Source organism: Hymenobacter psychrophilus (genome assembly GCF_900107135.1).
Lineage (GTDB): Bacteria > Bacteroidota > Bacteroidia > Cytophagales > Hymenobacteraceae > Hymenobacter > Hymenobacter psychrophilus.
In genome coordinates, this window is sequence record NZ_FNOV01000002.1 from 114,557 (window position 1) to 171,304 (window position 56,748).

The following is a 56,748-nucleotide window of genomic DNA, read 5'->3' on the forward strand; positions in this document are numbered from 1 at the left end:
CCGGCGGCGGTTTTGGTTTCGGTGCAGGCGGGCAGCGCGGCCAGGGTGGCCAGCGCGGCGGCCAGCACGGGGTACTTCGTAAACTTCATGGATGAATGGGGCGCGGGCCGCCAAGTAACGGGCCGCAAGGGGAAAATGCAGTGGAAGAAAAGCAGATGAACCTTAATGCCGGCGGCCGTATCTTGCCGCTGGTCAATCTACCTACAAAGCAACCGCTTATTTCCCGCATGGACAAACTCCGTGGCACCGGCGTAGCCCTGGTTACGCCCTTCCTCCCCTCCCCCGACCGCGCCGTGGACTACCCGGCCCTGCGCCGCCTCATCGATTTCCAGCTCGATAACGGCACCGACTACCTTGTTATCAACGGCACCACCGCCGAATCGCCCACCCTGACTGTTGAGGAGCGCACCGAAATTCGGCGCGTGGCCCTGGAGCACACGGCCGGCCGCGCCCCGCTGGTATACGGCCTGGGCGGCAACGACACGGCCGCGCTGGTGCGCAGCCTGGCAACCACCGACCTGAGCGGCTACGACGCGCTGCTCTCGGCCTCGCCCTACTACAACAAGCCCAGCCAGCGCGGCATCATCGCCCACTACCAAGCCCTGGCCGACGCCTCGCCGGTGCCGGTGCTGCTCTACAACGTGCCCGGCCGCACCAGCTCCAACCTGACGGCCGCCACCACCCTGGAGCTGGCCCAGCATCCCAACATCATCGGCATCAAGGAAGCCAGCGGCAACCTGGAGCAGTGCATCGCCATTGCCGCCGCCAAGCCCGCCGACTTCCTGCTGATTTCGGGAGATGATATGATGACGACGGCGCTTATCAGCTTCGGCGGCGCGGGCATTATCTCGGTGCTGGCCAACGCCTTCCCCCGCCGCTTTTCCGACATGACCCGCGCCGCCCTGAACGGCGACTTCGCCGGGGCCAGCCAACTGCTGTTCGGCTTCACCCAGCTCAACCCGCTGATGTATGAGGAAAGCAACCCGGTAGGCGTGAAGGCTGCGCTGGCCGCCCAGGGTTTGTGCTCGGATGCCGTACGGCTGCCGCTCATGGAGGCCAGTAAGACGCTGACTGGCCGGATTAGGGAGTTGCTGTAGGTTTCAGTAGCAGTTACTAAAACAGCTGGCCGCTTCTTAGAGGAGCGGCCAGCTATTTTCTATGAATAGCTATTACTGCTCACCGAAATAAGCGCCCGCCTCAAACTTATTCTCTATCCCAACCGACACCAGCTCAAACCGCAGCCGCTGCCCGTCGATATTGCGGTAATCCAGCTCCACAAAGCCATACCGGGGGTGGAAGAGCAGTTGTAGCGCCGACTCGCCCACCGGGGAGTGGGATTCGGCCGTCACGCGCTGGCACGTCAGGCGGCCGAGCGGCGTCTCTACAGCTTGGGTACCCTCGGCTTTATAGTGAGTACGGACCACTATATCTCCCTTCCACACTGCCCAGGCCGGATTTGAATAATGGTCTCCCACTGCCAACTCCCAATCCCACTCCTGCCCAGTCTGAAAGGGTAGCTTGATTTCTGGGAAAGGACTTAACTCCAGAATATTGTATTCATCAAAACGAGGCGGATGAATCCATACACCATTAGGGCCTTCTTTTACCCCTGTTCCTCTACGATTGTCAGCGTTTTTCCAGCGGATTCCATTTTGAGTGCTATCGATATTCCAAACTATACCAGTCGAGGTTAGGGACACCGTATCTACTACGAAATGTCGGCCCTCATGAAACCGACTTACCAAGTAAGTGAACTCCCGGTTTTGGGTGAAAATGGGCGCATAAGCAGCCTCCGCCTTTTCAGGTGGCTGCTTAACTTGGGTTTGGCAGCCAGCTAGCAGCAACCCAAACCCAACTAAGCCCCTTAATCTATTGGTCATGCCAAAGGAATCAGCGTCATCACGATCAATCAGCGAAAATCAGTGATTCACCAGCCGCTGGCCAGCACGTCGGCGATGTGCAGGGTTTTGATGGGCTTTTGCTCGCGGCGGATGTAGGCGTCGAGGTGCATCAGGCAACTCGTGTCGGTGCTGATGAGGTAGTTGGCACCGGTGGCCAGGGCGTGTTCTACTTTTTGCTCGGCCATGGCCACCGATATGGCTTCGAACTTCACGGCGAAGGTGCCACCGAAACCGCAACAGGTTTCGGTTTCGGCCATTTCGAGGCGCTCCAGGCCGGCCACACCGTCGAGCAGCTGACGCGGGGCCTCGCGGATGCCGCACTCGCGCAGGGCGGCGCAGGAGTCGTGGTAGGTGTATTTGCCTTCTAGCTTGGCTCTTGGAATGCTGGTGATGCCCAGTACATCGACCAGGAACTCGGTGAACTCGAAGGCCCGGCGCTGCACACCGTGGTAGCGGCCGGCGTCGGGCGTGCCCTCGAACAGGTCGGCGTAGGTGTTGCGGACCATGCCGATGCAAGAGGCCGAGGGGCTCACGATGTAGCGCTCCTGCTCGGTGGGGAAGTCAGCCAGAAACTTACGGGCCACTTCGCAGCTCTCGGTTTTGTAGCCCGCGTTGTAGGCTGGCTGCCCGCAGCAGGTCTGGTTGGCGTTGTAATGCACCTCGCAGCCCACGGCCTCCAGCACCTTCACCATGTTCATGGCGGTGTGTGGGAAGAGCTGGTCAACGAAGCAGGGAATAAAGATATCGACTTGCGGAGCAGGCATGGACGGGGGTTGGTTGGGCAGGCAAAGGCACCTGTCATCCTGAGCGGAGCGAAGGACCTTATCACCCATGAACGACCGTATCAAAGACTCGTTCATGGGTGACAAGGTCCTTCGCTCCGCTCAGGATGACAGGTAAAGTCAGTTCATTCTAGCAGTTCAACTAATGCCCCGCAAAGATGCGCTGATTCAGCCGCACGGCCTCGCTGAGCGCCTCCAGATTCACGCCGGGCTCCAGGCCCACCTGGGTGGCGAATTCTAATAGCCGCTCGGTGGGCATGTTGCCGGTGAGGTCGTCGGCCGCCATGGGGCAGCCGCCGTAGCCGCCCAGCGCCCCATCGAAGTGGCGGCAGCCGGCCTCGTAGGCAGCCTGCACCTTTTCCTGCCAGGTGTCGGGCGTGGTGTGCAGGTGGGCCCCGAACCGGATGTGCGGGTAGGCGGCCGTCAGCTCGCGGAAGACGGGGCTGATGGTAGCCGGCGTACTGGCCCCGATGGTGTCAGACAGCGCCACAATGCCCACGCCCAGCGCGTCGAGCTTCTGCGTGAACTCGCCCAGCACCGCCGGGCTCCACGGGTCGCCGTAGGGGTTGCCAAAGCCCATGCTCAGGTACACCACCTGCTGCTGGCCGGTGCGGGCGCAGATGTCCTGCATCCGGGCCACATCGTCGAGGGCTTGGGCAATGCTTTTGTTGGTGTTGCGCTGCTGAAACGTTTCCGACACCGACAGCGGGAAGCCGATGTAGCGGATTTGCGGGTGCGTGGCCGCCGTTTCGGCCCCGCGCAGGTTGGCCACAATGGCCAGCAGCATGGTGCCCGACTGGCTCAGGTCGAGCCCCTCCAGCACCTCGGCCGTATCGGCCAGCTGCGGAATGGCTTTGGGCGACACGAAAGAACCAAAGTCGAGCACGCTGAAGCCTACTTTGAGCAGGGCATTGAGGTAGTTAATTTTATCGGTAGTCGGGATGAATTCAGGCCAGCCCTGCATCGCATCGCGCGGACATTCGGTGAGGTAGAGCATCGGGGAATACGTAAAGGTTGAAAACTGTCATGTTGGAAGAGGCCGGATAAAAGCGCACGGGCTGGGCTTATCAAGCCTCCCGCCTCTACCCTGCCTTTCTCTCCCATGCTACGCGGCAGGTAAAGCGAGGCCGAAATGCTGGCCGAAGACAGCGGCCAGCTTCGCGCGGGTCAGGGGCTTCGTCAGGAAACCACTGACCGACAATTGCTCGGCCCGCTGCCGGTCGGCGGCGAGCATGGAGGTAGTCAGCATCACGATAACCGTGCGCTGGCGCTTCGCGGCGGGCAACTGCTGGTAGGCTTCCAAAAACTCAAACCCACCCATCACGGGCATGTTCACATCGAGCAGCACTAGGGCCGGGCAGGCGACCCCGGCCGTAGCGGGGCAGCGTTGCTGCAGCAGTTGCAGGGCAGCGGCTCCGTTGAGGGCCACGAGCACTTCCTCGCTGGCTCCCAGGCGGTTTAGCAGGCGGGTACTGAGAAAATTGGTCGTCGGGTCATCGTCGACGAGTAGAATGGCAGGCAGCATCAAAGGGCAGAACGGGCAGTAATGGGCTGGCAACCCCGGAAAATCATTTTCCAGGCAAGGCAGAATCAAACAGGCAGGTGTACGCGAAAAACGGAGCCAACGCCGGATTCACTGTCCAGTTCCACCCGCCCCCCGGCGTTGTCAAGAATCTTTTTAACCATGTATAGCCCCAGCCCGGAGCCCTCTACGTGGTCGTGCAGGCGCTCAAACATATCGAACACCCGCGGCTGCTGGGTCGGCGTCAGGCCCAGGCCGTTGTCGCGCACTTCCAGCACCACAGCCGTGCTGGTGTTGGTGGCCCGCAGCGCCACTTGCAGGGGCCGGGCCGGGTGGCGGTACTTGAAGGCGTTGCTGAGCAGGTTGTACACAATGGAACGCAGGTTCTTTTCGGCGAAAACCATCGTCAGGTCGGCGGGTACCTCCACGGTAAGCGTCCCGCCGGTTGCGGCCAGCTCGGGGGCGAGGTCGAGGCGCACGGCCTCCACCAGATCGGCCAGCCGGAGGGGAGCCAGCAGGTTGGCATGGGCCTTCTGGAGCTTGGTGATATCGGTTAGCTGGTCGATGGTATGCTTGAAGCGCTCCACCGAATCCTGCATCAGGTCGAGCAGGCCCGGCACATCGGCCTGGGCAAAGGGCGGCAGCGCCAGGTCTTCGCGCAGGGCCGTTACCAGCGCCTCAATGTTGCTGATGGGCGCCTTCAGATCGTGGGAAGCGGTATAAATAAAGTTGTCGAGGTCGGCATTGATGTGGGTGAGCTGCTGGTTGGCCAGTAGCTGCTGCTCGTTGGCCGCGCTCAGCTGCTGGCGGATCTGCACCTGCTCGGTTTCCTCGGTGGCCACGCACACGATGCCCGTCAGCTGGCCCTCTTCATCGCGCAGGGGCTCGTACACGAAGTTGTAGTAGCCCATTTCTGCGTCGCCGGTATGGTGAGGCAACCGCAATGCCCGCTCCTGCACTACGTAGGCCTGACCGCTGCGGCGCACCTCATCGAGCACCTCGCACAGGCCCTGCTCGGCCAGCTCGGGCAGGGCCTGGTCAAACGGCCGCCCCAGCAACTGCGCTAAAGGCCGCTGCAGGATATCGAGCATGAGCGAATTCACGATTTCGAGCACGTAATCGGTGCCCCGGAACAGGCAGATAGCGACCGGGGCCTGCTCGAACACTTCCGTCAGCTGCTGCTGCTGCGCATCGCGCTGCCGCCGGGTCTGCACCTGCTCGGTTACGTCGTAGGCGAAAATAGAAATGCCCACGATTTCGTCGTTTTCCCGGTAGGGCTGGTAGCTGAAATCGTAGTAGCGCACCTGAGGGAGCGAGCCGTCGGGCGGGGCCATTCTGACTGGCAGCTCGTTGCCGTAGAAAGTGCGGCCGGTGGCGTACACCGCATCCAGCTCAGGCATCAACCCGTGCGCTACAATTTCGGGCATGGCCTCGGCATAGGGCAGGCCCACCAACCGGCGGCCGGGAAACAGCCCCAGAAAGGCCGGGTTACAGTACGTAACCAAGTGCTGAGGTCCGCGCAGCAGCGCCACAATCACGGGGGCCTGCTCGAACACCTGGTAGAAGTTCTCCCGCTCCTGCGCGTGGTTTTGGACCGCCGTTTCGGCCTGCGCCAGTTGCTGCCGCAGCTCCCCCGACTCGAGCGTCAGCCGGTGCAGGCGCGCCGCCAGGCTGCCCGCACTGCCGGCTTCATCTACCCCGCAGCCTATTACCAGCCGGCCGCCGGCCACGGGCCGAAACGTCAGCCGGTAGCTGGGCTCGTCGGGCCCGGCGGGGGGCAGCTCGTAGTGGCCCGGCTCGCCCGATTGCAGCGCAGCCCGGCAGATTTCCAGGAGCCAGTTGGTAGCGGGCAGGCGCGTCAGCCAGGTTGCGGTGGGCCGGGCCGGCAGCCCAATCAGCCGCTGAGCAGCCGGGTTGAGGTAGTCGAAAGACAGGTCGGTGAAGTCCGCCTGGTTGCCGCCAGGGGCCCCGATCGGGCGCAACAGCCCCATTGCGGCGGGCGACACATCGAGCAGCGCGGCCAACTCGTTATCATCAGTAAGAGAGCCGGAGGCAGTGGCAGACGGAGAAACGAGCATAGCGCGGAAGCAAAGGGAAATGGCGCAGTAAACTTACGGTTTGCCGGCTATTTCTCCTGATCGGGCAGCCGCGCCAATATTCCGCTTCCCTGCCCGGCCATAACTCCGCCTAGCCCACGCTGCACGCTGCATCGGCTTCACGCCCGGCCTGTTCCAGCAGCCGACACGTTACGCCCGCCGCCATTCTACCGGCTAGCGGCCGGCCACTCCGTAGCGGCCGCCCTTCACGTCCAGAACGAGCACTCCGGCCGCGAAAGGCTCGTTGCCCAGCATCCCATCCAGGCCCGAAAAGCGCATCAGCGTCTGCTGCATCAGGTTCATGCCTTCCATGTACGCAACGGTGCCCAGCGCAACTTCAGCGGCAGGCCCGAAGCCAAGCCGGGCGGCAGTTGGCGCCGTGTGCAGCAGCAGTTTTTTACCCCAGGAGTTGGTGGTATCGGTACGGGCGGCGGCACCGGAGGCAGCTAGCTGAAGCCAGTTTTCCTGGCTGGTGAGCAAGGTGTACGCGCTGGTACCGGAATCGAACAGGAGCTGGCGCGGCTCCCCATTCAGGGCAGCAGTAAGCAGTAGGCGGCGCTCGGGGAAAGCCAGCGGAGCGAACGTGGCGCGGGCGGCCAGGCTGGCCGGCACTTCGGTGCCCAGCGTGAAGCGGCGGGCGGCATAGTCCAGCACCAGCACGCGGCCTTCCAGCGCATCAGTCCCCAGCGAGCCAATGATGAAGGGGGCCAAACTATCGGCGGGCATTTTGCCGGTTCCGTTGATGAGCACCCGGGTATTGCCGACCACCACCCGGGCACTGCCCAGAGCAAACCGGAATTCGGGCACCACATTTTCCTGCAGCTGCAAGCTGGTACCCAGCGCGGGGTAGCGCTGGCGCAGGGCCGTCAGCTGGTGCGCATACAGCACGGTGTAGGGCGCCCCGGTATCGAGCTGCAGGTAGCAGGTACGGGGGCAGCTGGGCAGCCGAATGGGCACCAGCAAACCGGCGTGCGGCACTGCGGGCCTGGCAACAGTATCGGCCAGCCAGCGCAACGCGCCCGTGGCAGGCAGGCCCGCTATACGGAGCTGGTTGGTGGGGGGCGCAAACTTCCGCTTCATATAGAAGTAGCCGCCAACACCGCTCAGCCCGAGCAGCAACACCAGGAAAAGCAGAACCTTGAAAAGCGTTTTCATAACAGGGCGAAGAAGGGGTTTCGATACCGTGGCAAACGTAGCGGCCGGCACTGCCCTGCCCTTGCGCCATTTTGCCACCATTTCCCCGCCATTGCCTGCAAACATCTTTTTATCAGCAACTTAATCTTATAACCGGATAGGATAAATTGCTAAATCACCGCGCCGCAACCGCCCGGCGTAGTAGACCACGGTGCCTACATTGAGCAGATACGACAGGATGAAAACCGCCACGAAGCCACCCCGCCACAGCTGCAACTGCAGGGCGTTGGCAACCTGGTAGGCCACCAGCAGCAGCCCGTATGCCAGGAAGCACGCCAGTTGCCACAGAATCTGAAAGCCCAGTATCCGGCGGCCCACCTCGGCCGCGTGCCGGATGTGCTGGCCACGCCGACGCCAGACCACCAGCGGCACGATAATGTTGAGCAGGGGCAGCACCAGCAAGCTCAGCGCGCTCAGGTTGAGCAGCTGCAAAAACTCCGGGTCGGGCCGTAGCGGGCGCGGGGGCGGGCTCCGCGCGAAAATCATCCAACGACACGCCTAGGGCAGTGGCCAGCGCGTGCAGCGTGTGGCCCCGAGGAACGGTTTCGCCCTGCTCTACCCGCTGAATAGTGCGCAGGCTCACGCCCGATTGCTCGGCCAGCAATTCCTGCGAGAAGCCTTTGCTTTTGCGGATGGCGAGAATGCGGGCGGCGGAAAACATGCGCAGAAAACAGATATTAAACGACGAAAACCGGGGTAATAATACGCCTTTCCACTGCCGGGCACGTCTCCCGGCAGCGGCTAAAAAGCCGGCGGCCGTTCTTGCAGGCGGGCGGGTTGCGGGCGAACTACCCGGCATGTTTTGGGGTTCAGGTAATCACTTCTACTTATCGCGCTATCTGCCCCGCTCGTTTCATGCCGCACCGCCTTCGCGCCCTGCCCCTGCCCTTATTGTTGCTGCTGGCCCTGCTCAGCGCCTGTAGCCAAACTCAAACCCTGCGCGGCCTCTTTCAGCAAACCACGCCCCACGAAACCTACGCTCGCCGCCTGCAACAGGCCGGCCTGGCCGAAACGGCCCTGGGCCGCGACTGGCTCCGGGCTGCCGACCAAGCCCTGCGCGACTCCCTGACCGTGCAGCTGCCCTACCAGGAATCGGGCTTTTTCCCGGCCGACCGGGCCGTGGCCCTGGGGCTGCGCTACGGCGTGCGGGCGGGCGAGGCCATCCGCGTCAGCCTCACGCTGGCGCCCGGCACCAGCCCGCCGCGTGTATTTCTCGATGCCTTCGAGCTGCGCCCCGACCAGCCCGCGCCGCGCCCCCTGCTCTCGGCCGATACGGCCAGCCTCTCGTTTCGCTACGTGGTGGAAACCGACCGCCAGCACTTGCTGCGGGTGCAGCCCGAGCTGCTGCGCGGCGGCCGCTACACGCTCAGCATCCGCCGCGAGCCCAGCCTGAGCTTCCCGGTGCTGGGCAAGTCAGACAAGGCCATTGGCTCGTTCTGGGGCGCCGGGCGCGACGGCGGGGCCCGGCGGCACGAGGGCGTCGATATTTTCGCGCCCCGCGGTACACCCGCCGTGGCGGCCGCGCCCGGCGTCGTCACGCGGGTTCAGGAAACCCCGCTGGGTGGCCGCGTCGTGTGGCTTGCAACGGCTGATTTCAACGCCCACCTCTATTATGCCCACCTCGATAAGCAGCTGGTGCAGCCCGGCCAGCGCGTGCGCACCGGCGATACGCTGGGCCTGGTGGGCAACACCGGCAACGCCCGCACCACGCCGCCCCACCTGCACTTCGGGGTGTACCGCAACGGCGCCCTCGACCCGCTGCCCTTTGTACGCCGGGCTGATGCACCGGCCGCGGCGCCGAAGAAACTACCCGCCGAGCCGGGCCAGTACGTGCGCATGCAAGCCACCCGCCTGCCGCTGCGCCGCGCGCCGGGTGCCACGGCTGCGGTGGTTGCTACGCTCAGCCGGCCAGCAACGCCCCTGCAGGTGCTGGGTGCCGTACCCGGTTGGCTGCGGGTGCAGCTGCCCGAGGGCGGCAGCGGCTTCGTGGCAGCTCCGACGGTACGGGCCGCAGCTCCGTTACGGCGCGAGAAGCTGGCAACCGAAACCGAGCTACACTCCTTTCCACGGCTCGATGCGCCGTCCGTAGCGGCGCTACCGGCCCAAACTGCCGTGGCCGTGCTGGGCGAGTTCGGTAAGTACCGCCTGGTGCGCCAGAACAACGGTCGTACCGGCTGGGTGCTGTAGGAAGGCGGGGTACCAAAACTTCCACATGCATACTGAGATATTGCGCCGACTTCCTTGTTCTTCATGCAGCCTTCATTCTCCGGTCCGTACGTTTGAACCGGTGATTGGAGTAAAAACGCGGGACGGCTTTTTCGGAAGCTGCCCCGCGTTTTATTTTTCCCCGGCCCGGTAGTTGCCTCGTATATGGTTCCGGTTGCCTGTTTTCCCTTCTACTGATTTTTCTCCCCTATGCGTACGTCCCTCTTTGCCGCCGCTTTTTCGCTGACTTTGCTCAGCGCCGCGGCCCCCGCCACCTTCGCCCAGACGGCTCCGGCCGCTACCTCCACGGCTGCCACCTGGAACAGCACCCTCGACGCGGCCATGCAGCAGGCCAAAGCCACCAACCGGCCCGTGCTGGCCGTTTTTTCGGGCTCCGACTGGTGCAAGCCCTGCATCATGCTCAAGCAGGAAGTGCTCGATAAGCCCGCTTTCGAGCGGTTTGCCCAGGATAAGTTTGTGCTGGCCCGCTTCGATTTCCCGCGCAGCAAGAAAAACAAGCTTCCCGCCGACCAAACCAAGCAAAATGAGCTGGCGGCCGCCAAGTTCAACCAGGAAGGCTCGTTTCCGCTGGTGGTCTTGATTTCGCCCGAGGGCAAAGTACTGGCTAAAACCGGCTATCGGGCCGGCGGCGAGGCAGCCTACGAGGCCCACCTGAATTCCCTGCTGGCCCGCAAATAAGCCGTTTCTTTACATCGGTGGGCGCGGTACTTCTATTGCGCCCACCGATTTTCCCGGGTCCGATTCTGCCGTTTCCTATGTCTGCTGCCCCGTTGTTTCGCTTTTTCTGGCTCCTGGGCCTGGTGCTGCCGTTGCAGCCCCTGAGCGCGGCAGCCCACCCACGCAACTTTACCAAGGAGGCCCACCTGATGGGCTCGCACTTCACCTACACAGTGGTGGCCGACAACGACACGCTGGGCTGGACCGCACTCAACGCTGCCATAACCGAAACCCACCGCATCGACCAACTCATGTCGTTCTGGGATTCAACTTCTCAGATTACCCAGATAAACCGCGCCGCCGGTCTGCGCCCCGTGGTTGTAGATCAGGAAGTGTACGAGCTGATTGAGCGTACCCTGCGCATTTCGGCTCTCAGCGACGGTGCTTTCGATATTACGTTTGCCTCGGCCGACAAAATATACCGCTTCGACCGGCAGGAGCACCCGTTGCCGCCCGAGGCCGTGCGCCGCGCCGCCGTGGCCCGCATCAACTACCGCCACGTACTGCTCGACCCAGCCCGCCGCACCGTGATGCTGCAGGAGAAAGGCATGCGGATGAATCTGGCCGGGGTGCTGCAGGGCTACGGCATCCGGCGGGCCCGGCAGCTGCTCGATAAGCTGGGCATCAAAGGCGGGCTGCTCAATGGCTCGGGCGACATTCTGTGCTGGGGCCGGCAGGCCGACGGCTCGCTCTGGCGCGTGGCCATCGGCGACCCCGACCACCCCGGCAGCATTTCGAGCTGGGTGCAGGTAACCGATGTGGCCGTGGTAACGGCCGGCAACTACGAGCAGTATTTTACGTCGGGTGGCAAGGTGTACGGCCACATCATCAACCCCGCCACCGGCCTGCCCGCTACCGGCTTGCGCTCGGTTACTATCATCTGCTCCGATGTGGAGCTGGCCGATTGCCTCGATGAAGTGGTATTCGTAAAGGGCCCGGTGGAGGGGCTGGCCTTCATCAACCGGCTCAAAGGCGTCGACTGCACCCTGATTACCGACGACAACCGTACGCTGGTTTCTAAAAACATGCAGGTTAACTATTACCGCAACAGCGCGCCGGCAGCCGCTCGGCCGTAGCGGGCCGGTTTACCGTACCTTCTACGTTCGCCACTCACCCTTTTCGACATTTCCTCATGCCACATTTCCCGCTCTTTATTCGTTTGCGCCGCCTGTTGGCCGGGCTGGCCGGCCTGGTGCTGGCGGCAGGCAGCCTCACGGGCTGCGTATCGGTGGCGGCCTACCAGAAGGTGTACCTCAACGATGAAGACATGAAGCTCGCCAACAAGCGGGTGGAAGTGTACGAAACCAACTTCGAGAGCTACCGCGAAGGAGCCGGCGGAGCCAACGGCGGCAAAGTCGGCGGGGGCTGCGGCTGCAATTAGTGATTAGTGATTAGTGATTAGTGATTAGTGATTAGTGATTAGTGACGGTACGCCGCTCTGATGTTGTTGGCCTTTTTGATTTGAAAAACCCACTTCCCCTCCCCTCTTTTATGCGCTTGTTTACTGTTCTTTTTCGCCCGGCGCGGGTGTTGCCGGTGGTGTTAAGCCTGCTGCCCTCGCTGGCCTGGGCCCAGGGGGGCGTTACACCCAACCGCATCGACGGCTCCGGGGTCCCGCTCACGCCTCAGACCAACGCCGCCAACGCCCAGGTAGGCGAAACGGAGGTAAATATTCTGGGCAGCTATTACCAGCAGGACGGTACCCACGGGGCCGTGCAGGGCGGGCGCGGCACCGAGTACCTCACCGACGTTACGCCCACCATCATCCTCAACATTCCGCTCGACACAGTCAGCCGCCTCACGGCCAACATCGGGGCCGACTTTTACGCTTCGGCTTCTACCGACCGGATTGATGGCGTGGAAGGCCTGTACCTGTCCACGCCTTCTTCGCGCGACACCCGCATTCACGCCGATTTCGGCTACTCGCGCGAGAACCGGGCCAAGCACCGCATCGTGGGCCTGGGGGCCGGCGTATCGAAGGAGTATGACTATTTCTCGGTGAACGTGGTGGGCTCGTGGGCCAAAAGCTCCCGCGACGGCAACCGCGAGTTCAGCGCCGCCGGGCAGGTATACCTCGATCAGGCCAAGCTGATTTACCCGATCGAGCTACGCACCGGCCAGCAACTGGTACCCACCGACAAGCGCCAGAGCTACAACCTGTCGATGGTATACTCGCAGGTGCTCAGCCAGCGGCTACAGGTGGCGCTCAGCACCGAGTTGGTGTACCAGCACGGGCTGCTGAGTACGTCGTTCCACCGGGTGTACTTCCGTGAGCCGGGCATTACGGCCCCCAAAGTAGAGCAGCTGCCCCAAAACCGCTTCAAGTATCCGGTGGCGCTGCGGGTAAGCTACTTTGCTTCCGATTTTGTGCAGCTGCGCGGCTTTTACCGCTTTTATAACGACAACTTCGGCATCACGGCCCACACCTTCGAGCTGGAAACGCCCATTAAGGTGACGCCCTTCTTCGTGCTCTACCCCTTCTACCGCTACCACAACCAGACGGCAGCCAAGTATTTCGCCGCCTACGCCCAGCACTCCATTGCCGAGCAGTATTACACGTCCGACTACGATCTGTCGGCTTTCTCGGCCAATAAGTACGGGCTGGGCCTGCGATACTCGCCGGTATACGGCATCAGCCGCTTCAAAACGCCCTTTGGCAACGGCCAGGGTGGCCGCAGGGTGGCCAAGTTCAAGTCGCTCGATGTGCGCTATGCCTATTACCAGCGCAATAACAACTTCAACGCCAACCTCATCAGCTTCGATCTGGCCTTCGTTATGCCCTAAACAGTGAAAAGCAAAAAACGGAGCGCTTTGCTTGTTCGTTTTGCTGACTTGCTTTGGGGCTCAGGTTTATTTCTGGCTGTTTGAAATTGTACGGTATTGCCTAACGCAGAAGCGCCCCCTGATATAAATCCGGGGGCGCTTCTGCGTTGATTGAGCTGCCATTTATTCGGCAATAACTACGGCCCGCTTCAAGGCCTTGGAGTAGGCCAAACGCCGCTCCCGACCGTCGGCCGAAGAATAGTCGAAGCCGATAGACCGGGTGTCGGCCTTCACCGACGACCACGACTGGGCATCCACATTTTCGGGCTGCACGGCTGTTTTGGGCACGGCCGGCTGCACAAACCGGTCGTCGCGGAAGAAGCTGTTCATGCCCTGAAGAATCGCAATTTCTTTGTCACGCACAGTTGCCGTTTGCGGATCGGTCATATCCTGGTCGCTCATCAGAACCGTGGCCGGCATAATCTCCTGGCGCAACGTGTCGCCTTCGCTGTTCAGGATGATGAAATATGCCCGCGAAGTGACGATTTTGGGTCCGCGCAACTGTAGCACAAAGGTATCTTTGGCTTTGGGCGACGAGAAGTTGTGGCTGGCATTCACCGTGCGCAATACGGTTCGCTCGCTTACCCGGCCGCGGTTGGCCTCCAGGCCGGGGGTAAATTGACGGTCGGTGTTGCGGGAGGTCGCCACTTCACGCTCCGTGTTGAGGCAAGACGACAGCTGCAACAGGCAAAAGGCTCCGGCAACGGGGATAAACAGTTTTTTCATGGAAAAGCAGACGCGGCAGTAATTCAGCTGAACAAGCCTTTATAAAGGCTCCAGCCCCGAAAGTTCGGGATTTCCCAGCATTCGGCCAATTTATTGAGCAAAATCAAGTGACTTCCAACGGCCGGTAGCGACGCATTTGCGCCTGCCCTGGCCTTCAGTGAACCTACCTACGAAATATGCCAGCCGATAGGCTGCTGTGGTCGCATTTTTTTGGCTGATTCTCAGAAGATGCCCACTTCCAGCCCCAGTAGCCAGCGCGGCAGCTCGGGATAAGCCGCCGGGGCCGAGGCACTGAACGTGTCGGCGAGCCGGTAGCGGGCCAACAGGGCGTAGCGGCCCGCGCCCAAACGGGTGCTCAGGCCCCAGTTCCAGCGGCGCAGGTAAGCCGGGCGCACCTCGCGCACAAGCGTGCGGGTTCCCTGCCCCTGCCCGGGCCGGTCTTCGTAGCTGTGGTTGCTGGCCAGCGCCCAGCCGCCCCAGGCACTCACATCGAGGTAGTTGCCCACCACGTTGCCGCGCCGCCCGAAGCTGAGCCGCGCAAAAGGCTCCAGTTGCAGCTGCGTCAGGTTCAAGGACTCGCGGTAGTGCAGTTGGGAGTTGGGCACCTGCTTGGTGCTGTTTTGCTGAAGCTGGTAGCGCAGGTAGGCGAAGCGCGCATCTAGGCCCACCGCCGTGGAGCCCGTTACGCGCCATTTGTTGCGCAATCCGGCAAACAACTCGGCCGACTGCGGGTAGCGCAACTTGGCTCCCGGACCGGCCGCTGCGCCCGTTACGGCCGTGTAGCCCAGGTACAGGTGCTGATAGAAAGCCCGGTTGGGCCCGTAACGCCCGGGAATGGTGTCGGTGGCCGGGTCGGCGCGCAGCAGCACCCGCTGGGCCGAAGCCAGGCGCGGCAGCGCGGCCAGCAGCAACAGCGCCAGTAGCCGCAGCAGGGGTTGGTTATGCCTCATGGAGCTTCAAAGCTAGCCGTGTAACCCCGAAAATGCACCCGCAACGTGCCGCCGGATGGCAGCTGCCGCAGCGGTACCCGCAGCACCGCCCGCTGGCTTACTTCCAGCACTTCATAGCGCACAATAAATCCCGTGGCATCACGCAGCTGCCAGTACAGCGGAGCCGCCGGCGCAGTAGCGGCAGCAGGCGCTCCGGCCGCTGGCCCCACTGCTCCCAACGCGGTTTGCGGTGCAGTAGCGGCCAGTAGCGGCAATGTGTAGGTGGGCACGGTGGCCGCCTCGGGCCGGATAAAAACGCTTACTACCGAGTCGGCGACCACGAAATCGAAGGTTGGAGCCGGCAACGCAGGCGGCGGGCCCACGGCGCGGAAGGCGGCCGCTTGGGGCAGACCATAGCCGTGGGCATAATCGAAATATGGGTAGAGCTGCCCGGCCTGCTGCAAGCGGTCGAACAGCGCCATTACGGGCAAATCGCGCTGCTGCTGCCAGGCGCAGGCCGCGAAGCCCGCCACCAGCGGGCTGGCAAACGAAGTACCCTCGGCCCGCTCGAAACCACCCGGCACGGCCGTAACGGCCACCCCGAAGGCCGCCAGATTGGGTTTGAGCCGCCCACCCGCCGCGGGCCCGTAACTGCTGAAGTCGAGGTGCAGAAAGGTGTCCGGATCAAGGCCACCCACCGTCAGCACCGAGTCGGCATCGGCGGGGGTGCCAATGCTACGCCAGTTGGGGTCGTCGCCGGCATTGCCGGCCGCATTCACTACCAGCATGCCCTTGCGCACGGCCATTGCGGCGGCCCGGGCCACCAGGCTGGTGCGCCCGTCCATCTGCTCCGGGAAGTAGCGGCGGTCGGTGTAACCCAGCGAAGAGTTGATGATGTCGGCCCCGTGGCGGTCGGCCCACTCGGCAGCCGCCAGCCAGGCCTCTTCCTCGGCGTACCGCTCGCGGCCCTGCTGCTCGGTGCGGGCCAGCAGAAACTCGGCGGCCGGGGCCAGGCCCAGAAAAGTGCTGTCGGGCAACTGGCCAGCCAGGCACGAGAGTACCTCGGTACCGTGGGTGCCGCCCCGGTACACGTCGGGGGCGCGCCGCAAGAAGTCGTAGGTAGCCGCTATGGCTTGGCGACGATACAAATGCGCGAAGGCCGGGTGCGTATCGGTACCGCGGAAGCCTACGTCGAACACGGCAATGCGCAGGCCCTGCCCCTGCTGCCCGGCCCGCCGGAACTCAGCAGCCCCAAGTGCGGCCGTCTGCCGGCGCGCCAGCGCCAAGTCGGCGGGCGTAAGGGGCGCAGGTAGGCGGACAGGTAACGGGCCGGCGGCAGACGGACGGTGCGCGGCGAGTAGCGGATGGACGGGCCAGGCCTCCACCCGGCGCACGCCGGGTAGCCGGCGGAGCTGAGCCGCCTGGGCCGGGCTGGCCAGGCAGGCCACGGCATTAAACCAGCGGCTGACGAGCGTAACCGAATCGGTGAGTGTCCGCACCCGTCCCAGGTAGTCGGGACGGACCGGCAGGTCAGTGCTATCGAAGGCGGGCAGGTGCTGGCGGCGGCGGCGGGCCTGCGCGGCCGCATCAAAGTACGTGGCCGGTTGCAGCGTCTGGCCCCCCTTATCGCGGAACGTAACCCAGTAGCGGGCAGCCGGGGCGGCGGGCCGTTGCGCGGTAGCCGGCAGCCAGGCCAGTAACCCCAGCAATAAAGTCAGATGCCAACGGAACCGCAATGCTTACTTACCTAAAATCTGTTTTCGGCTTCGAAGGTACAATAAAGCCCCGTTTGCCGACGTGTTGGCCCCAGCAAGCCGGCAACCAGCACTACCGTTGAGCCGTTGTAGCAATATTGTTGCAGGTGATAGTTTTCGCCGCAGATTTCCCCTTCGCTTCGTTCATTTATTTTTTCCTTTACTATGTCCATTTTAGTTTCTTCCGCTTTCCCAAAAGTGCTCTGCGGCGCGGCCCTGCTATTTGCTTCGGCCAGCTGCGTATCGCAGAAAAAGTTCGACGCGGCACAACGCTCATACCAGGATGCCGCTCAGGCTCGCGACCAGCTACAGGTTGAGAAATCTGCCCTCGAAAATGAAAAAGCCCGCAACGAAGAATCACTGCGCAGTAATTTACTCTCCAAAAATCAGCAGGTAAATCAACTCAACCAAAGTTTGAGCGGGGCGCAACAGGAAAATTCGCAGCTTTCCACTGATTTGCGAACCAAGGAAGAGCGTATTGCTGAAATGCAGCGCGTGCTCGACCAAAAAGAGGCAGCAGTGAAGGCTTTGCGTCAGAAAGTAGGTGATGCACTACTCGGTTTCAATGCCCAGGATTTGCAGGTTAATGTAAAAAACGGCAAAGTGTATGTGTCACTTTCCGAACAACTGCTGTTTAAATCGGGCTCAACTAAAGTAGACCCAAAGGGCCAGGAAGCACTCAAGAAGCTGGCCGCTGCCCTCAAAGGCAACCAAGATGTAAACGTGCTGGTAGAAGGCCACACCGATAATGTGCCGGTACGCGGCGTAGTAAACGGAGCGAAGGATAACTGGGATTTGAGCGTGCTGCGGGCCACCGAAATCACGCGTATTCTGACCGAATCCGGCCTCTCCGACTCGCAGGTAACCCCTTCGGGCCGGGCCCAATACATGCCTATAGCCCCCAACGATACGCCTGGCAACAAGGCCCTCAACCGTCGCACCGAGATTATTCTGACGCCCAAACTCGACGAGCTATTTCAGATTTTGGAGCAGAACTAACCCGCTTTCCACCAGCAATTTGCTGGTTCCGCTAATCGAAACTGGAGTGTTTATCGCAGATTCACAATATTGTCTACACCATACTAGTCAGCATTTAAATAGCTGGCCGACTGAGCTTATATCGCATTGAAAAAGGCAGCAGCCTGCTTGACCTGGATACTATTCCGGATTGAGCAGGCTGCTGCCTTTTTATAAATCATTTCTTATGCTCTTTCTCTCAGCCATTTTATTTTTTCTTTCGTATCGAAATTATATTAATCGCTACTCACTTGCTGGAATAAAAATAAACAGGCAACTTTGTAACTCCTCAACTTTCCAACCAATCATTTTCTCTAATGGCAACCAACGACCTCAATAAGCTCCAGGAAATTCTCAACGGCGCCGAAGACAATCATGCTTTGCTGACCCAGGTTCGCAAGCAGGCTTCTAAAATCAACAGCATGATGGATGAGCTGAATGCCATGCTGGAGCCCGGCTACAAAATTGAGAAGAAAGAGCGCAAGCCGCGTGCTGCTAATGGCACCGGCAAAGGCCCCGGCCGGCCGCGCAAAAACGCCGCTGCCGAATAATATATCCGGTAGGTTTATACCCAAAAATGCCCGGCTGCCATGAAGGCAGCCGGGCATTTTTATTGCGGCGTAGTTACTCCGCGGTGGGGCCGTTAAAGACCGTATTTACTCAGCAGATACACCAGCGCAGCCATACTGGCGCCGCCCAGTTCCAACTCGCGGCGGTTCACCTTATCGAAGGTATCGGCGGCGGTGTGGTGGATATCAAAATAGCGCTGCGAGTCGCAATCGTAGCCGACCAGGGCTTTTGCCTGCCCTTTTAGCGGACCGATATCGGTACCGGCGTGGCCCGGTGCGAGCAGGCCGCTACCGTAAGGCGCAAAGAGAGGCTGCCAGGCCACTATTTTGCGCACCACGGACGGAGCGGCCTCGATATTAAAGCCCCTGGGCGTGAAGCCGCCACCGTCGGACTCGATAGCAGCCAGGTGGTTTTCGTTGCTGGCCTTGGCCAGCTCGGCGTATTTAAGGCCCCCGCGGTTGCCGTTTTCCTCATTCATGAACAGCACGGCCCGCACGGTGCGCTCGGGGCGCAGGCCGGTGGCCTTCAGCAAGCGTAGTGCTTCCATGCTTTGCACGCAGCCCGTGCCATCGTCGTGGGCACCCTGGCCCAGGTCCCAGGAGTCGAGGTGGCCGCCCACGGTGATAATCTGGTCGGGGTACTTTGAGCCCTTGATTTCGCCGACAACGTTGTAGCTTTTCACGTCGGGCAGGGTCTGGCAGCTCATTTCCAGCTCCACGGTCAGCTTCGAGTCTGCCTTGAGCAGCTGGCTGAGTTCGTCGGCGCCCATAGTGCTGAGGGCGGCGGCGGGCACCTGCGTTACGCCTTCCTGGTAGCTCATGGTACCGGTGTGGGGCAGGTCGTCGTGGGCGAGCGTGAGGCTGCGCACGAGGGCGCCCACCGCCCCACGCTTGGCGGCAGCAGCGGCCCCGGAGCGGCGCTGGTCGCCGGCTTCGCCGTAGGCTTGGCCAGTTTCCACGTATAGCGGGTTCATGGGGCGGTTGAAGAACACGAACTTGCCCTTCACCCTGGCCTCGGGCAGAGCGGCCAGCTCGGCCAGGCTTTGCACCTCCACCACGCCGGCCCGCAGCTTGCCACCGGTGCCCACCGAGCCGCCCAGCGCCGCCACGTTCAGGCTCACGCCCTTGCCCTTATCGCCCCGGATGCTGGCTTTCTCGGGCTTGCCGCGTACCCAGTGGGGCACCATCACTTCCTGCAGGTACACGCGGTCGAGGCCGAGTTTTTCCATGGTCGTCTGGCCCCACTGCACGGCCTGAGCGGCCTGGGGCGAGCCACTGAGGCGGGCACCAATCTGGCCGGTGAGGTAGCGCAGATTCTCGTAGCTCTGCCCCTGGGCGAGAGCCTCATTATAGATACGGCGGATATTAGCTGAGTCGGTGGCGGAGGGAACCGTCTGGGCCCGCGTGGCCAGCGGGGCGGCAGAAAGTAGCAGCGCCAGCGCAAGGGTGCGGCGGAGAAGAACAGTTCGCATCATGGGAGAAAGAGGGACGGAAGAGAAAGCGGCAAAGTGGTTAATAGAAGCATAAGCGGGCCGCAGGGTTGCAGCCGGCCGGCGGCGGCTAGTGGCTGCGCACGCCATAGTGGTGGGCTACCGCCGTAGCTGGCCGGGCAGCGTCGGTGGGCAGGCGCACTTCCAGCAGGTAATCGTAGGCTTCGTCGGGTATGCCGGGCACGGGCCGGGGGGCACCCAGGGCATCCACGGTTTCGAGCATGGTATTGGAGTGGCCCACGACCAGTACGTTTTGGCTGGGGTAGTCGCGGCGGATGCGGGCGGCCAGCGCGGGCAGGTCGCGGGCGTCGTAGAGCAATACTGGCAGGGCGCGGGCCGCGGCCAGGGGCTGGGCCGTGGTGCGGGTACGCTTGGTATCGGTACTGAAAACGGCACTCAGGCGAGTCTGGCGCGGAATAGCCGCGGCCAGCGCCTGTGCGCGGGCTTGGCCCTCAGGCATCAGGGCTGGGTCGGTGAGACCGGGCGTGAGGTCTTTTTCGGCGTGGCGCACCACGTACACCCGGGTTTCGGGGCCTGTGGGCGTGGCTACCGGAGCGGCTTTGCGCACGCAGGCACCCGCTACGCCAAGCAACAGGGTGGCAACAAGCAGAAGGCGAAGGACGGGCAGTAGTTTCATAGTAGTAAGGGCCGTTTTTCGTGTTTCAGCAGCAAGGACCAGTAATTAGGACGCCTATGGACCCAACTTGGCACTGTTCGCTTGTAAAGCTACTCATCAACGCGACTATGGCTCCGGCCCACTGACCGGCGACGTAGGGGCCGACCGAAGGCTTCAGAATTATTTAACGGGCTAGAATCCGGCTCAAACAAGCGCTATTGGATCTTTGTCGTAAAAACGATAGTATTATCTGGCTATCGTATAAATTTGTATGGTGTAGCCTCTGGCTGTTCTCTTTTCCGCCTCTATCCGATTGTTCCGGTTAATATGAAAAAAGCAATACTTTCCCTTGTAGCGCTGGCTAGCTGGCTGGCATATCATCCCGCACAGGCACAGGTAGCCAATGGCGTAACGGAAATCATTACCGATTTCGGGGGTTTCTGGCGAAGTGGCTCGGGCACCACCGGCAATGCGGCCACTAACGCGCTCAAGCCCGATAACTCCCATAACTTACTGGCCTTCAAGATCGGGGCAAACATTTTCTCTACCCGGGTCAACAATGCCAAGCTGGACGAAAAAGGCATTCTATATGTAAAAAGTGAATACCAGGCGTTGCCGGTACTCAGCATTGAGGGTACCATCGGCAGCAACACCAAAGTCGCGCTGGGGCAACTCTACGATAACGTAAATAATGGCCCCAGCGTGCCCCCACCCGCCGGCAACCTCTCCCCCTACCTGCGCGACGGCCTAAATGGCCTCGACCTGGGGACGGGCGTGGCTAATGTGCCGGCCGGCAAGGTCGATTTTGGTATTAACAGCGTCAAGATTACGTCGCTGAACGATGGCAACCCCGACATTATCGTTACGCAGATTGCCTCCCCAGGCGGGGCCCAGGATGTATACCAGTTTCTGGACGCCAATGACCAGATAATAGGAAATTCAGTGTCTATTAACGTGAGCAACCTGCCGGTGGTAGGCAACTGGATAGCCGATTTTTATGAGGCCAGCAGTAACCCTATGACGCTCACGTCCGGCTTTACCAACAGCGAGCGGCCTATCCGGCTGTGGGCCGGCGACTTCGGCGCCTTTGGTATTACCGGTGCCAATGTGGCTTCCATCCGCAAATTCCGCCTCAACATAAACGGCAACAGCGACCTGGCTTTTGTGGCCTACAACACTGATGCGGCGGAGTTGCGCAACCCGCTGCCCGTTACGCTCACCTTTTTTGGTGGACAGGGTAAGGCCACGTATTCCGACCTGACCTGGAACACGGCTCAAGAGGTTAATTCGGCCGCCTTTGAGGTGGAGTACAGCACCACCGGCCGCGACTTTGCGGTGGTGGGCCGGGTGGAAGCGGCCGGCAACACTGTTGCGGCCCAGCGGTACACGTTTCGCCACAACACCAGCCAAGCGGGCGCCCGCTATTACCGCCTGCATCAGCTCGACCTAGATGGAACCAGCACGTACTCGGCGGTAGCAACGCTGGCTTCAGCGGCCGGTACGGCGCGGGTTACGGCGGCCCCCAACCCCTTCGGCGGCTCGCTGAAGCTGCTGGTGTCTGGCACTGGGGAAGCCCCGGCCAGCGTACGGGTACAGCTCAGCACGCTTACTGGCCGCGTGGTTCACCAGCGCACGTTTGAGCGGCCCGGCCAGTCGGCCACGCTGGAGCTGACTGGTTTGGCGGCTCTACCAGCCGGCCTGTACCTGGCCCGGGTGGTAGTGGATGGCCAGACAACCGTGCTGAAGGTGGTGAAAGAGTAGCCACCGAATGTTTTACGCCCCCGCTTCAGCCAAACATTTCGGGCGGGCCATCAGTAGTAGCAGCAAGGCCCTTCCGGCAACGGGAGGGCCTTTTGCTTGCGCAGCCCGCCTCTTCCTCAACCAGCCTACCTATGCCCACCCCCGAACCCGCTATTGAAGTCCGGAACCTGACCAAGCGCTACGGGAGCCACACGGCGGTGCAGGACGTGTCGTTTCGGGTAGAGGCGGGCGAGACGCTGGTGCTGCTGGGGCCCAGCGGCTGCGGCAAAACCACGCTGCTGCGCATGCTCAACCGCCTCGTAGAGCCCGATAGCGGCGTGGTGCTCATCAATGGCCAGCACGTGCGCAGCCAGCCCCCGGAGCTACTGCGCCGGGGCATCGGCTACGTTATTCAGCAAGTGGGCCTGCTACCCCACTACACGGTGGCCGAAAACGTGGCCGTGGTACCCCAGCTGCTGGGCTATGCCCCGGCCATAATAGCGGCCCGCACCGCGGAGCTGCTGAACCGCCTGCACCTGCCGCCCGAGCGATTCGCAGGCCAGTGTCCCAGCCAGCTTTCGGGGGGCCAGCAGCAGCGCGTGGGCCTGGCCCGGGCCCTGGCCGCCGACCCGCCCGTTGTGCTGCTCGACGAGCCTTTCGGGGCCCTCGACCCGATTACGCGGGCCAGCATCCGGCGCGAGTTTCGGGAGCTGCCCGAACTGCGCCGCACCACGGTGGTACTGGTGACGCACGACGTAACCGAGGCCTTCGAGCTGGCCGACCAGATTCTGCTGCTCGACGCCGGCCGGGTGCAGCAGCTGGGCCCGCCCCGCGAGCTGCTGCTACGCCCCGCCAATGACTTCGTGCGCCGCTTTTTCGCCGCCGAGCAGCTGGCCTTGCAACTGCGGGCTCTGCGACTGACTGACGTGCTGACTGAGCTGCCGGCGGCGGACGAAAAACAATTCGTAAGCACCATCGAATCAACCAGTAGCCCCCTTCCTCCTACTGCATCGGTACAGGAGGCGCTGGAGCAGCTGAGCAATACCTCAACATCCGCTGCCGGCGAGCCGACAGTCTGGGTGCAGCTGTCGGAAAGCACTGCCCGGCCTCTTACCTACGCTACGCTTATGGCTGCCTTTGGCAGGGCCGTACGGCGGCTGGCGACGGAAGCATAAACATTGAGTTGTTTAGAGAGTATTCCAACCCAATTAAGAACGTCCTGCTGAGCTTAGCGAAGCACCTCTACCGCTTCGTTGGATTAACCAGTGCAACGAAGCGGTAGAGATGCTTCGGCAAGCTCAGCAGGACGTTCTTCTGATTCTCAAACAGCATCCTCTTACCATCCGCACCCTCTCCCCTTGAGCATCCTCACCGAACTTTTCGCCTTCTGGCAGGCGCAGGCCGACAAGCTGGGGCAGCAAACGCTGCAACACATCGGGCTCACGGCGGCGTCGTTGCTGGCGGGCGTGGCGGTGGGCGTGCCACTGGGGCTGCTGCTCACGCGCCGGCCGCGGCTGGCGCCCTGGGTGCTGGGCGGGGCCGGGGTACTGCAAACCATTCCGAGCATTGCGCTGCTGGGCTTCCTGATTCCGGTGCTGGGCATTGGGCCGGGACCGGCTATTCTGGCTTTGTTTCTGTACTCGCTGCTGCCCATTGTGCGCAACACGGTGGCGGGCGTGCAGGGCGTAGATGCCGCCGTGGTGGACGCCGCCCGCGGCCTGGGCCTGACGGATGGGCAGGTGCTGCGCCGCGTGGAGCTGCCGCTGGCGTTGCCGGTGCTGCTGGCCGGCATCCGCACGGCGGCCGTTATAAACGTGGGCGTGGCCACGCTGGCGGCCTACGTGGCGGCGGGCGGGCTGGGCGAATTCATCTTCGGCGGCATTGCCCTGAACAACCCGACCATGATTCTGGCCGGTGCCATTCCGGCCGCGGCGCTGGCCTTGTTGTTTGATGCCGCCCTGGCGGGCGTGCAGCACCTGCGCGGGCGGCGGCTGGCCTGGGCCGGCCGGGCCCTGCTGCTGGCGCTGCCTTTGCTGGCGGGCCTGTACCTGCTGCCCCGCGCCACTTCCAAGCTGCTGGCCGGCTTCAGCCCCGAGTTTGTGGGCCGCTCCGATGGGCTGCCGGGCCTGCGCCGGCTCTACGGCCTCTACCCGGCCTCAGTAGTGCTGGCGCCCGCCCTGGTGTACGAGGCCGCCCGTAGCGGCGACGTGGACCTGATTGACGGTTATTCCACCGACGGCCGCATCCGGGCCTACGACCTGCGGGTGCTGCGCGACGACCGCCACGCCTTCCCGCCCTACCAGGCCGCCCCGGTGGTGCGCCGCCAGACCCTGCAAGCCCACCCCGAGCTGGCCCCCGCCCTGGCCCAACTGGCCGGCCAGCTTTCCGATTCGGTGATGACGGAGCTGAATTACCGGGTCGATATCCGCCACGAAACGCCCCGGGCCGTGGCCCACGATTTTCTGCGCCGCCGCGGGCTGTGGCGCGAACCGCAGCCGGCTACCGGGGCCACCATCCGGCTGGGCTCCAAGATTTTCGGCGAGCAGTACATCCTGGCCGAGCTCTACGCGGCCCTGATTAGGGGTAATACTAACTTGGGCGTAGAGGCCAAAACGGGCCTGGGCGGCACCAGCATCTGCGCCGACGCGCTGCGCACCGGCGCCATCGACCTCTACCCCGAATACAGCGGCACCGGCCTGCTGGTGGTGCTCCAGCCCCCGCCCGCCGTCCTCGATTCGCTGGGCCCCGACCCGGCCGCCGTGCTGGCCTACGTGCGCCGCGAGTACCGCCGCCGCTACCAGCTGGAATGGCTGGCCCCGCTGGGCTTCAACAATACCTACGCGCTGCTCATGCGCCGCCAACAGGCCGAGCAGCTGGGCATCAGTTCGGTATCGGAGCTGAGCGCGTATCTGAAATGACGAAGCTGTTTAGAAAGTCGGGCTTTCTCTCAATATGCCCCCGAGACAAATGTGGTGAACCAGATGCTCAAGCTCATTCGGGTTCGACGGTTAATATGTTAGACGCAGGAGCGGTATTGCCAGTGAACTTTCACCACACCAGTTCCAACATAATAGCCATCCGCTAGTGCAGCACCACGCGCTTCGTGAGGTTGACGGTACCGGCTGTCAGTCGTAGTGAGTACACACCCGCAGGTAGTTCTCCCGCCCACATATCGAAGCTGGTACCGGTACCAGGGAGCCGGACTGACTGATGGCGCACTGGCTGGCTCAGTGCATTGAACAAAGTGGCCTCTACCAGAGTAGCACCCGTTATGCCCGGCACCTGTACAGTAAAGCGGCGCGTAGTCGGATTAGGAAATATTTGTACCGCTGCCGAAAGGGCAGGTACAGAGGCCAAAGGCAATGAAGACTTATTCAACAGCACCGAAACCCCCAGGCTGCTAACTCCGTTAGCCACTGCCAGATCGGGACGGCCGTCTCCATTCAGGTCAGCTACCGCCATATCCCAAGGATAGTAGCCGGCCGAGTGGGCAACGGCAGGCGCAAAGCCGCCCGTAGCCTGAGCTAACAGCACCGATATCGTACCACTTCCATAGTTGGCCACGACTAAATCGAGGCGGCCGTCGCCGTTAACGTCACCCACCACCACGCCCCGCGGACTGGTACCAACGTCATACTTTACGGCTGCCGCAAAACTCCCTCCGGCTTGTCCTAATATCACCGACACCTTGCTGTCGAAGTAGCTGCTCACCGCCAGGTCGGGGCGGCCATCGCCGTTGAAATCGCCTACCGCCAGACCCTGGGCGTAGGCATCGGTGTTATAGAACTGAGATGTCGCGAAGCCCCCACTGGCTTGGGCTAACAGCACCGCTACAACATCGCCGCTGGCGGTAACTAAGTCGGGGCGACCGTCATCATTGAAATCGGCCACCACTAGCCCGATGGGGTAAATGACAGTTGGGTAGCTCACAACTGGCGCAAAACCACCGGTGGCCTGCGCCAATAGCACCGATACATTGTCGCCGTAGTTGTTGGCCGTGGCCAGGTCGGGGCGACCATCCCCGTTGAAATCGGCCACCACTACACCGTTAGGCTTGCGGTCGGTTGGGTAGCTCACGGCCGACGCGAAACCACCCGTGGCCTGGGCCATCAACACCGTCACGCTGTTGTCATCTTCGTTGGTCGTAACCAAGTCAGGGCGGCCGTCGGCGTTGAAATCGGCCGTTGCCACGCTGTTGGTGCCGCTACCGGTACGGTAATCGCGGGGTGCCGCAAAACCGCCCCCGACCAGCGCCAGCAGCACCGACACGTTACCACCACCATTATTAGCAGTAACCAGATCGGGACGGCCATCGGCGTTAAAATCGGCCACCACTACGCTGTGGGGGTAGCTGCCGGCCTGATAGCTAGCCGGTGAACCAAAGATGAGCTGGCCATATGCTGCATGCCCTAGTCCGGCGCTCAAGGTAAGTAGCAGCGCCACACGGGCAACCGGCGTGGCAAGCAAGGCGGAAACGCATTTCAACATAACCAAGTAGCAGTTATAACAAAAGTGGCAATCAGCGGCTAAGCTGTAGTGAGCTTATTTACAGCCATAGTTAGCATGGGCATATTAACGAAGTTGAAGACAGAAGCCGACTTTTACTTTGCGATTCGCTTGGCTTAAACAACCCGCGGACCGGTTGCCTCAACAATGACCACGCTGGAACACCCTCGAGCTAATTGGTAGCCACACATGGCGGCGCTACCAATTAGCTCCGCTGGGCGCTATATGATAACCCCAGCCCCTGCTCATGCGCTAGAGCCAAGCCGAAGAGGTCGACCTCGGCACTATATCAGGGCTGCACGGGTATTTAGGAACAACGGGATTGTGACTGAAGAATTTGGGAATGAAGTATCCGCAAAATTGCACCCGTGGCTTTCTGGCAGAGGTGAAATGAGCCGCAGGAAGCAGGCTATAAAAGCGCCTAAAAAGCGCCTCAAACTCATTTTATAGCTTCTCAGCTTGCCTCCCCTATTCCCGCACCAGCCGCTTGTACACCCGCACCAGCCGGGGCTGCGAAACCCCGAGCCAGTACAAGCCCGTAACCAGCGCAAAAATACCCTGCAGGCGGTAAATACCGTTGCGGCGGTAGCGCCGGGCTGAGGTGATAATGTAGCCCGGCAGCACCCGAAACGGGCCGCAGCGCCGCAGCCGGCCCACAATTTCCTGGTCTTCGAGTAGCTGCAACTGCTCGCAGTAGCCCCCGGCCTGCCCAAACACGGCCCGCTGCACAAACAGGCTCTGGTCGCCGTAGCGGATGCCGTTGAAGTTGAAGCGCGTAAACCAGGCGTTGGCGGCCAGAAACCAGTGCGGCTCGTCGAAGCGCAGGCGGTAGCAGCCGGCGGCGGCCCCGGCGGCCACGGCGGCGCGCAAATCGGGCAGTAGCGTGGCGGGCGGCAGCGAATCGGCATGCAGGAAGTACAGGAGTTGGCCGCGGGCGTGGGCCGCGCCGTGGTTGAGCTGGGCGGCCCGGCCCCGGCGCGGGCAGGCCAGCACCCGAGCCCCGTGGGCGGCAGCTTCGGTGGCTGTGGCGTCGGAGCTACCGCCGTCGGCCACCACAATTTCCACGGCCGCATCGGGGCCGCAGATGGCACGCAGGTGGGCCAGCAGCCGGCCGATGTGGCTGCCTTCGTTGAAGGTGGGAATGATAATGCTGACGAAAAGCGGCGGGGTAGCGGGGCCGGATGGCATAGGAAGGCGAGCGGCGGAGCGGTTGGGTGGGCGGAGTCGAGCCCCAACATACGCAGTCGGCGGGCAGGTTGCCAGGTGACGGGGCTCCTTTTCGGGCAAGTACTACCGTAGTTTGGGGCGGCGTTCATCGGTCCTTCACGGCCGGGTGCGTAAGTTGGGGCTTCATTTAGCCCCTTGCCCGCTATGCACGTTTTGCTGGTAGAAGACGAAAAGAGCCTGCACCAGGAAGTGCAGCAGTTTCTGGTTGAGTCGCAGTACCTGGTCGATTCGGCCTACACCTACGCCGAGGCCTCCGAGAAAATATTCGTCAATAACTACGATTTTGTGCTGCTCGACCTGGGCCTGCCCGGCGGCGACGGCCTTGATCTGCTGCGCGAAGCCCGCCAGAACGAGCGCCAGGAAGCCTCGTTCATCATCCTCACGGCCCGCGGTGCCATCGACGACCGCGTGAAAGGGCTCGACCTGGGCGCCGACGACTACCTGCCCAAGCCCTTCTCGCTGCTTGAGCTGCAGAGCCGCATGCAGGCCATCACGCGCCGCAAATTCGGCCTGAAGCGCCAGGAAATGGCCTTTGGCGCAGGCTTCGAGCTCGATGCCACCGGCCGCACCCTGCGCCACGAAGGCCACGATGTGCCGCTGACCAAAAAGGAGTTCGACTTGCTGCACTACCTGCTACTGCACCGCAACCGCGTGCTCACCCGCCTGCAGCTCGGCGAGCACCTGTGGGGCAACGTGCTCGAAGACGACTCCGACTCCAACTACATCGACGTGCATATCAAGAACCTGCGCAAGAAGCTCAGCCAGTTCGCCCCCGCCGACTTCCTCGAAACCGTCCGCGGCATCGGCTATTCGATTAAGGGCTGAGTGGTGCGCAGAATGACGTTCCGTTAAGTCCCCAGGTTCCTGAATTCTCTGCACAACAAGTATGCGCCTCGAAGCCAAGCTGGCCCTTTTCAACGCCTTATCGAAGCTGCTGCTGGTGCTGCTGGGGGTGGTGCTGATTCCGCCCATTATGAGCCGGGTGGCCGTGGGCCACACCGACGAGCAGCTACGCGAGAAGTACGCGCAGGTACTGGACCTTATCCGGCGCGACGGTATTTCGACCTTTGTGCAGGGTGAGCAGTACGCCGATTACAATATCCTCAAACAGGAATACATTACCCTTACGCCGCTCGCCGCCGCCGCCAGCACCCCGCCGCCGCCGGCCCGCATTTTCGACGAGCCCCGGCAGGTAGACAATAAGGTGGAGGACTTCCGGATTCTGAGCCGGCAATTCAGCACGAACGGCCACCCCTACCGCCTCGAAATCGGTTCGTCGCTGGCGACGGTGGAATTGCTCACGGCTACGCTGCGGCGCATGGCCCTGTGGCTGCTCGTGGTGGGGGCGCTGATTACGATTCTCTCCGATGCCGCCTTCGCCCACTACCTGCTGCGGCCCCTGCACCGCCTCATTGTGCGCAAGCTGCAGGGCGTGCAGCACCCCTCGGCCTTCTCCTACGAGCCCCTGCCCACCACCACCACCGACTTTCGCCGCCTCGACGACAGCCTCAGCGACATGATGCGCCAGATTCAGTCGGCCTTCGAAAAGGAGCGCGAGTTTATGAGCAACGTGTCGCACGAGTTGCTCACGCCGGTCAGCATTCTGCAATCCAGGTTCGAGAACATGCTCCAGGACCCGACCCTCAGCGACGCCCACTCGCTTAAAATTGTAGAGTCGCAAAAGACGCTTTACCGGCTGCGCAACACGGTGAAAACGCTGCTGCTCATTGCCAACATCGAAAACGAGCAGTTCCTACGCGACGAGGCCGTATCGGTGGCCGTGGTGCTGGCCGAAGTGGTGAACGAGCTGGAAGACCGCCTGGCCCAGCGCGAGATTCATTTGCTGGAAGACCTGCGCCCCGATTATGTGCTGCCTCAGGCCAACCGCACGCTGCTCTTTACGCTGGTTTTCAACCTGATCAGCAACGCCATCAAGTACAACCGTTTTGCCGGCAGCATCACGGTGCGGGGCCGGCCGGGGCCGCGTGGCGGCTACCAGCTGGCCATTACCGACACCGGCCCGGGCATTGCCGCCCGCCACCTTCCCCACCTGTTCGACCGGTTCCGGCGGTTTCAGGCCGGCGCCTCGGCCCCCGAGGGCTACGGGCTGGGGCTGCCCATTGCCAAAACCATTGCCGAGTTCCATAAGGCCGGGCTGACGGTGGAATCGGAGGAAGGCCGGGGCACCACGTTCACACTCTGGCTGCCTTAAAGGACAGAGGCAGGTTCACGCGGGCTTCATGCGGGGCGGATAATTTCGCTGGCATCCTTCCCACCCCCATCTTCTGTCATAACTGTGCCCATAAAAAAGCTGTTGCTGGGCTTGGCCTTGCTGCTGGTGCTGTTCTGGCTGGCCGTGCGCTGGCTGCCGCGCCCGCCTGTCGTTGTTATCCGCCGGCCCGCCGCCGTGCTCGTTGTGCGCAAGCCGGCCCGCACCACCGTGCCCAAACACGTATCGTTGGTAAAGCGGCCCAGGCATCAATAAGTGGCTGAGTGCACTGCTCTACTCTATATACAGGACGGACAGGTGGCGCCTTAGGCAAGCGGTAAAACCATTTTTCACCAACAGGAAACGCTAGTAAACGCAAAGCCCCCGACGTCCGCGCTGGCGTCAGGGGCTTTATACTTTATTGAGTGTACAACTGTAAAGCGGAAGAGCTTACGTCGCCTGCTGCGCGAAACGGCGTACGCTGCTATGGTGGCAGTTCACTAAGCGAGTAGCTTACCGCTCCGGCGTTACGCCGGGGGCGGGTGTAGCGCTGCCAAGTGCGGCCACGGGCAGCGGCTGGCCCGCGGGCGCAGGCATGGCGCTCAGGTCCCAGGTGTCGCTCATCTGGCGCAAACCGGCCTTCGAGGTCAGGTCGTACTGGCAGGGCACGATGGAAACGTAGTTGTTGGCCAGCGCGTACTCGTCGGTGTCCTGGCCCGGGTCCTCGTTCACAAACGAGCCGATAAGCCAGTAGTAGGGCCGCTTGTAGGGGTCGTGGCGCAGGTCGAACTCTTCCTGCCACTTGGCCCGGGCCTGGCGGCAGAGCATGGCCCCGGCAATAGGCTGGTCGGATTTGCGGGGAATGTTCACGTTCAGGGCCGTGCCGGCCGGAATACCGTGCTCCAGGGCCTGGCGGGCCAGCCGCTCCACCCATTCCTCGGTGTGCGAGAAGTCGGCTTCGTGGCCATAGTCGCAGAGCGAGAAGCCAATGGCCGGCAGCCCCTCAATGGCCGCCTCAATGGCCGCCGACATGGTGCCCGAATACAGCACGTTCACGGCCGAGTTGGAGCCGTGGTTGATGCCCGACACGACCAGATCGGGGCGGCGGTCCTTGAGCACCTGGTGCTTGGCCAGCTTCACGCAGTCGGCGGGCGTACCGCTGCACTCGTAGGCTTCAACACCCTCAAAAATAGGGCTGGGGTCGAGGCGCAGGGGTTTGCCGATGGTTATGGCGTGGCCCATACCCGACTGGGGCGAGTTGGGCGCTACCACCACTACTTCGCCCAGCCGGCGCATTACGCGCACAAGCGTAGCAATACCGGGGGCCGTAATGCCGTCGTCGTTGGAGATAAGGATAAGGGGCTTGGCAGGAGTTTGGGCTGGCACGGGCAATGGAATTAGAGGAGACATAAAGGGAGCTCGGTGGCAGCTGCCACTGTGAAAGCAAACGGCCCCGGCGGCCGGATGTTTCCAAACTCGCTGCTTCGCGGAGCGTATAGTGCCTCATGCTGACTTCTTTTTCAGGTAGCCGGCCCCGCGCTGCCACGCTGGCCCTGGCAGCCCTGCTGCTGGCCGGCTGCCAGGGCACCACCTCCGAACCGGGCACTTCTGCCCCAGCCTTTGTAGCCGCCGACGGCCTTCCGGCGGGTTCCCCCGGCCAGGCACCGGTGGCCCGGCAGCCCGGCGTAGCGGCCCCTGTTGCCGGGGCCCCGGTACCCGATTCGCTGCATTTGGTGAGCCCTGGCCGGGCTGGGCGGCTGCGGCCGGGCCTCTCAGAAAAGGAGCTGCGGGCCCTGGTGCCCGCCGGCCAGCTCCGGCCCGGCCCAGGCGAGGCCGGCCAGCAGGTATTGGGCCTGCTCGATGCCAGCCGGCCCGAGGCACCCGCTACGCGGCTGTTTTTCGCCCCGCTGGCTGGCAGTGGCCTGGTGCTGAAGCGCATCTTTATCACCGATCCGCAATACCGTACGGCCGAGGGTATCGGGGTAGGCTCGCCCTTCGGGGCCGCCCGCCAGAACCTGGGCTTTACCCGGCTGCGCGACACGCCGTTCGGGCTGGCCGCCGTATCGGGCCAGGTGCGCCTGGCCTGGCTGATTGACCCCAACTCGCTGCCGGCCGGCGCCAACCAGCACCTGGCTCCGGCCGCCATTCCTACTGCCGCCCGCATCACGGGTATTGTGCTGTACTAGCGCGAAACGGGCAAAAAGCAGTTGCTGCCGCTACCACCTGGAGCCGGGCCGGGGCAATTGCACAAAGCCGTAAAAAACTGTACTTTGCCGGCCGAATATACGGCCGAGCGTATATCTTTTGGTTGAACCTCTTGTTGGCGGCCTGCCCGCCGCCCGCCCGCACATGACGTTGTTTGAGAACCGCTACCGCACGCATGATCTGGGGTTGCTGCTGCTGCGCGTGGGCATCGGCTTTATGTTTACCGTGCACGGCTACCCCAAGCTCACGGGTGGTTCGGCCGCCTGGGCCGAAATCGGGGGCGTGATGAAACTGGTCGGCCTTGATTTTGCACCGGCTTTCTGGGGGTTTCTGGCCGCGTTTGCCGAGGCCGTAGGCGGGCAGCTGCTGGCGCTGGGCCTGTTTTTCCGCTGGGCCTGCGCGCTGCTGCTCGGCACCATGGTGATGGCCACGGTTATGCACCTGAGCAAGGGCGACGGGTTCAACGACTACTCCCACGCCCTCGAATCGGCCTTCCTGTTCCTGGGGCTGGCACTGGCCGGCCCCGGCCGTTTCAGCCTCGACCAAATACTGTTTCCAGCCCCGCGCCGGCTGTATTAGCGCCGGGCGGCGCGTTGCTTTCGCCCCCCCGCCTTGATGTCGCGGGCAAAACCGGCTGCCGTTTTGCCTGCCCCTGTTCAGTAAAGCGCCCGTACCAAAGCGGTGGGCCTACCATCTTTGTGGCTACCCCAGCCTTCCCCGTATGCTCCTGACCTCCCTGCTTTCGCTGCTGCTCACGCTCCCGGTGCCCGCTTCCGCCCCGGCTGCTCATGCTCCTGCCGCCGACTGGCGCACACCTTTCGAGCGGGGCAACGGCAACACTACGGCCACCTACGACGAGTGCATTGCCTACTACCAGCGGCTTGATGCAGAATACCCCGAAATTCAGCTGCGCGAGGCGGGCCTTACCGACAGCGGCCGGCCCCTGCACGTGGTGGTGGTTTCGGGCGATGGTGATACGGACCCGGCCTCGTTGCGGGCCAAGGGCCGGCGCATCGTGTTCATTCAGAACGGTATTCATCCCGGCGAGCCCGAGGGAATTGATGCCAGCCTGATGCTGGCGCGCGACTACGTGCAGAAAAAAGCGCTGCGCCGCCAGCTGACCGATGTAGTGCTGGTCATTATCCCGATTTACAACGTGGGCGGCGCGCTCAACCGCAATACCAGCACCCGCACCAACCAGAACGGCCCCGAGAGCTACGGCTTCCGGGGCAACGCCCGCAACCTCGACCTCAACCGCGACTACATCAAGCAGGATTCGCGCAATGCCCGCTCGTTTGCGGCCCTGTTCCAGCGCTGGCAGCCCGATGTGTACGTGGACACGCACACCTCCAACGGCGCCGACTACCAGTACACGCTCACGCTCATTGCCACCCAGAAAGACAAGCTGCACCCCGCCCTGAGCCAGTACATGCAACAGCTGCTGCTACCGGCCCTCTACAGTGGAATGGACCAGCAGAAGTGGTATCTGGCCCCCTACATCGACTTTGCCGGCCGCACGCCCGATGCCCGGGGCCTACTGGGTTTCCTCGAAACGCCGCGCTACTCCACCGGCTACACCACGCTGTTCAATACCATTGGTTTCGTGACGGAAACGCACATGCTGAAGGCTTACACGCCGCGGGTGCGCGCCACTTACGATTTCCTGAGCCTGTTGATTGGCACCGTGCAGCAGCAGAAAGCCGCCCTGGCCGCTGCCCGCACCGAGGCGGCCCGCCTGAGCCAGCAGCAGCAGGAGTTTGCCCTGGGCTGGCGGCTCGATACCACCCAGGCCGAGCGTTTCACGTTCCGTGGCTACGCGGGCCGGATGAAGCCCAGCGAGGTGAGTGGCCAGCCGCGGCTTTACTACGACCGCAAGGCGCCCTATACCCGCTCCATTCCGTACTACAACACCTTTGTGCCCACGGCTGCGGTGCAGCGCCCGCGCGCCTACGTGCTGCCCCAGGCCTGGGGCGAGGTGGCCGAGCGCCTGCGCCTCTCGGGCGTGCAGCTGCGGCCCCTCACCACAGACACCGTTATCAGCGGCGAAACCTACTACATCCAGGATTACAAAACCAGCCCCCGGCCCTACGAAGGCCACTACCTGCACTCGGGTGTGCAGCTGCGGCCGGTGTACCAGCCCCGCCAGTTTCTGCGCGGCGACTACTACATTTCCCTGGCCCAGCCCGCTGCCCGCTACCTCATCGAAACCCTGGAGCCCCAGGCCACCGACTCGTTTTTCGCCTGGGGCTTCTTCGACAGCATCCTGCAGCAAAAGGAGTATTTCTCTGATTACGTGTTCGAGGACCTGGCCGCCAACCTGCTCCGCCAGAAGCCCGAACTACAGGTCCGGCTCACCCAGAAAAAGCAAGCCGACCCCGCCTTTGCCGCCAGCGGGCCCGCCCAGCTCGACTGGCTCTACCGCCAGTCCGACCACTACGAACCCAGCCACCTGCGCTACCCCGTGCTACGGGTGCTGTAGCGGTGAGCCAGCTCACTATTTCACGGCCTCCAGCGAGTTGGCGTAGTTGACCAGGTAGGCCAGGTCGCGGGCGTCGGTGTAGCTAAGTTTGTTGGCTTTGGCGTACTGGGCCAGTTGGCGGGCGTGGGTACTGAAGTAGTTGGGCAGATCCTTTTTAGGCGTGCGCAACGCCAGCACAGTACCATCGGGCAGACCCAGGAAGAAGTTATCCTTGACTTCGGTGTAGTAGCCCATCGTGCGGCCGGGCATACCGCCGTAGCCCCCGTAGCCGTAGGGGCTGCCGGCCGCAACGGGCCGCTCCACCAGCCCCTCGCGGCGCAGCAGGATAATGGGGCCACTGCTGAGCTGCTCGAAAAAGCCGGGGGCTCTAAAGTCGCTGTAGTCATTGTCGCGGTTCCAGCGGTACACCCGAAACACGCGCGTCAGGTTGGTGTCGGCCCGCTCGCGGCGGCGGGGGGCGGGGGCGCCAAACGCGGGACGGCCCGAATAGTAGCCCTGGCGCATGGCGTAAAAATCGTCGTAGTAAAACCGCTCGCGGTTGCGGTCGTACTGCTCGCCGCGCACAGCGAAGCTTTGCACGTTCACGGCCGGCAGCGTGCGCACGGTATTGTCGGGCAGGCTCATAGTCAACGTTTCTTCGCCCCGGTGCAGCGCCAGTGGCCCGCTGAGCGTGTCGCCCGAGCTCAGTAGCACGCTGCCCTGGTTGAACTGCTGGGTGAAGCCCTGCCCCGCCCCGCGCTGGGCCAGCGCCGCCAGCGGCAGCAGCAACATTACTAATTGGCCGATGAATGTTTTCATAATCAGATTGAAAAAGGGATGCCTTGGTTACGGTATCTTGATGAAATGCCCCTGGCGAAACACGTATTTGGTGGGCCGAAAAGGTTTGTCAGAATATCCATCTGACTGTTCGCCGAACATATCATCAGCTTCTACCGACAACATTTGTTTTGTAGCATCAAATTCCATCGTTACGTTGCAGATTTCTAACCCTGATTCATCGCCGAAGACTTTATTATCCAGAATTAAGTAATCACCTTTCAACTCTATTACATACGCTGAACAGTTCACGCAACTTCCACTTCCTCTTTCATAACCTACTAACAGATACATCTTTCGGCTAGGTGTCTGCAAAGGGAATATGGCATCAAATCCACACTCTACCGGCACGTAGTAGGCGAACAACTTCCCCGCCACGTTCTGCCACTGCAGCACCACATTACTTATGGTGCCCCGGCTACCGCCCGAGTTGTGGGTAAACAGATACACCCGAATCCGGGCCGCGTCGTTATAGGAAGCCGCTAGCCTCAACCCCAGCTTGCTGGCCTCGCCTTCATCCGGCCGATGCACTTTCAGGTAGGCTACCACCTTCTTCGCCACCCCGCCCAGGCTCTCCGGGTTATCCCCTTCGCCCCCCGCCAAGCTAGCCAAGTGCTCCACGGCTTTTTTCACTTCGCTGGCCGTGGGAATTCTCTTTGCGGCCGGTTGGGCCTGCGCCGGGAAGCCCGCCAGCAGTGCGCTAAGGGCAATAGCCAAAACGAAAAGGACGCGTAGCATGCAAAAACCGGTAATTGGCGGGGGGCAGAAAAGGCGCAGGCCCCTGCCGAATATAGTACGACAGGGGCCTACTTTACAAAAGGCTATTCACCTACGCTATTCGGCGGCTGTAGTGCCGACTGCCGCCGCGCCGGTCTGGTGCAGAATGGTGTGGCCCAGCTTGTCGCGCTTGGTGGTGAGGTACTGCTTGTTGTGCTCGTTGGGCTCTACTTCAATGGCCACCGACTCCACCACCTCCAGGCCGTAGCCGATGAGGCCGGTGCGCTTGCGGGGATTGTTGGAGAGCAGCCGCATCTTGCTGATACCCAGGTCGCGCAGAATCTGGGCGCCCACGCCGTAGTCGCGCTCGTCCATGCCGAAACCCAGCTCCAGGTTGGCTTCCACCGTGTCGCGGCCCTGCTCCTGCAGCTTGTATGCTTTTAGCTTATTGAGCAGCCCGATGCCGCGGCCTTCCTGGTTCATGTACACGATAACGCCGCGGCCTTCGCGCTCAATCTGCTGCATGGCGCGGTGCAGCTGGGGGCCGCAGTCGCAGCGGCACGAGCCGAAGATGTCGCCCGTGACGCAGGAGCTATGCACGCGCACCAGCACCGGCTCGGGGCCCGAAATATCGCCTTTTACCAGCGCCAGATGCTGGGCGTTGTTGCTCTGCTGGGTGTAGGCAATCAGGTCGAAGTCGCCGAAGTCGGTGGGCAGGCGCACCGATATTTCGCGGGCAATCAGGCTTTCCTTTTCGAGGCGGTATTTGATGAGGTCCTGCACCGAAATCAGCTTCAGGTCCCACTTATTGGCAATTTCGCGCAGCTCGGGCAGGCGGGCCATTTCGCCGTCTTCCTGCAGAATTTCCACCAGCACGCCCGCCGGCTCGAACCCCGCCAGCCGGGCCAGATCCACTGCCGCCTCGGTGTGGCCGGCGCGGCGCAGCACGCCTTCTTTGCGGGCCTTGAGCGGGAAAATGTGGCCGGGCTTGCCCAATTCCTCGGGCTTGGTTTCGGGGTCGATGAGGGCCAGAATGGTTTTGGAGCGGTCGGAAGCCGAAATGCCGGTCGTGACGCCGTTCTTGAGTAAATCAACGCTTACGGTGAAAGGCGTGGCGTGCAGGGCCGTATTGCGGCCGACCATCAGCTCCAGGCCCAGCTCTTCGCAGCGCTGCTCCAGCAGCGGGGCGCATACAAGGCCCCGGCCGTGGGTGGCCATAAAGTTGATGACCTCGGGCGTGGCGCAACGGGCGGCGCAGATAAAGTCACCCTCATTCTCGCGGTCTTCATCGTCAACAACAACGACCACTTTGCCAGCGCGGATATCGGCAATGGCTTCTTCAATTGAATCAAGCATGGAACACGGATTAGCGCGGTTTTTTTTCGGATTGCACGGATTTGGTAGCGCCTTGCGGGCTACCACGCAGCTGCCGGTACAACCAGCACCGACGGGGCAAAGTTACAACCTGGCTTGGCAGCAGCCCCCATCCAGCCGGGCACTTGTCAACGTGGTTAATTGTTATTCTTTTCCGCTAATTTTTATAACTATTATTTTATATATTTATTAATATTTATATTTGAAGCATTGTATCCGGTACCCTTCTCCCTTTACCTATGAAAGTTTCTCTGCTCCTGCTTTCCACGCTGCTACTGACCGTTGGTTGTGAGCAGGCCCAACAAGCAAAAGACTCGTACGACACGCTCAGCCAAATCAATAAAATAGGCAAGAACGCCAAGGTAAACCTGGAGGAAGCTCAAACCCAAAGCGAAGAGCGAAAGCAGCGCGGCGACACCATTTCACTTCCCTACAAGGACTTACAGCAGTATCTGCCAGCCAGTCCGGGCGGCTACTCGGCCGGGGAGCCGAGCGGCGAGTCGATGAAAGCCGGCCGAATTGCTTTCTCTACGGCCAGCCAGGAATTCAGAAACGGAGAGGCGCGACTGGATGTAAGCCTGACCGATTACAACGGTGCCCAGGACCTGTACCAGGGCGCGGCCGCCATGTTTGCGCTGGGTTTAGAGCAGGAAAACGACGAGCAGATGTTACGCCCCACCCAACTTCGGATGGACGGCGTGAAAGGCATGGAAACCTTTCATAAAAAGGACGGCCGGGCCGAACTGCTGCTCACCGTAGGCGGCCGATTCCTGATAAAAATTGAAGCCACCGAGCAAAAAAGCCTAGACTTCGTGCAGGACGTAGCCCGGAAAATGCAGCTGGAGAAGCTCGCCCAGATGTAAAGGCGCGAGTCGTGCCGGTATGGCGAGGCCAAGCCGGCACGACTCGCGCCTTTACTCACTGGCCAGTTCGGTGGCGCGCTGCTGGGCGGCCTTCATACCGGCAATCAGGGTTTCGGCCAGGTGGCCGGCCCGGAACTCGCGCAGGGCGGCTTCGGTGGTGCCCCCTTTCGAGGCCACGGCGGCAATCAGTTCGTCGGGGCTTTGGGCGGAGGTGTTGAGCAGGTGGTAGGCCCCGAGCATGGTTTGCTTAACGAGCAGCCCGGCCACCGACTCGGAAAAGCCCATTTCCTGGCCCGCCTGCATCATGGCCTGCACCAGAAAGTAGAAGTAGGCCGGCCCGCTGCCGCTCACGGCCGTCACGGCATCAAGCAGGCTCTCATCCTCCAGAAAAATGGAGCGGCCGGTGGCATTCAGCAGGTTTTCGACCTGATGCAGCCGGCTGCGCTCGACTTCGGGCGCGGCCGAAAAGCCGGTGATACCCATACCCAGCAGCGCCGGTGCGTTGGGCATGGCCCGCATCACCTGCTGGTGGGCCAGCTCGCGCTGCAGCCGCGCTATCGGAATGCCGGCCATAATGGACACGACCACCTGCCCCGGCTGCAGCACCGCCCGCAGCCCCACGGCCACCTGGCTGAAGTCCTGGGGCTTCACGGCTACCAACACCACGTCGTAATCGGCCACGGCGGCGCTTATTTCGCCAACGGGAAGTTCGGGATGCTGGCCCTTCAGGCGCTGGCAGTGTTCGTCGTGGCGGGCCACCAGCAGCAAATCGGGCCGGGCTACCAAGTTGTAATGCAGAAAGGCTTTGGCAAAGGCCAGCCCCATGTTGCCGCAACCCAGAATAGCAATGCGCAGTGGTTTCATATGGCTCAAGGTGAAGTGAGTAGTGAGAGGTGAGTAAAGGAACGTCATTCAGCGCATACTGCGCTTAGAGAAGCATGTGCTGAATGACGTTCCTTTGCTCACCTCTCACTACTCACCGCTTCCCTTGGAACCGGGCGGTAGGCTCCCATATGGCCGTTCTGACGCCGCGCAGGTAGCGCCAGAAGCCCAGCAGCAGGGCCGCGTTCATAGAGTAGAAATGGCTGATAAAGCGCAGCAGCCGCAGATGAATTCCCAGGCGGTGTAGGGCGGCATCGAGCAGCGGCAGCAGCAGCGCGCCCAGCTGCCCGGCCAGCAGCAGCCGGTACACCCAGCCGCCGCCCCGCGCCACCAGCAGGGCGCTGCTGCCCAGCATGAGCAGCAGCAGCAGCGGCGTGAGCCAGCGCAGCACCTTGTGCGACCAATACGCGAACCCCCCGCCCCGCCAGGGCGGCCACAACAGGCGCCGGAAGGCCACCAGGTTCTGGAAGTTGCCGGCCGAAATGCGGGCCTTGCGCCGGAACTCCTCGGGCAGCTGGTCCGACACGTCTTCGTGACACACCGCGCCCAGCTCGTTGATGGCCTGGTAGCCGTCCTGGAGCACCGCCATCGAGATGAAAAAGTCGTCGACAATAAAGCCGCGCGGGGCCGGGTGGTAGCAGGCGCGGCGCACCGCAAAACAGCCCCCGAAGGCCCCGATCATGCTGCCCCATACCACGCCTTCCTGATATTTGATCAGGTTTTCGCGCTCCAGATACGCCTTTTCCTGACCCGAAATACCCTCCTGGCGGTGCTCAGGGTTGAGAATATGGCCGCCCACCAGCCCCACGGCCGGGTTGCGGAAGTGCTTCACCAGCTCATACAGCGTGTCGGGCGTGAAAAACACGTTGGCATCGGTGAGTACCAGCACCGGCGCGGTGGCCTCTGCGGAAAGCACTTGCATCACGCCGGGCTTGCCGGTACGCTGCCCCAGCGGCCGGAATTTCAGGCCCGGGTACTCGGCCGCCAACCGGGTGATGAGGGCGTTGGTGCGGTCGGTGGAGTTATCGGAGCCGATGTAGAACGTGAGCTTGTCGGGGGGGTAGGTGGTGGCGAAGGTCGAGCGGATCTTCTCCTCTATCACCTGCTCCTCATTGTACACGGCCAGCAGCACAGCCACGGCCGGCAGATGGGCGCTGTCGGGCGCGTACACCTCGGCATTCTGGCGGCGGCCCCGGGCCAGTCGGGCCAGCAGCCCTGGGTAGAGCACGTAGGTGTGGGCCACCAGCAGCAGGCTGCACCAGAACGTGGCCGCCGCCAGCACGTCAGGGAGTGGCGGCACGGGCGGGCAGCAGAATGGTGTACAAATCGAGGAAGCTTTCTATTACCCGGGCGTTGTCGTAGCGGCGGGCGATAGTGCGGGCCGCCTCCTGCCCAATGGCAGCCACCGGCAGCTCGGCGCGGTAGTAGCGGCCCAGCTGCGCCAGCCACTCCGGGGCCGAATCGGCCACCACAATATCAAAACCGGGTTTTACGTGGATGCCTTCGGCCCCGAGCGTGGTGCTGAGGATACACTTGCCCAAGGCCATGCCCTCGATGATTTTGATGCGCATACCGCCCCCGCTCAGCAGCGGCACCAGCATCAGCTCGTACTGCTGCATAAACGCGGCCGCCGACTCGACGAAGCCGTGCACCGTAACGCCGGGCAGTTGCAGTTGCCGGAACCGCTCGGGCATATTTTTGCCGCCGATGTGTAGCTCCAGCGCCGGAAACTGCCGCCGGGCTTCGGGCCATACCTCGCGCAGCAGCCACTCAAGCCCCTGTTGGTTGGGCAACCAATCAAACGAGCCCAACATGCACAGCGTCCGCGGCCGGGGCCGGATGGCCGGGTCGGACCGGAAGCGGCCCAACTCGACGCCGGCCGGCACGAACACCACCGGCTCGGAGCAGCCCAGCCGCCGCAGCCGCTGCTGGTCGGGCTCGGTGATGGCGGCCACGGCATCGAAGCGCGGCAGCACCAGCTGCTCGAAGCGCCGCAGCCGGCCGGCCAGCTGGCGCAGGTACCACTTCTTGAGCGGGTTACGGGTTTTATCGGCCAGCATCTGCCAGATGGTATGCTCCACGTTGTGAGCCCGAAGCACCACCGGCACCGTGGGGGCCAGCCGCTTTAGTGCCGCCACGTACCAGGCCACAAAGGTGCCCTCCACCTGCACCACATCGAACTGTTCCTGCTTAAGCAGCTCGGCTAGCTGCGCTTCCACGGCCGGGCTCACAAACCGCTCTACGTTATAAGGCAGCGTGCTGGAAAGCAGGTTTTGCAGGGCTTTGCGCGGCGAAAGGCGGGTGTCTACTTCCACCGTCAGCAGGCGCACGCGGGGGCCCAGGTGGTCGAGCACAGTGGCGGGCTGCTGGTGCTTGGGCGTGTTGAGGGCCAGCACGGTTACGCGGTGGCCGGCGCGGGTCAGGCCGGCGGCCACGTCGTACATGGCAATAGCCCCGCCATCGGTGGGCGGAAACGGAACGCGCGGGCAGATTTGGAGGATGTGCACGGGATGGACAGCGGCGAAGTAGCCCGTAAAGCTACAAAAGAAGCATGGGCAGCTGTGGGTTGGCAGCGCCAGGGGCTTCACTGCATCAGAACAGGATGGCCTTAGTGGTAGCGGGCAACTATCGACATACTTTTTCTCTTCCAGCCACCGTAAACCGGAGTTCATCCTGTTCGAAGTCGGCCGATAAAGTAATCCGCCGAATCCGCCGTAACCCGGTTGGTTTTCTTTACCAGATTTCCATAAAACGCCTGCGGTCCGTTGTTTCAGCTTCGTTGAGAGCTACCAACAAAGAGCCTAGCCGGTGCGGGTAGCCGGGTAGAGGGTATCGTTGGCAATGATTTTGGGTGTTAAAAATTAAATAGTGCTGCCCGTTGTATTCTTCTCGCTTGACGACGCGCAATGTACCCGCCACATCTACCTCGCCGGCATAGGTAAACCGGTAAAAATTTTGGTCGTCTAGGTTATCCGTAAGGCACGGACAACCGCATGGCAAGCAGAGTGGCTGACCGCTTTTACTCACCGAGAACTTCTTATTCCAGATTTGGGGCGGTAGCGCCCGCGCAAATTCCGCAGCCGATGCCTGACGAACCATCAGGTTTTGGGCCGCCAGTCTCTGCGGTGGCTGTAACATCAGGCAAAGCCCAGTCAGCCAAAATAGCTACCCCGCAGCCCTCCTTCCGCTACACTTCCCGAAACGTATCCAGTAGCTTCAGTATCTGCTCCTCGGTACCCAGAAACAGCAGCACGTCGCCGGTACCGGGCACGAGGTCGGCGGGGGGGCTGATGGTGAACTCGCCCGACTGATGGCGCAGGCCAATGACGGTGGAGCCAGTGCGCGAACGTACGTCGAGCTGGCGGATACTCTGGCCCCGTAGTTCGGGCCGGAGCTCCTCAGCGCGCATTTCTTCCAGCCGCAGCCGGTGCGGCCCCAGGCCCGAAAGCATGTCCAAAAACCGGATGACCTCGGGCCGCATGATGAGGTTGGCCATGTGCGAGCCCCCGATTTCGTCGGGCATGACCACCGAGTTGGCCCCGGCCCGTAGCAGCTTGGTTTCGGAGCTTTTGAGGCTGGCGCGGGCCACAATGGTTATCTGGGGAGCCAGTTCCCGGGCCGTCAGGGTCACAAACACGTTGTCGGCATCTTTGGGCAGGGCCGTGATGAGGGCGCGGGCCCGCTCGATGCCGGCCGCCTGCAACGACTCGTCGAGCGTGGCGTCGCCGCGCACGACCGTAATGGGGCCGAACGCATCCTCGGCGGCGGCGGCGCTAAAAACGGCCTCATTCTGTTCCACTACTACCACATCGGCCCCGCTGGCACGCAGCTCCAGGTAGGCTTTGCGGCCGTTTCGGCCGAAGCCACACACAATCACATGGCCGGAGTACTGCCGGATTTGCTGGTCGTTTTTAAGCATGGCGAACATCGTGCGCAGGCCCCCGTCGAAGATGTAGGTGCTCAGCACCGACAGCAGGTAGGCCAGAATCAGCAGGTTGAAGAAAATATAAACCGACACGAACAACCTGCCCGCGTCCGAAAGCGGATGCACCTCCTGGTAACCCACCGTCGAAACGGTAATCATGGTCATGTACAGCGCATCGAGAAACGAGAACTTCTCAATCCACATGAACCCGGTAATGCCAGCGGCCAGGGCGGTGCCCGTGAGCACCAGCGCCCCCACGAAGCGGCCTAGGTTGAAGCGCTGCCATACATTACGCAGGTAAATCAGCAGGCCGGAGCGGGGAGGCTGGATGATGGGGGGCATTTGTATTTGAAGCTGTTAGCTAATAGCCGTTAGCTTTCCGGGCGTGAATAGCGAGTTGCCGGATGGGCCCGCAAGGGTTAGTACTGGGGCCGCAAGAACGGCAGGCGGGGGCGCAATGGCAAGGATGGAGGGCAGCAGTGCGATTATAGCGCAAAAGCAGAACGGCCCTAGCGCTAGCCGTTCAGGCGCGGAATAACCGTGCCCAGCAGGTTGGCCAGCTGGTTGTCCATCTGCTTGAGCAGGTGGATAGTCTGCAGGTTTTCCATCATCTCGGCCTCGTCGGTGGGGTGGCGCAGAGCTTCGAGGCGCACGGCCAGTTCGCGCTCCACGTTCACTTTGTTGAGGCGCAGAATGGCATTGTCGCAGGCCGGCTGCAACACGTCCAATTCGCGGGGTACATAAATCTGGTGGGTGGTCCAGTTGGGGCTCAGCTCGTATTTCTCAGTCGCCAACTCGGCCACCACACTCCGGATATCGGCGCGGCCGTGCTGGATAAGCGTGCGCACTTCGGGCCAGCGGCCCTGGTTGAGTTCCTCGCGGCACAGATGCAGCATATCGGCGTAAATGCTGGTCTTGAACGTCGTATCGTCGAGCTGTTCCAGCAGGTACTGGGCCACGCTCACTTCGGGGGCCAGCGGCTGGGCCGAGTACAGCAGCAGCAGCCGCACCACCTCCCGCTCGCAGCGCTCCAGAATATCGGGCACCGGCTCCATGTCCTCAGTAGCCGCACCCGTACCGCCGCCGGCCAAATCCTCGGGCGAGGCCCCGTACATGAGGGCTTCGGCTTCTTCTTCGGGGCTCAGCTGGCGGCTGGGGCGGGGCGACTGGCTGCGGGTTTCGGGCTGGAAACCGGCCCCGCTCCCACCGCCGCTGCTAGTGTTGCTGCCGCCGCTGGTGCCAGGTTTACCGGCGGGCTGCCGGGCCAGCTTGTTGTACTCGCTAATAATGACCTGCTCGTCGATGCCGAAGGTTTGCGAGGTCTGCTGCAGAAACACCTGCCGCTTGATGGGGTCGGGCACTTTGGCAATGCTCTGGAGCACTTCGCGAATAGCCTCGGCCTTCTTCACCGGGTCGTGGGCGGCCTCGCGGCTCACGAGGTCGGTTTTGAACTGGATAAAGTCCTGGCTGGCCGTTTCGAGGTAGTCCTTAAAGCGCTGGTCGCCGACCTTGCGGATGTAGCTGTCGGGGTCGTCGCCGTCCGGGAACAGCACCACGCGCACGTTCAAACCACCTTCGAGCAGCATATCAATGCCCCGCAGCGAGGCCCGGATACCGGCCGCGTCGCCGTCGTAGAGCACCGTCACGTTGTCGGTGTAGCGCTTCACGAGCCGGATCTGCCCGTCGGTGAGCGAGGTGCCGGAGGTCGACACCACGTTCTTCACGCCGCCCTGGTGCAAACTCAGCACATCGAGGTAGCCCTCCACCAAATAGCACTGCTCCTCGCTCCGGACGGCCTGCCGGGCCTGGTAGAGCCCATAGAGCACGTCGGACTTATGGTAAATCTCCGATTCGGGCGAGTTGAGATACTTGGCCGTTTTATCGTGGGGCTTGAGCGTGCGAGCCCCAAAGCCAATCACGCGGCCCGATACGTTATGAATCGGGAACATCACCCGGCCCCGAAACCGGTCGTAGCGCCGGCCGGTATCCTGGCCGTTGTCGTCTTCGCGCACCACGACGAGGCCGGTTTTCTCCAGGTATTTCTGCTCGTAGCCCGCGGTCGTGGCCGATTTGAGCAGGTTATCCCACTGGTCGAGCGAGTAGCCCAGCTCGAAGGTGGCAATGGTGGTCTGGTTGAGGCCGCGCTGACGCAGGTAGCTCCAGCCCACGCTCTGGCCCTCGTCGTCGTGCTCCAGCAGCCGGTGGTAGTGGTCTTTGGCCCAGTTGGAAACGATAAACTGGGAGTCCTTTTCGTTCTGGGCCAGCTGCTGCTCAGGGGTCTTTTCCTCCTCCTGAACGTCGATGCCGTACTTTTTGGCCAGGTACTTCAGGGCCTCCACGTAGCTGGTGCCCTCAATATCCATGATGAACTGCACCACCCCGCCCGCCTTGCCGCAGCCAAAGCACTTATACAGCCCCTTGGCCGGCGCCACCGAAAAGCTCGGCGACTTCTCGTGGTGAAACGGGCAGCAGGCCCACATATTCTGGCCCTTCTTCTTGAGGCTCACAAAGTCGCCCACCACCTCCACAATATCGGCGTGGTGGATGATCTGGTCAACGGTTTCTTTGGGGATACGGGCCAAGGCGGTGCGGGCAACAGGTAAGCAGCGGAACGGAAGCCTAAAGGTAGGCAGGAACCGCCGCCAAGTAACGGCCGACCCCGGTTTAGAAATTTCGGCTGGCGGTGGTTTCGGGGATGATAACCACGTAATCGTAGCCCAGGATAGTGGCTTCTAAATCGGTGCTGCGCACGTTTAACTTGTCGCGTAGCAGTGCCCGGCGTAGAGGGCGCAGGTCGAACACCTGCCAGGCGCTGCCGGCCGGAGTGGCAGCCATAAAGGGCTTCAACATATCTTCGTCGGCATTCGAGTAGGCAACTGCGTTTTTGCTGAAATCATCCGGATTAAAACCGCCCGTTTTAGCGCCCTGCTTACCCATAACGAAGATGTGCAGGCTTTTTTGGTCGTGGGCATCAGCCAAGTTCGAGGCCAGGTTACCCACGTCGTAGATGTCGCCCCAGATGCTGCGGCCCCGGCCCAGGTGATAGGCCCCAAACTTGAACAGCATATTGGGCAGGGGCTGGCCGGGCTGGTCGTAAGGGCGCAGGCCGGCCAGCAGGTTGCGCTTCATCAGGTTCACGCGCGTGCGATGGTCGCCAGTCTTGAAAATCTGACTGCTAAACACCAGGTCCTCCACCATTTGCCGCACGGCTGGGCTCTCCGCCCGGGTCATGGCCCGTAGGCTATCGATGGTAGAAGGTTGCAGGTTGATAAGCGTGGTCCGTTTGTAGGTGCCACTCACCATATCGGCCCGGTCGCGCCATTGGTACACGATGGCCCGGTTGCTGAGGTACGCTTTCGTGGCCTTGTTTTTCGATTGCTCGGCCATCAGCGTCAGCAGCCGGCCCGCCGTGGCCGCCCCCACCTGCTCAACCCCGACAAAGGCCGTTTGCTGGCGGCGAAGCGCCTGCGCCAACTCAAATTCTTCCTGCCAGCTATAAAAAGCCAATTCCATGGGGTGTTGGCGGTTGAATGCCACGGGCAAGCCCGGCTGGTCGGCCAGCCGGCTCAGGTCGCGGGCCTGGTACTGGTCAATTTCAGCCACGTACACTTTGGGTTTCTGCACCTGGGCTACGGCCTGCGTGAACTGCGGAATCTGGGCCATGCCGTGGTCTTCGCCAATCAGTACCAAGGCGCTTTCCTGAATGTCATTTCGCAGCTTTTCCCAGCCAGCGCCGCTAAGTTGGGTGCCGGTTTGGGTGAGCGGGTACTGGTACTTGTGGAGCAGCCGGGTGAAGGTGGTATCGAGGGAGGCAGCGGCGGTTTGGGCTTGGGCAGCGGGGCTATTCAGGGTGGTCAGCACGAGGGCGGCCAGTGCCCCCAGGCCCCGAACGGGAACGGAACGGAAGGCGGCGGGCAGGGCGAGGCGGAACATATAGCGGAGGTTAGGGAGGAGAAAGAAGATCTGGCCCAAAGAAATTGCAGAGCTTTGGCTGCCCGAAGTTTCTTCGACCAACCCCCGGCCCCACACCACCAAAGCGCCGGTTGTCCTCCCGTTTTTTTCATGCCTGCCCCAACTTTTACTTCCTTACGCCCCCGGCTGCAACTAAGCACCGCCGCTTCGGCCGGGCTGTTGCAGCTGGGCCTATGGGGGCTGCTGGCGGGCTTCTACTTCGCCTGGAACAACCGGCCCAACTTCTATTTTGATGGCCCCATCTGGCCGCTGGTCGCCTTGCAGCTGGGGTTTGCCGTCCTGCTGTTCAACGCCCTGGTTTACCTCATCATCCCGCGCTGGCTGCTGCGCGGGCACTACGGTCGGGCCCTGCTGGGGGCGGTGGGCCTGCTGTATGCCTTCCAAAGCTGGAACTACGTGGGCTCCCGGCTGGCCTTGGCCTACCTGCCCCTGGATGCGGATATGCGCCGTATCCTGCGCACTTTTTACGTCGACCACTTCTGGGCCAACCTGCTCAGTCCCTACGGGCAGCTGGAGGTGTTGATGGGCATGCTGGCCGTGCTGCTGTTTCCGGTGCTCATCAGCTTTCTGGCTTTTGCGCTGGTAGTGGAGCGCCGCCGCCTGCGCCTGGAGCGCCAACACTTGGCCCTGGAGCTGGGCTACCTCAAGTCGCAAATCAATCCGCAGTTTCTGTTTCACACCCTGGGCAGCCTGCGCCAGCTCACCCAAACCCGCGATGCCCGCGCCCCCGATGTGGTGCTGCACCTGGCCGATCTGATGCGCTACACCCTCTACGAAACCGATGCCGAGCGCGTGCTCCTGGCCCGGGAGCTGGAGTTTCTGGCCGATTACCTGGCTCTGGAACGCCTGCGCCGCCCCGCTACCGTCGAGATGGAGCACACGGTTATGGGCACCGTCAGTACCCAGCAGTTGGCGCCGCTGCTGTTGCACCCGTTTCTGGAGCGACTCTTTGCCACCCTTAACGACGACAATACTGCGCCCGGGCCGGCCGGCCGCCTTACCAGCTACGTGGCGGTCGGCCCGGCCACGGTGGACCTCACGCTTACCCGCACCACAGTGGCGGCCACCGCCCGGCCCCTCACCTACCGTACCCAGCCGGCTGTGGCCGCTGCCCTGCGCCGTTTGGCCCTGCACTACCCCGGCCGCCACACCGTCCACATCACGGAGGAGGCCCACACATTGCGGGTGGAAATTCACCTTCAGTTATCGGCATGAAAAAGCGCTTGAACACTTTGCGCCCGCTGGCCAGAGTACCAGGCTTTTCCGGCTTACCGCTCGGCACGGGCCGGTTGCTTCGGCACGCGCTGTTGTGGGCGCTGTTCGCGGGTTTTCAGTATTTCGTATTTAGCCAGTGGCAGCAGGGTTTGCTGGTTACATCGGGGTTTGTGCTGACCAATAGCGCCGCCGCAATGGCGGGGTTCTACTTTTTCTCGGCCGTGGTGCTGCCGCGCTGGCTGCTGCGGGGGCGCTGGCTGCTCACGCTGGCGGGCCTTGTAGGCATCTACTATCTGTGGGCCCTGCTCTCGTTCGGCTTCTTCGCCTGGCTCGACTATCGGAGCCTGATTTCGCCCGACGCCCACAAGTACATGCATCGGGTGCTCGATTATGGCCTCTGGGGCGGCGTATTTGCCTGGCGGGCCGTGAGTATGGGCCTGAGCGACTTTGTGGTGACGGTGCTACCACCCATTCTGCTGCGCTTTATCGTGTTTCTGCTCCGTAGCAGCAACCAAAGCCTGCGCCTGGAGCGCGAAAACCTGAACCTGGAAGTCAACTTTCTCAAGGCCCAGATCAACCCGCACTTCCTCTTCAACACGCTCAACAACCTGTATCTGCTGGTGGTGAAGCAGGACGAGCGCGCCCCCGTAATGGTAGAACACCTTACCCACCTGATGCATTACACGGTCCACGAATCGGACGCTCCGCTGGTGCCCCTGGACCGGGAAACCGGGTTTCTGGGGGCTTACCTGGAGCTGGAGCGGCTGCGCTACGGCCCCAAAGTGCGCATCGACTACCGTGCCTCCGGCTCCTGGGCGGCCTACCGCGTCACGCCGCTGCTGTTCTTTCCCTTCGTGGAAAACGCCTTCAAGCACGGCGTCGATAGCAGCCTGGAAGCCTCCTGGGTGGAAATTGAGCTGACGGCCGCCGACGGCTGGCTGCACCTGGCGGTGCGCAACAGCTTCAGCCCCGAGGCCGCGCCGCGCGCGGTGGGCGGCGTGGGCATTGCTAACGTACAAAAGCGCCTGGCCCTGCACTACGCCCCCGCCGACTACGCGCTGACCATCACCCGCCACCCCGAAACCTACACCTACGCCGTAACCCTGCGGCTGCGCCTGCAACCCGCCGAAGCCGCCGCGCCGGTAGCCGCCACCCGCCTTTTACCCCTTCCGCATCCATGATCAACTGCCTGATAATCGACGACGAGCCCTTTGCCCGCGAGCTGCTGGAAAGCTACGTGGCCCAGCTGCCCCACCTGCACCTGGTGGCCAGCTGCGAGCACGTGTTCGAGGCTCTGGAAGTGCTCCAGCGCCAGCGCATCGACCTGCTGTTTTCCGACATCAACATGCCCCAGGTCAACGGCCTGGAGTTCATTCGCTCCCTCCACAACCCGCCCTACGTTATCTTCATCACGGCCTCGCCCCACCACGCCCTCGAAGGCTACGAGCTCGACGCCCTCGATTACGTGGTGAAGCCCGTGAGTTTGCCCCGTTTTATGAAAGCCGTCAACAAGGCCCAGGCGGTGCTCTCGGCGCGGCCGGCCGCACCGGTGGCAGCGGCCGCCCCGGAGTACCTGTTCGTGAAGGAGGGCCACTCCCTGCGCCGGGTGCTGTTCGCCGAAATCGACTACATCGAGGGCATGAAGGATTACATCAAAATCGTGCTCAAGGACCAGATGATTATCACCTACCTGCGCATGAGCCGGGTAGAAGACCAACTGCCCCCCGACCGCTTCATCCGCATCCAGAAATCCTACATCGTGCGCCTCGATGCCATCCGGGCCATCAGCGGCAACGAGGTTGAGCTCTACGACCGGCCGGAAGCGCTGCCCATCGGCAAGCAATACAAGGAAGCCTTGCTGGCCCGCTTTGGATTATAACTGACACCACACGGCCCGATTTCATCCGAATGCCGTTCTGCCAACTTCTGCCCCGGTTTCTGGGTTATCTTTGCGCTTTGCATCCGCACTTTCCCGACTGATTATCATGGCCACTATTACCAAAGAAGCCGTTCTCAAAGCCCTCAGCTACGTTGAGGAACCCGATTTGGGCCAGGACCTCGTCACGCTCAACATGATTGAGGACGTGCAGATCAACGGCCGCACCGTTTCGTTTACCGTCGTGCTCACCACGCCCGCCTGTCCGCTCAAGCAGCTCATCCACGACGCCTGCGAGCGGGCCATCCATACCATGGTGGACAAGGAGGCGGAGGTGGTCATCGTGATGACTTCGCGGGTGACGACCATGCGTCAGAACCGCGACATTCTGCCCGGCGTGAAGAACATCATTGCCGTGGCCTCGGGCAAGGGCGGCGTGGGCAAAAGCACCGTCACGGCTAATCTGGCCATTGCGCTGGCCCAATCGGGCGCCCGGGTGGGCCTCATCGACGCCGATATTTCGGGCCCCAGCATGCCGCTGATGTTCGGGCAGGAAGCCGCCCGGCCGCACGTGTTTCAGGGCGAAGATGGCAAGAACCGCATCCAGCCCATCGAGGCCCACGGCGTGAAGCTGATGAGCATTGGCTTCCTGGCGCCCGCCGAGTCGGCTATTGTGTGGCGCGGCCCGATGGCCTCCTCGGCCCTCAAGCAGTTTATCACGGAGGTGGATTGGGGCGAGCTGGATTACCTGCTGCTCGATATGCCCCCCGGAACCTCCGACATTCACCTGACCATGGTGCAGACTGTGCCCGTAACGGGTGCCGTTATCGTGACCACGCCCCAGAAAGTGGCGCTGGCCGATGCCGAGAAGGGTCTGCAGATGTTCCGGCTGCCCCAAATCAACGTACCGATACTCGGCGTAATCGAGAACATGGCCTGGTTTACGCCCGCCGAGCTGCCCGACAACAAGTACTTCCTCTTCGGCCAGGGTGGCGGCCAGGGCCTGGCCGATAAGCACGAACTACCGCTGCTGGGCCAGATTCCGCTGGTGCAGAGCATCCGCGAAAACGGCGACCAGGGCACGCCCGTCATGCTGCAGAAGGACTCGCCGGCCGCCACCGTATTCGGCCAGCTAGCCGAGGAAGTAGCCCGCCAGGTGAGCATCCGCAACGCCGTGGCTCCGAAGACCAATATCGTGGAAATGAAGCGGTAGGCTTCTATTTGAAGCCAATAAGAGTTGCGCCGCGGGGATAGTGCTGTTCATTGAATGGCACTATCCCCGCGGCCTTTTCTTTGGCCTTCAAGGCAGAAAATCCGATAGAAGGCCAATCTTTGCGCTTATGAAAACCCTGCTGCCCGTTCTGCTCGCGCTGTCCTGCACCGCTGCCCTCGCCCAAACGCCTGCCCCCGCCGACCCCGCTGTTCCGCGCCTTATTGCGGAGCGCCAGCAGCTAGTAAGCCAGTATGAGGCCGCCAATGGCCAGCGCAACGCCTTCCTGGCCAACAAGCCCAGCAAAAAAGACCTGCAGGAAGTGGTAGATGCGCTTAAAGGCATCATCCGCAAAGACACCGAGCTGATTCAGGCGGTGCAGGCGGCTACGTTGCGCAGCACGGCCGCCGTGGTGGCCGAAAACCAGCAGGTGAAGCAGCAGGTAACTGTGGCCCAAACCGACCGCAGCAGCACCCAGCAACGCTTCTACGATCTGGAAAACCAAATTCAGAACCTACAGGAGCGCGAAAGGCAGCACGCCAAAAAAATGCGCGACCTGCAGGCCACCGCCGACGCCGCTACCGGCGCCCGCACCAGCCGCGAAGTAATGGCCGCTGCCCTGGCTTTGCTTGCTGCCGGCCTGTTGGTTTATGTGTTGAAGCTCCGCGGGCAGATAAGTGCGCGGCCGGCAGGGCGACGGAAGTAAGGCTGTTCAATATCCCCAGGGCTAAAGCCGTGGGCTACGTAGCGGGGGCAATTTTCGCTGGTTAGCCCAGGGCTTTAGCCCTGGGGCCTAGGGTCGACATAAACAACTACTTCACCAACTTCTCCGCCCTAAAAACATCATCAGCCGCCTGCAAAAGCTTGGCGCGGAGCTGGGGGTTGTAGGTGGGATGAGCCGTGAGGAACTCGCGGACGGTGCGGGCGGCGGTGGGGGTTTGGTAGCTGCCGAGGGTGGCCTGGAGCCAGGAATAGGGGAAAAAGATGTCGCCGGTGCGCTGGATTTCTTCGAGCAGGGCCAGGCTTTGGGGTAGGTATTTTTCGGAGCTGGCGGCCCGTAGCGGGTGGTGCAGGTAGGCCAGCGCGGCCGTAACCCAGGCTTCCTTCCCGCGGTTTTTCTCGTCGGAAAGCGAGGCGAAGAAGGCGTCGCGGGTGGCCACGTCGGGCGCGAGGGCGGGCAGCAGGAACTCCATGCGCTTGCGGCGGTCGGGGTTTTGGATGCGGGTGAGCTGGCGAGGCAGGATGGGCGCGGGGGCCGGGTAGTCGCGCACGGCCAGGGCCAGGGCGAGGCTGGTATAGTCATCCTCGGTCAGCTTGACGCCCGTGGGGGCCTGCTGCTGGTCCCAGATGCGGTAGAGGCGCGCCTGGGCCGCCTGGCTCAGGGCCACCGACTGGTAGGCTTTGAATAGCAGCTTCTTGACGTTGGGCGCGGGGTTTTGCTCCATCGCCCGCCACAATTCGGTTTCCAACGCAGGAGCCAGCGCGGCCCGACGGGCGGGCGGCAGCAGCTTCCAGTACACGTCGGTCAGCTGGCTAGTGAGCAGTTTGAGGTTCAGCTCCTCGGTTTCGCGGGGCAGCTGGCGGCGCACCACGGCCAGCAGCTCGGCGGGCGCGAGGGCGCGGCCGTTGAGCATGTTTTCGTAGAGGTTCACGTAGGCCGCCGCCCGGGCCACCGGCGCGGGCAGGGTCGCCAGGCTGGCTGGCAGCGGCTTATCAATGGGAAACACGCCGTAGCCCAGGCCCGTGGAGTTGAACAGGATGAAGCTCGGGGCCGGCTCGCCCACGGCGACGGGCACCAGCACTTCGCGGGCGTTCTGGTTCACGGTCAGCTCGCGGGTGCGGCCGTTGGGGTACACCAGCAGCACCTCGAAAAACTGGGGCCAGATACGGTCAGAGCCATCTTCCGCCTGCTGGCGCAGGCGCAGGTTGGTAATCTTGCCCTGGGCAGTTTGCAGGTCGTAATCGAAGACCGGGCGGCCGGGCTGGTTGACCCACACCTGGTTCCAGGCCTGCAAATCGGCGGGCGTACGGGCGTCTAAAATCCGAATCAGATCGGGCCAGGTGGCGTTGCCGTGGGCGTACTGCCGCAGGTACGCGCGCAGTCCGTCGCGGAAGGGCTCCTCCCCCATCAGCCGCTCCAGCTGGCGCATCATAATGGGCGCTTTGTGGTAGATGATGCCCCCGTAGAGCGAGCCCGCGTCGCTCAGATTATCCAGGTTCTGGCGGATGGGGTTGGCCCCGGTGGTGCGGTCCACGCCATAGGCGGCCGGGTAGTGGTCGATAACGAATTTGAGGTCGTAATTCGACTCGGGCAAGGCCACCTGGGTGATTTTGTCGGCCATGAAATTGGCAAACACCTCCTTCATCCACACGTCGTTGAACCACTGCATGGTCACCAGGTCGCCGAACCACATGTGGGCCGTTTCGTGGGCAATCAGGTTGGAGCGGGCAATTTTCTGGTCCTGGGTCGCGCCCTCATCCAGAAACAGCGAGCTGGCCTTGTAGTCGATGGCGCCCACGTGCTCCATGCCTCCATACTGGAAATCGGGCAGGGCCGCAAAATCGAACTTCTGAAACGGATACGGCAGGCCGGTGTAGGTTTCCATGAAGGCCAGCGCGTCGGCATGAATCTGGAAGATGGGGTCCAGACTCAGGGCCAGCTTGCTCTTATCGGTTTCGCGGTGCAGCAGCTGCATGGTCCGCCCCGCCACGGTGCGCGGCAGGCGCGTAAAGCGGCCCGCCGCAAACGAGAACAGGTAGGTGCTGATGGTGTCCGAAGGCGCGAAGCGGTAGGTTTTGTGCCCGGCCGCCACGGTGGAATCCCGCAGCGGGCCGTTGGCCAGGGCGTCCCAGGTTTCGGGCAGGGTGAGGGTGAGCGTAAAGGCGGCCTTGAGGTTGGGCTGGTCGAAGACCGGGAACACGGTGCGGGCGCGGTCGGGCACGAGCAGGGTGTAGAGGTAGTCGTCGTTGCGGTTGAGGCTCTGGTTGCCGGCCACGAAGTCGATTTCCACCGCGTTGGCCCCCGCCCGCAGACTGGCCGCGGGCAGCACCAGGTGCTCGTCGTGGTGGTCGATGGGCACCGGGCGGCCGTTCACGCGCAGGGCGCGCAGGCTGGCCGTCCGCTCCCGGAAGTCGAGCTGGAGCGGCTGGCCGGCCGCCGCCAGGTGGAAGCGCACTGTTTCGGTGGCCTCGATGGGCGCGGCGCGGTCGGCGGGCACGGTCAGGCTCAGCTCGTAGCCCAGCCGCGACACCCGGCGGGCCCGGTCCTCAGCCAGCTCCCGGCTCACCCCCGCTACCACGGCCGGGGCGGCGGTTTGGGCAGTGGTGGCCGTTACGGGTGCCCCGGCCGGCGCGAGCGGGGCGCGGGTGCAGGCGGCCAGCAGCAGGCCCAGGAGCAATATGGAGGTATAGGAACGCGAGAAAACGGGAAAGATCATGCGGAGCAGAATAGGAGCGCGAAGACGCCCAAGATACGGCCGTTTATCAGCGGTGGCACTGGGGTAGAGACGCGTATTCGCGTCTCGGCGTTGCTGATGTTGGGGTGCGTGTGGAAACCCTCACTCCATTGTCACTTACCGAAACCAGCCACCCGGACGCCCGCTGTTCAACGATGAGACGCGAATACGCGTCTCTACAGGCCTCCGCGCCCTATCTTGCCCCGCGATGCCTAATCCCACCCTCCTGCCTGTTGCTCCGCCCCCGCGCCTGTACCCGCTCGGCGAAACGGCCGTGGTGCTGGAATTCGGCACTGTTATCAGCGAAGCCACCAACGCCACCATTCAGGCCGTGGCCGACTACCTGCTGGCCCACCCGTTTCCGGGTCTGGGGGAGCTGGTGCCCGCCTTCACCACGCTCACCGTGTTCTACGACCCCTGGCAGGTGCGCGCGAGCGGGGCCGCTGGGTTGCCGTTTGAGGCCGTGGCTGCCACCTTACGGGAACGGCTGGCCCGGCTGCCCCCTGGCGCGGCCGCGGCGGAAACCGGGCCGGCAGTGGAAATTCCGGTGTGCTACGGAGGCGGGTTCGGGCCGGACCTGGAAGAGGTAGCCCGCCACTGCGGACTGAGTCCGGCGGAAGTAGTGGCCCGCCACGCCGGGGCCGATTACCGGGTGTATTTCATCGGATTCGCGCCCGGTTTCCCCTACCTGGGCGGCCTGCCCGCCGAACTGGCCACGCCCCGGCGCGCCAGCCCCCGGCCCCTGGTGCCGGCCGGGGCCGTGGGCATTGCCGGCGCCCAGACCGGCATCTACTCCCTGCCCACCCCGGGCGGCTGGCAGCTGATTGGACGTACTCCGGAACGGCTGTTTCGGCCCGCAGCCGCCGACCCCAGCCGGCTGCGGGCGGGCCAGCGGCTGCAGTTTGTGTCCATCACGGAGGAGCAGTTCCATCAGTGGCCCGCCGTATGAGCCTACACCTCCTGCGCCCCGGTCTGCTCACCACCATTCAGGATACCGGCCGGCCCGGCTACCGACGGGCAGGCGTGGCCCTGAGCGGAGCCCTCGACGCCCGGGCCCTGCGCGTGGCCAACCTGCTGGTGGGCAACGCACCCGGCGCAGCGGCCCTCGAAATTACTCTGCTTGGCCCCACCATCCGCTTCAGTACCGACCACCTGCTGGCCCTCTGCGGGGCCAATCTGAGCGCCACGCTCAACGGCCAGCCGCTGCCCCTGAATCGGGCCGTTGCCGTGCGGGCCGGCACCGAGCTAAGCTTCGGGCGGCCCCAGGCGGGCAGCCGGGCCTACCTGGCCGTAGCCGGTGGGCTGGCCGCGCCGCTGGTGCTGGGCAGCCGCGCCACCTACCTAACGGCTGGTATTGGCGGGCTGGAAGGCCGGGCGCTACGGGCCGATGACGTGCTGGCCGTGGCCGCAGCCGCTCCCGCCGCCATCCGCCTGGGTCAGCAGTTGCTGGCCCACTCGCCCGAACTGCCCGGGGTGGCCGCGCCCTGGTTCGCCGACCCGGCCCTGACGCCCCGGCCCAAAGCCGCACCCGTGCTGCGGGCGGTGCGGGGGCCCGAGTACGGGCAGTTTACGGCGGCCAGCCAGGGGGCTTTCTGGGCAGAAGAATTCCAGGTGACGCCCGCCTCCAACCGCATGGGCAGCCGGCTGGCGGGCCCGGCCCTGCTCCGCGCCGCCGATGCGCCCGAGCTGCTCTCGGCGGCCGTCACGTTCGGCAC

The 56,748-nt window shown here is 62.7% G+C and carries 51 protein-coding genes and 1 pseudogene (2 of these 52 only partly in view); 25 read left to right on the plus strand and 27 right to left on the minus strand.

The features are described 5' to 3' along the window. Positions 1 to 89, minus strand: partial view of a polysaccharide deacetylase family protein gene (locus BLW21_RS02965; protein WP_092737768.1) — the 5' end (the start) only. It extends 835 nt beyond the left edge of the window; 89 of the gene's 924 nt are visible here — the first part of the coding sequence; it begins with the start codon at positions 87 to 89; the stop codon falls past the left edge of the window. 138 nt (positions 90 to 227) lie between these two features. Between BLW21_RS02965 and dapA the strand changes: the two genes are divergently transcribed. Beyond that, entirely contained in the window at positions 228 to 1,097 is an 870-nt protein-coding gene (dapA, locus tag BLW21_RS02970; protein ID WP_092737770.1) for a 4-hydroxy-tetrahydrodipicolinate synthase, read from the plus strand. Positions 1,098 to 1,169: 72 nt separating this feature from the next. On the opposite strand, the gene BLW21_RS02975 is transcribed toward dapA, so the two are convergent. From BLW21_RS02975 to BLW21_RS22115, 8 genes and pseudogenes are all read right to left on the minus strand, one after another. After that, positions 1,170 to 1,880, minus strand: coding sequence for a hypothetical protein (locus BLW21_RS02975; RefSeq protein ID WP_092737772.1), 711 nt, complete (start codon positions 1,878 to 1,880; stop codon positions 1,170 to 1,172). Positions 1,881 to 1,927: 47 nt separating this feature from the next. After that, entirely contained in the window at positions 1,928 to 2,665 is a 738-nt protein-coding gene (locus BLW21_RS02980) for a (Fe-S)-binding protein (RefSeq protein WP_092737774.1), read from the minus strand. 160 nt (positions 2,666 to 2,825) lie between these two features. Next, the gene (locus BLW21_RS02985; RefSeq protein WP_092737776.1) at positions 2,826 to 3,680 is read right to left on the minus strand and encodes a hydroxymethylglutaryl-CoA lyase; all 855 of its coding nucleotides are present in this window, start codon (positions 3,678 to 3,680) and stop codon (positions 2,826 to 2,828) included. Positions 3,681 to 3,788: 108 nt separating this feature from the next. Continuing rightward, positions 3,789 to 4,208, minus strand: coding sequence for a response regulator (locus tag BLW21_RS02990; protein WP_092737778.1), 420 nt, complete (start codon positions 4,206 to 4,208; stop codon positions 3,789 to 3,791). Positions 4,209 to 4,273: 65 nt separating this feature from the next. Next, positions 4,274 to 6,283 carry a PAS domain-containing sensor histidine kinase gene (locus BLW21_RS02995; protein WP_092737780.1) on the minus strand — a complete coding sequence of 670 codons (2,010 nt, stop codon included), beginning with the start codon at positions 6,281 to 6,283 and terminating at the stop codon, positions 4,274 to 4,276. Positions 6,284 to 6,475: 192 nt separating this feature from the next. Continuing rightward, positions 6,476 to 7,456, minus strand: coding sequence for a hypothetical protein (locus BLW21_RS03000; protein WP_092737782.1), 981 nt, complete (start codon positions 7,454 to 7,456; stop codon positions 6,476 to 6,478). A 126-nt stretch (positions 7,457 to 7,582) separates the two neighbouring features. Then, the gene (locus tag BLW21_RS03005; RefSeq protein ID WP_092737784.1) at positions 7,583 to 7,981 is read right to left on the minus strand and encodes a magnetosome magnetite crystal formation protein family; all 399 of its coding nucleotides are present in this window, start codon (positions 7,979 to 7,981) and stop codon (positions 7,583 to 7,585) included. Between the two features lie 52 nt (positions 7,982 to 8,033). Next, a pseudogene (locus BLW21_RS22115) lies at positions 8,034 to 8,294 on the minus strand (helix-turn-helix domain-containing protein); the annotation flags it as partial. A 56-nt stretch (positions 8,295 to 8,350) separates the two neighbouring features. Here BLW21_RS22115 and BLW21_RS03015 point away from each other — a divergent pair. The 5 genes from BLW21_RS03015 to BLW21_RS03035 all read left to right on the plus strand — a co-directional run bounded on the left by BLW21_RS03015 (position 8,351) and on the right by BLW21_RS03035 (position 13,222). Continuing rightward, positions 8,351 to 9,682, plus strand: a complete 1,332-nt coding sequence (locus BLW21_RS03015; RefSeq protein WP_092737786.1) for a peptidoglycan DD-metalloendopeptidase family protein — start codon at positions 8,351 to 8,353, stop codon at positions 9,680 to 9,682. Between the two features lie 228 nt (positions 9,683 to 9,910). After that, positions 9,911 to 10,399: a thioredoxin family protein gene (locus BLW21_RS03020; protein WP_092737788.1), complete on the plus strand. Its 489-nt coding sequence runs from the start codon at positions 9,911 to 9,913 to the stop codon at positions 10,397 to 10,399. A gap of 77 nt (positions 10,400 to 10,476) precedes the next feature. Further along, the gene (locus tag BLW21_RS03025; RefSeq protein ID WP_092737790.1) at positions 10,477 to 11,514 is read left to right on the plus strand and encodes an FAD:protein FMN transferase; all 1,038 of its coding nucleotides are present in this window, start codon (positions 10,477 to 10,479) and stop codon (positions 11,512 to 11,514) included. 56 nt (positions 11,515 to 11,570) lie between these two features. After that, positions 11,571 to 11,819, plus strand: coding sequence for a DUF4266 domain-containing protein (locus tag BLW21_RS03030; RefSeq protein ID WP_092737792.1), 249 nt, complete (start codon positions 11,571 to 11,573; stop codon positions 11,817 to 11,819). Positions 11,820 to 11,929: 110 nt separating this feature from the next. Then, a complete protein-coding gene (locus BLW21_RS03035) occupies positions 11,930 to 13,222 on the plus strand; it encodes a DUF3570 domain-containing protein (protein WP_092737794.1) in 1,293 nt (430 codons plus the stop codon). Positions 13,223 to 13,384: 162 nt separating this feature from the next. On the opposite strand, the gene BLW21_RS03040 is transcribed toward BLW21_RS03035, so the two are convergent. The 3 genes from BLW21_RS03040 to BLW21_RS03050 all read right to left on the minus strand — a co-directional run bounded on the left by BLW21_RS03040 (position 13,385) and on the right by BLW21_RS03050 (position 16,625). Next, positions 13,385 to 13,987 (minus strand): hypothetical protein, encoded by a 603-nt coding sequence (locus BLW21_RS03040; protein ID WP_092737796.1) that lies wholly within the window; start codon positions 13,985 to 13,987, stop codon positions 13,385 to 13,387. A 221-nt stretch (positions 13,988 to 14,208) separates the two neighbouring features. Next, positions 14,209 to 14,937, minus strand: coding sequence for a hypothetical protein (locus tag BLW21_RS03045; RefSeq protein WP_092737798.1), 729 nt, complete (start codon positions 14,935 to 14,937; stop codon positions 14,209 to 14,211). Continuing rightward, a complete protein-coding gene (locus tag BLW21_RS03050; RefSeq protein ID WP_175470840.1) occupies positions 14,934 to 16,625 on the minus strand; it encodes a S8 family serine peptidase in 1,692 nt (563 codons plus the stop codon). The genes BLW21_RS03045 and BLW21_RS03050 overlap by 4 nt, the downstream gene beginning before the upstream one ends. A gap of 210 nt (positions 16,626 to 16,835) precedes the next feature. Between BLW21_RS03050 and BLW21_RS03055 the strand changes: the two genes are divergently transcribed. Beyond that, on the plus strand, positions 16,836 to 17,669 hold the full coding sequence (locus BLW21_RS03055; RefSeq protein WP_092737802.1) for an OmpA family protein: 834 nt from the start codon (positions 16,836 to 16,838) through the stop codon (positions 17,667 to 17,669). Between the two features lie 335 nt (positions 17,670 to 18,004). Continuing rightward, entirely contained in the window at positions 18,005 to 18,238 is a 234-nt protein-coding gene (locus tag BLW21_RS03060) for a hypothetical protein (protein ID WP_092737804.1), read from the plus strand. 92 nt (positions 18,239 to 18,330) lie between these two features. Here BLW21_RS03060 and BLW21_RS03065 read toward each other — a convergent pair whose 3' ends face one another. Both BLW21_RS03065 and BLW21_RS03070 read right to left on the minus strand, forming a co-directional pair. Further along, positions 18,331 to 19,728: a M20/M25/M40 family metallo-hydrolase gene (locus tag BLW21_RS03065; RefSeq protein ID WP_394331642.1), complete on the minus strand. Its 1,398-nt coding sequence runs from the start codon at positions 19,726 to 19,728 to the stop codon at positions 18,331 to 18,333. Positions 19,729 to 19,816: 88 nt separating this feature from the next. Continuing rightward, positions 19,817 to 20,383: a histidine phosphatase family protein gene (locus BLW21_RS03070; protein ID WP_092737808.1), complete on the minus strand. Its 567-nt coding sequence runs from the start codon at positions 20,381 to 20,383 to the stop codon at positions 19,817 to 19,819. A gap of 306 nt (positions 20,384 to 20,689) precedes the next feature. Between BLW21_RS03070 and BLW21_RS03075 the strand changes: the two genes are divergently transcribed. The 3 genes from BLW21_RS03075 (at position 20,690) to BLW21_RS03085 (ending at position 25,020) form a co-directional block, all read left to right on the plus strand. Beyond that, positions 20,690 to 22,123 (plus strand): T9SS type A sorting domain-containing protein, encoded by a 1,434-nt coding sequence (locus BLW21_RS03075; protein ID WP_092737810.1) that lies wholly within the window; start codon positions 20,690 to 20,692, stop codon positions 22,121 to 22,123. Positions 22,124 to 22,254: 131 nt separating this feature from the next. Further along, positions 22,255 to 23,277 (plus strand): ABC transporter ATP-binding protein, encoded by a 1,023-nt coding sequence (locus BLW21_RS03080; RefSeq protein WP_092737812.1) that lies wholly within the window; start codon positions 22,255 to 22,257, stop codon positions 23,275 to 23,277. A gap of 183 nt (positions 23,278 to 23,460) precedes the next feature. After that, positions 23,461 to 25,020 (plus strand): ABC transporter permease/substrate-binding protein, encoded by a 1,560-nt coding sequence (locus tag BLW21_RS03085; protein ID WP_092737814.1) that lies wholly within the window; start codon positions 23,461 to 23,463, stop codon positions 25,018 to 25,020. A gap of 163 nt (positions 25,021 to 25,183) precedes the next feature. On the opposite strand, the gene BLW21_RS03090 is transcribed toward BLW21_RS03085, so the two are convergent. Both BLW21_RS03090 and BLW21_RS03095 read right to left on the minus strand, forming a co-directional pair. Next, the gene (locus BLW21_RS03090) at positions 25,184 to 26,590 is read right to left on the minus strand and encodes an FG-GAP-like repeat-containing protein (protein WP_092737816.1); all 1,407 of its coding nucleotides are present in this window, start codon (positions 26,588 to 26,590) and stop codon (positions 25,184 to 25,186) included. A gap of 486 nt (positions 26,591 to 27,076) precedes the next feature. Further along, complete coding sequence (locus tag BLW21_RS03095; protein ID WP_092737819.1) at positions 27,077 to 27,796, minus strand: TIGR04283 family arsenosugar biosynthesis glycosyltransferase; 720 nt, start codon at positions 27,794 to 27,796, stop codon at positions 27,077 to 27,079. A 183-nt stretch (positions 27,797 to 27,979) separates the two neighbouring features. On the opposite strand from BLW21_RS03095, the gene BLW21_RS03100 reads away from it, so the two are divergent. The 3 genes from BLW21_RS03100 (at position 27,980) to BLW21_RS03110 (ending at position 30,320) form a co-directional block, all read left to right on the plus strand. Continuing rightward, a complete protein-coding gene (locus BLW21_RS03100; protein ID WP_092737821.1) occupies positions 27,980 to 28,660 on the plus strand; it encodes a response regulator transcription factor in 681 nt (226 codons plus the stop codon). 61 nt (positions 28,661 to 28,721) lie between these two features. Beyond that, on the plus strand, positions 28,722 to 30,047 hold the full coding sequence (locus BLW21_RS03105) for a sensor histidine kinase (RefSeq protein WP_092737823.1): 1,326 nt from the start codon (positions 28,722 to 28,724) through the stop codon (positions 30,045 to 30,047). Positions 30,048 to 30,131: 84 nt separating this feature from the next. Further along, on the plus strand, positions 30,132 to 30,320 hold the full coding sequence (locus BLW21_RS03110) for a hypothetical protein (RefSeq protein WP_092737825.1): 189 nt from the start codon (positions 30,132 to 30,134) through the stop codon (positions 30,318 to 30,320). Positions 30,321 to 30,557: 237 nt separating this feature from the next. Here the strand turns inward: BLW21_RS03110 and surE are convergent, their stop codons facing one another. Further along, positions 30,558 to 31,454, minus strand: a complete 897-nt coding sequence (surE, locus tag BLW21_RS03115; protein WP_092737827.1) for a 5'/3'-nucleotidase SurE — start codon at positions 31,452 to 31,454, stop codon at positions 30,558 to 30,560. A gap of 95 nt (positions 31,455 to 31,549) precedes the next feature. On the opposite strand from surE, the gene BLW21_RS03120 reads away from it, so the two are divergent. From BLW21_RS03120 to BLW21_RS03130, 3 genes are all read left to right on the plus strand, one after another. Continuing rightward, on the plus strand, positions 31,550 to 32,230 hold the full coding sequence (locus tag BLW21_RS03120; RefSeq protein ID WP_092737829.1) for a hypothetical protein: 681 nt from the start codon (positions 31,550 to 31,552) through the stop codon (positions 32,228 to 32,230). A 118-nt stretch (positions 32,231 to 32,348) separates the two neighbouring features. Next, positions 32,349 to 32,828, plus strand: a complete 480-nt coding sequence (locus BLW21_RS03125; protein WP_245711792.1) for a DoxX family protein — start codon at positions 32,349 to 32,351, stop codon at positions 32,826 to 32,828. A gap of 142 nt (positions 32,829 to 32,970) precedes the next feature. Continuing rightward, positions 32,971 to 34,728 (plus strand): M14 family metallopeptidase, encoded by a 1,758-nt coding sequence (locus BLW21_RS03130; RefSeq protein ID WP_092737834.1) that lies wholly within the window; start codon positions 32,971 to 32,973, stop codon positions 34,726 to 34,728. Between the two features lie 15 nt (positions 34,729 to 34,743). Here BLW21_RS03130 and BLW21_RS03135 read toward each other — a convergent pair whose 3' ends face one another. The 3 genes from BLW21_RS03135 to BLW21_RS03145 all read right to left on the minus strand — a co-directional run bounded on the left by BLW21_RS03135 (position 34,744) and on the right by BLW21_RS03145 (position 37,617). After that, on the minus strand, positions 34,744 to 35,526 hold the full coding sequence (locus BLW21_RS03135) for a hypothetical protein (protein WP_092737836.1): 783 nt from the start codon (positions 35,524 to 35,526) through the stop codon (positions 34,744 to 34,746). Positions 35,527 to 35,553: 27 nt separating this feature from the next. Beyond that, on the minus strand, positions 35,554 to 36,282 hold the full coding sequence (locus BLW21_RS03140) for a hypothetical protein (protein WP_092737838.1): 729 nt from the start codon (positions 36,280 to 36,282) through the stop codon (positions 35,554 to 35,556). Positions 36,283 to 36,378: 96 nt separating this feature from the next. Further along, on the minus strand, positions 36,379 to 37,617 hold the full coding sequence (locus BLW21_RS03145; protein WP_092737840.1) for a bifunctional 3,4-dihydroxy-2-butanone-4-phosphate synthase/GTP cyclohydrolase II: 1,239 nt from the start codon (positions 37,615 to 37,617) through the stop codon (positions 36,379 to 36,381). A 257-nt stretch (positions 37,618 to 37,874) separates the two neighbouring features. Between BLW21_RS03145 and BLW21_RS03150 the strand changes: the two genes are divergently transcribed. Further along, on the plus strand, positions 37,875 to 38,498 hold the full coding sequence (locus BLW21_RS03150) for a hypothetical protein (protein ID WP_092737842.1): 624 nt from the start codon (positions 37,875 to 37,877) through the stop codon (positions 38,496 to 38,498). Between the two features lie 51 nt (positions 38,499 to 38,549). On the opposite strand, the gene proC is transcribed toward BLW21_RS03150, so the two are convergent. The 6 genes from proC to BLW21_RS03180 all read right to left on the minus strand — a co-directional run bounded on the left by proC (position 38,550) and on the right by BLW21_RS03180 (position 47,238). Further along, a complete protein-coding gene (gene proC, locus BLW21_RS03155; protein ID WP_092738319.1) occupies positions 38,550 to 39,353 on the minus strand; it encodes a pyrroline-5-carboxylate reductase in 804 nt (267 codons plus the stop codon). A 121-nt stretch (positions 39,354 to 39,474) separates the two neighbouring features. Next, positions 39,475 to 40,680, minus strand: a complete 1,206-nt coding sequence (locus BLW21_RS03160; protein ID WP_175470841.1) for a glycosyltransferase — start codon at positions 40,678 to 40,680, stop codon at positions 39,475 to 39,477. Continuing rightward, on the minus strand, positions 40,664 to 41,887 hold the full coding sequence (locus BLW21_RS03165; protein ID WP_175470842.1) for a glycosyltransferase family 4 protein: 1,224 nt from the start codon (positions 41,885 to 41,887) through the stop codon (positions 40,664 to 40,666). The genes BLW21_RS03160 and BLW21_RS03165 overlap by 17 nt, the downstream gene beginning before the upstream one ends. Positions 41,888 to 42,567: 680 nt before the next feature. Next, entirely contained in the window at positions 42,568 to 43,647 is a 1,080-nt protein-coding gene (locus BLW21_RS03170) for a potassium channel family protein (RefSeq protein ID WP_245711793.1), read from the minus strand. Between the two features lie 173 nt (positions 43,648 to 43,820). Beyond that, the gene (dnaG, locus tag BLW21_RS03175; RefSeq protein ID WP_092737849.1) at positions 43,821 to 45,887 is read right to left on the minus strand and encodes a DNA primase; all 2,067 of its coding nucleotides are present in this window, start codon (positions 45,885 to 45,887) and stop codon (positions 43,821 to 43,823) included. 82 nt (positions 45,888 to 45,969) lie between these two features. Then, complete coding sequence (locus tag BLW21_RS03180; RefSeq protein WP_092737851.1) at positions 45,970 to 47,238, minus strand: hypothetical protein; 1,269 nt, start codon at positions 47,236 to 47,238, stop codon at positions 45,970 to 45,972. A 129-nt stretch (positions 47,239 to 47,367) separates the two neighbouring features. On the opposite strand from BLW21_RS03180, the gene BLW21_RS03185 reads away from it, so the two are divergent. The 5 genes from BLW21_RS03185 to BLW21_RS03205 all read left to right on the plus strand — a co-directional run bounded on the left by BLW21_RS03185 (position 47,368) and on the right by BLW21_RS03205 (position 52,284). Further along, complete coding sequence (locus BLW21_RS03185) at positions 47,368 to 48,492, plus strand: sensor histidine kinase (protein WP_092737854.1); 1,125 nt, start codon at positions 47,368 to 47,370, stop codon at positions 48,490 to 48,492. Continuing rightward, entirely contained in the window at positions 48,489 to 49,673 is a 1,185-nt protein-coding gene (locus BLW21_RS03190) for a sensor histidine kinase (protein WP_092737856.1), read from the plus strand. The genes BLW21_RS03185 and BLW21_RS03190 overlap by 4 nt, the downstream gene beginning before the upstream one ends. Next, a complete protein-coding gene (locus tag BLW21_RS03195; RefSeq protein ID WP_092737858.1) occupies positions 49,670 to 50,371 on the plus strand; it encodes a LytR/AlgR family response regulator transcription factor in 702 nt (233 codons plus the stop codon). The genes BLW21_RS03190 and BLW21_RS03195 overlap by 4 nt, the downstream gene beginning before the upstream one ends. 106 nt (positions 50,372 to 50,477) lie before the next feature. Then, entirely contained in the window at positions 50,478 to 51,581 is a 1,104-nt protein-coding gene (locus tag BLW21_RS03200; RefSeq protein ID WP_092737860.1) for an Mrp/NBP35 family ATP-binding protein, read from the plus strand. Positions 51,582 to 51,708: 127 nt separating this feature from the next. After that, complete coding sequence (locus BLW21_RS03205; protein WP_092737862.1) at positions 51,709 to 52,284, plus strand: hypothetical protein; 576 nt, start codon at positions 51,709 to 51,711, stop codon at positions 52,282 to 52,284. A 106-nt stretch (positions 52,285 to 52,390) separates the two neighbouring features. Here the strand turns inward: BLW21_RS03205 and BLW21_RS03210 are convergent, their stop codons facing one another. Further along, positions 52,391 to 55,015: a M1 family metallopeptidase gene (locus BLW21_RS03210; protein WP_092737864.1), complete on the minus strand. Its 2,625-nt coding sequence runs from the start codon at positions 55,013 to 55,015 to the stop codon at positions 52,391 to 52,393. A gap of 226 nt (positions 55,016 to 55,241) precedes the next feature. Between BLW21_RS03210 and pxpB the strand changes: the two genes are divergently transcribed. Further along, the gene (gene pxpB, locus BLW21_RS03215; protein ID WP_092737866.1) at positions 55,242 to 55,982 is read left to right on the plus strand and encodes a 5-oxoprolinase subunit PxpB; all 741 of its coding nucleotides are present in this window, start codon (positions 55,242 to 55,244) and stop codon (positions 55,980 to 55,982) included. Continuing rightward, on the plus strand, positions 55,979 to 56,748 hold the 5' portion of the coding sequence (locus BLW21_RS03220; RefSeq protein ID WP_092737868.1) for a 5-oxoprolinase subunit C family protein. 247 nt of this gene lie beyond the right edge of the window; 770 of the gene's 1,017 nt are visible here — the first part of the coding sequence; its start codon is at positions 55,979 to 55,981; its stop codon lies beyond the right edge, outside the window. The genes pxpB and BLW21_RS03220 overlap by 4 nt, the downstream gene beginning before the upstream one ends.

Coding starts and splice junctions, on each gene's coding strand:
- dapA (WP_092737770.1), top strand. CDS start 228: ATGGACAAACTCCGTGGCACCGGCGTAGCCCTGGTTACGCCCTTCCTC.
- BLW21_RS02975 (WP_092737772.1), bottom strand. CDS start 1,880: ATGACCAATAGATTAAGGGGCTTAGTTGGGTTTGGGTTGCTGCTAGCT.
- BLW21_RS02980 (WP_092737774.1), bottom strand. CDS start 2,665: ATGCCTGCTCCGCAAGTCGATATCTTTATTCCCTGCTTCGTTGACCAG.
- BLW21_RS02985 (WP_092737776.1), bottom strand. CDS start 3,680: ATGCTCTACCTCACCGAATGTCCGCGCGATGCGATGCAGGGCTGGCCT.
- BLW21_RS02990 (WP_092737778.1), bottom strand. CDS start 4,208: ATGCTGCCTGCCATTCTACTCGTCGACGATGACCCGACGACCAATTTT.
- BLW21_RS02995 (WP_092737780.1), bottom strand. CDS start 6,283: ATGCTCGTTTCTCCGTCTGCCACTGCCTCCGGCTCTCTTACTGATGAT.
- BLW21_RS03000 (WP_092737782.1), bottom strand. CDS start 7,456: ATGAAAACGCTTTTCAAGGTTCTGCTTTTCCTGGTGTTGCTGCTCGGG.
- BLW21_RS03005 (WP_092737784.1), bottom strand. CDS start 7,981: ATGATTTTCGCGCGGAGCCCGCCCCCGCGCCCGCTACGGCCCGACCCG.
- BLW21_RS03015 (WP_092737786.1), top strand. CDS start 8,351: ATGCCGCACCGCCTTCGCGCCCTGCCCCTGCCCTTATTGTTGCTGCTG.
- BLW21_RS03020 (WP_092737788.1), top strand. CDS start 9,911: ATGCGTACGTCCCTCTTTGCCGCCGCTTTTTCGCTGACTTTGCTCAGC.
- BLW21_RS03025 (WP_092737790.1), top strand. CDS start 10,477: ATGTCTGCTGCCCCGTTGTTTCGCTTTTTCTGGCTCCTGGGCCTGGTG.
- BLW21_RS03030 (WP_092737792.1), top strand. CDS start 11,571: ATGCCACATTTCCCGCTCTTTATTCGTTTGCGCCGCCTGTTGGCCGGG.
- BLW21_RS03035 (WP_092737794.1), top strand. CDS start 11,930: ATGCGCTTGTTTACTGTTCTTTTTCGCCCGGCGCGGGTGTTGCCGGTG.
- BLW21_RS03040 (WP_092737796.1), bottom strand. CDS start 13,987: ATGAAAAAACTGTTTATCCCCGTTGCCGGAGCCTTTTGCCTGTTGCAG.
- BLW21_RS03045 (WP_092737798.1), bottom strand. CDS start 14,937: ATGAGGCATAACCAACCCCTGCTGCGGCTACTGGCGCTGTTGCTGCTG.
- BLW21_RS03055 (WP_092737802.1), top strand. CDS start 16,836: ATGTCCATTTTAGTTTCTTCCGCTTTCCCAAAAGTGCTCTGCGGCGCG.
- BLW21_RS03060 (WP_092737804.1), top strand. CDS start 18,005: ATGGCAACCAACGACCTCAATAAGCTCCAGGAAATTCTCAACGGCGCC.
- BLW21_RS03065 (WP_394331642.1), bottom strand. CDS start 19,728: ATGCGAACTGTTCTTCTCCGCCGCACCCTTGCGCTGGCGCTGCTACTT.
- BLW21_RS03070 (WP_092737808.1), bottom strand. CDS start 20,383: ATGAAACTACTGCCCGTCCTTCGCCTTCTGCTTGTTGCCACCCTGTTG.
- BLW21_RS03075 (WP_092737810.1), top strand. CDS start 20,690: ATGAAAAAAGCAATACTTTCCCTTGTAGCGCTGGCTAGCTGGCTGGCA.
- BLW21_RS03080 (WP_092737812.1), top strand. CDS start 22,255: ATGCCCACCCCCGAACCCGCTATTGAAGTCCGGAACCTGACCAAGCGC.
- BLW21_RS03090 (WP_092737816.1), bottom strand. CDS start 26,590: ATGTTGAAATGCGTTTCCGCCTTGCTTGCCACGCCGGTTGCCCGTGTG.
- BLW21_RS03095 (WP_092737819.1), bottom strand. CDS start 27,796: ATGCCATCCGGCCCCGCTACCCCGCCGCTTTTCGTCAGCATTATCATT.
- BLW21_RS03100 (WP_092737821.1), top strand. CDS start 27,980: ATGCACGTTTTGCTGGTAGAAGACGAAAAGAGCCTGCACCAGGAAGTG.
- BLW21_RS03105 (WP_092737823.1), top strand. CDS start 28,722: ATGCGCCTCGAAGCCAAGCTGGCCCTTTTCAACGCCTTATCGAAGCTG.
- surE (WP_092737827.1), bottom strand. CDS start 31,454: ATGTCTCCTCTAATTCCATTGCCCGTGCCAGCCCAAACTCCTGCCAAG.
- BLW21_RS03120 (WP_092737829.1), top strand. CDS start 31,550: ATGCTGACTTCTTTTTCAGGTAGCCGGCCCCGCGCTGCCACGCTGGCC.
- BLW21_RS03130 (WP_092737834.1), top strand. CDS start 32,971: ATGCTCCTGACCTCCCTGCTTTCGCTGCTGCTCACGCTCCCGGTGCCC.
- BLW21_RS03135 (WP_092737836.1), bottom strand. CDS start 35,526: ATGAAAACATTCATCGGCCAATTAGTAATGTTGCTGCTGCCGCTGGCG.
- BLW21_RS03140 (WP_092737838.1), bottom strand. CDS start 36,282: ATGCTACGCGTCCTTTTCGTTTTGGCTATTGCCCTTAGCGCACTGCTG.
- BLW21_RS03145 (WP_092737840.1), bottom strand. CDS start 37,617: ATGCTTGATTCAATTGAAGAAGCCATTGCCGATATCCGCGCTGGCAAA.
- BLW21_RS03150 (WP_092737842.1), top strand. CDS start 37,875: ATGAAAGTTTCTCTGCTCCTGCTTTCCACGCTGCTACTGACCGTTGGT.
- BLW21_RS03170 (WP_245711793.1), bottom strand. CDS start 43,647: ATGCCCCCCATCATCCAGCCTCCCCGCTCCGGCCTGCTGATTTACCTG.
- BLW21_RS03180 (WP_092737851.1), bottom strand. CDS start 47,238: ATGTTCCGCCTCGCCCTGCCCGCCGCCTTCCGTTCCGTTCCCGTTCGG.
- BLW21_RS03185 (WP_092737854.1), top strand. CDS start 47,368: ATGCCTGCCCCAACTTTTACTTCCTTACGCCCCCGGCTGCAACTAAGC.
- BLW21_RS03190 (WP_092737856.1), top strand. CDS start 48,489: ATGAAAAAGCGCTTGAACACTTTGCGCCCGCTGGCCAGAGTACCAGGC.
- BLW21_RS03195 (WP_092737858.1), top strand. CDS start 49,670: ATGATCAACTGCCTGATAATCGACGACGAGCCCTTTGCCCGCGAGCTG.
- BLW21_RS03200 (WP_092737860.1), top strand. CDS start 50,478: ATGGCCACTATTACCAAAGAAGCCGTTCTCAAAGCCCTCAGCTACGTT.
- BLW21_RS03205 (WP_092737862.1), top strand. CDS start 51,709: ATGAAAACCCTGCTGCCCGTTCTGCTCGCGCTGTCCTGCACCGCTGCC.
- BLW21_RS03210 (WP_092737864.1), bottom strand. CDS start 55,015: ATGATCTTTCCCGTTTTCTCGCGTTCCTATACCTCCATATTGCTCCTG.
- pxpB (WP_092737866.1), top strand. CDS start 55,242: ATGCCTAATCCCACCCTCCTGCCTGTTGCTCCGCCCCCGCGCCTGTAC.